This is a genomic window from Chryseobacterium daeguense DSM 19388 (genome assembly GCF_000430825.1).
Lineage (GTDB): Bacteria > Bacteroidota > Bacteroidia > Flavobacteriales > Weeksellaceae > Chryseobacterium > Chryseobacterium daeguense.
Genome location: NZ_AUMT01000021.1, coordinates 1 through 47,240 on the forward strand (window position 1 = coordinate 1; position 47,240 = coordinate 47,240).

Annotated in this window: 51 protein-coding genes; 20 read left to right on the forward strand and 31 right to left on the reverse strand. The window is 36.1% G+C overall.

Annotated elements, in window-relative coordinates; genetic code table 11:
- Positions 1–194 (reverse strand): transposase (locus H560_RS0118610; RefSeq protein WP_027381381.1); only part of this gene is annotated, 194 nt, incomplete at its 3' end.
- 475 nt (positions 195–669) lie between these two features.
- On the opposite strand from H560_RS0118610, the gene H560_RS0118615 reads away from it, so the two are divergent.
- Positions 670–1,953: an alkaline phosphatase family protein gene (locus tag H560_RS0118615; RefSeq protein WP_027381382.1), complete on the forward strand. Its 1,284-nt coding sequence runs from the start codon at positions 670–672 to the stop codon at positions 1,951–1,953.
- 72 nt (positions 1,954–2,025) lie between these two features.
- Here the strand turns inward: H560_RS0118615 and H560_RS0118620 are convergent, their stop codons facing one another.
- Positions 2,026–2,910: an SDR family oxidoreductase gene (locus H560_RS0118620; RefSeq protein ID WP_027381383.1), complete on the reverse strand. Its 885-nt coding sequence runs from the start codon at positions 2,908–2,910 to the stop codon at positions 2,026–2,028.
- A gap of 81 nt (positions 2,911–2,991) precedes the next feature.
- Between H560_RS0118620 and H560_RS0118625 the strand changes: the two genes are divergently transcribed.
- Positions 2,992–3,366, forward strand: coding sequence for a winged helix-turn-helix transcriptional regulator (locus H560_RS0118625; RefSeq protein WP_027381384.1), 375 nt, complete (start codon positions 2,992–2,994; stop codon positions 3,364–3,366).
- Positions 3,367–3,458: 92 nt separating this feature from the next.
- Here H560_RS0118625 and H560_RS0118630 read toward each other — a convergent pair whose 3' ends face one another.
- Positions 3,459–4,511 carry an NAD(P)-dependent alcohol dehydrogenase gene (locus H560_RS0118630; RefSeq protein ID WP_027381385.1) on the reverse strand — a complete coding sequence of 351 codons (1,053 nt, stop codon included), beginning with the start codon at positions 4,509–4,511 and terminating at the stop codon, positions 3,459–3,461.
- A 176-nt stretch (positions 4,512–4,687) separates the two neighbouring features.
- On the opposite strand from H560_RS0118630, the gene H560_RS0118635 reads away from it, so the two are divergent.
- On the forward strand, positions 4,688–5,590 hold the full coding sequence (locus H560_RS0118635; RefSeq protein ID WP_027381386.1) for a helix-turn-helix domain-containing protein: 903 nt from the start codon (positions 4,688–4,690) through the stop codon (positions 5,588–5,590).
- Between the two features lie 120 nt (positions 5,591–5,710).
- A complete protein-coding gene (locus H560_RS0118640; protein WP_027381387.1) occupies positions 5,711–7,036 on the forward strand; it encodes a carboxylesterase family protein in 1,326 nt (441 codons plus the stop codon).
- A gap of 89 nt (positions 7,037–7,125) precedes the next feature.
- On the opposite strand, the gene H560_RS0118645 is transcribed toward H560_RS0118640, so the two are convergent.
- Together H560_RS0118645 and H560_RS0118650 are read right to left on the reverse strand one after the other, a co-directional pair.
- The gene (locus H560_RS0118645; RefSeq protein ID WP_027381388.1) at positions 7,126–8,598 is read right to left on the reverse strand and encodes an alpha-amylase; all 1,473 of its coding nucleotides are present in this window, start codon (positions 8,596–8,598) and stop codon (positions 7,126–7,128) included.
- 102 nt (positions 8,599–8,700) lie between these two features.
- Positions 8,701–9,372 carry a hypothetical protein gene (locus H560_RS0118650; RefSeq protein ID WP_027381389.1) on the reverse strand — a complete coding sequence of 224 codons (672 nt, stop codon included), beginning with the start codon at positions 9,370–9,372 and terminating at the stop codon, positions 8,701–8,703.
- 161 nt (positions 9,373–9,533) lie between these two features.
- Here H560_RS0118650 and H560_RS0118655 point away from each other — a divergent pair, with 161 nt between their 5' ends.
- A complete protein-coding gene (locus tag H560_RS0118655) occupies positions 9,534–10,145 on the forward strand; it encodes a DUF6705 family protein (protein WP_027381390.1) in 612 nt (203 codons plus the stop codon).
- 36 nt (positions 10,146–10,181) lie between these two features.
- On the opposite strand, the gene dinB is transcribed toward H560_RS0118655, so the two are convergent.
- The 5 genes from dinB to lpxK all read right to left on the reverse strand — a co-directional run bounded on the left by dinB (position 10,182) and on the right by lpxK (position 14,304).
- Complete coding sequence (gene dinB / locus H560_RS0118660) at positions 10,182–11,279, reverse strand: DNA polymerase IV (protein WP_027381391.1); 1,098 nt, start codon at positions 11,277–11,279, stop codon at positions 10,182–10,184.
- 43 nt (positions 11,280–11,322) lie between these two features.
- The gene (locus tag H560_RS0118665; RefSeq protein ID WP_316929371.1) at positions 11,323–11,784 is read right to left on the reverse strand and encodes a GNAT family N-acetyltransferase; all 462 of its coding nucleotides are present in this window, start codon (positions 11,782–11,784) and stop codon (positions 11,323–11,325) included.
- A complete protein-coding gene (locus H560_RS0118670) occupies positions 11,784–12,299 on the reverse strand; it encodes a TlpA family protein disulfide reductase (RefSeq protein ID WP_027381393.1) in 516 nt (171 codons plus the stop codon). Before H560_RS0118670 ends, H560_RS0118665 begins: the two co-directional genes overlap by 1 nt.
- Positions 12,300–12,479: 180 nt before the next feature.
- On the reverse strand, positions 12,480–13,295 hold the full coding sequence (locus H560_RS0118675) for a purine-nucleoside phosphorylase (protein ID WP_027381394.1): 816 nt from the start codon (positions 13,293–13,295) through the stop codon (positions 12,480–12,482).
- Entirely contained in the window at positions 13,279–14,304 is a 1,026-nt protein-coding gene (lpxK, locus tag H560_RS0118680; RefSeq protein WP_027381395.1) for a tetraacyldisaccharide 4'-kinase, read from the reverse strand. The genes H560_RS0118675 and lpxK overlap by 17 nt, the downstream gene beginning before the upstream one ends.
- A gap of 358 nt (positions 14,305–14,662) precedes the next feature.
- Here lpxK and truA point away from each other — a divergent pair, with 358 nt between their 5' ends.
- The 6 genes from truA (at position 14,663) to H560_RS0118710 (ending at position 19,339) form a co-directional block, all read left to right on the forward strand.
- Complete coding sequence (truA, locus tag H560_RS0118685; RefSeq protein ID WP_027381396.1) at positions 14,663–15,397, forward strand: tRNA pseudouridine(38-40) synthase TruA; 735 nt, start codon at positions 14,663–14,665, stop codon at positions 15,395–15,397.
- A 36-nt stretch (positions 15,398–15,433) separates the two neighbouring features.
- A complete protein-coding gene (locus H560_RS0118690) occupies positions 15,434–15,775 on the forward strand; it encodes a hypothetical protein (RefSeq protein WP_027381397.1) in 342 nt (113 codons plus the stop codon).
- 62 nt (positions 15,776–15,837) lie between these two features.
- Positions 15,838–16,425 carry a Crp/Fnr family transcriptional regulator gene (locus tag H560_RS0118695; protein WP_027381398.1) on the forward strand — a complete coding sequence of 196 codons (588 nt, stop codon included), beginning with the start codon at positions 15,838–15,840 and terminating at the stop codon, positions 16,423–16,425.
- An 85-nt stretch (positions 16,426–16,510) separates the two neighbouring features.
- On the forward strand, positions 16,511–16,819 hold the full coding sequence (locus H560_RS23475; RefSeq protein ID WP_228372507.1) for an alpha/beta hydrolase: 309 nt from the start codon (positions 16,511–16,513) through the stop codon (positions 16,817–16,819).
- A gap of 29 nt (positions 16,820–16,848) precedes the next feature.
- Positions 16,849–17,277, forward strand: coding sequence for an alpha/beta hydrolase (locus H560_RS23480; protein ID WP_228372508.1), 429 nt, complete (start codon positions 16,849–16,851; stop codon positions 17,275–17,277).
- A gap of 304 nt (positions 17,278–17,581) precedes the next feature.
- The gene (locus tag H560_RS0118710) at positions 17,582–19,339 is read left to right on the forward strand and encodes an ABC transporter ATP-binding protein (protein ID WP_027381399.1); all 1,758 of its coding nucleotides are present in this window, start codon (positions 17,582–17,584) and stop codon (positions 19,337–19,339) included.
- A 48-nt stretch (positions 19,340–19,387) separates the two neighbouring features.
- On the opposite strand, the gene H560_RS0118715 is transcribed toward H560_RS0118710, so the two are convergent.
- On the reverse strand, positions 19,388–19,783 hold the full coding sequence (locus H560_RS0118715) for a hypothetical protein (RefSeq protein WP_027381400.1): 396 nt from the start codon (positions 19,781–19,783) through the stop codon (positions 19,388–19,390).
- Between the two features lie 3 nt (positions 19,784–19,786).
- Positions 19,787–20,392, reverse strand: a complete 606-nt coding sequence (locus H560_RS0118720) for a class I SAM-dependent methyltransferase (protein ID WP_027381401.1) — start codon at positions 20,390–20,392, stop codon at positions 19,787–19,789.
- A 378-nt stretch (positions 20,393–20,770) separates the two neighbouring features.
- Here H560_RS0118720 and H560_RS0118725 point away from each other — a divergent pair, with 378 nt between their 5' ends.
- Positions 20,771–20,983, forward strand: a complete 213-nt coding sequence (locus H560_RS0118725) for a hypothetical protein (protein WP_027381402.1) — start codon at positions 20,771–20,773, stop codon at positions 20,981–20,983.
- Between the two features lie 60 nt (positions 20,984–21,043).
- Here the strand turns inward: H560_RS0118725 and H560_RS0118730 are convergent, their stop codons facing one another.
- From H560_RS0118730 to H560_RS0118770, 9 genes are all read right to left on the reverse strand, one after another.
- Complete coding sequence (locus H560_RS0118730) at positions 21,044–22,339, reverse strand: MFS transporter (protein ID WP_027381403.1); 1,296 nt, start codon at positions 22,337–22,339, stop codon at positions 21,044–21,046.
- 87 nt (positions 22,340–22,426) lie between these two features.
- Positions 22,427–23,179 (reverse strand): DUF3575 domain-containing protein, encoded by a 753-nt coding sequence (locus H560_RS0118735; protein ID WP_027381404.1) that lies wholly within the window; start codon positions 23,177–23,179, stop codon positions 22,427–22,429.
- A gap of 202 nt (positions 23,180–23,381) precedes the next feature.
- Positions 23,382–24,383: a T9SS type A sorting domain-containing protein gene (locus H560_RS0118740; RefSeq protein WP_027381405.1), complete on the reverse strand. Its 1,002-nt coding sequence runs from the start codon at positions 24,381–24,383 to the stop codon at positions 23,382–23,384.
- A gap of 303 nt (positions 24,384–24,686) precedes the next feature.
- Positions 24,687–26,186 carry a DUF4403 family protein gene (locus H560_RS0118745; protein ID WP_027381406.1) on the reverse strand — a complete coding sequence of 500 codons (1,500 nt, stop codon included), beginning with the start codon at positions 26,184–26,186 and terminating at the stop codon, positions 24,687–24,689.
- 151 nt (positions 26,187–26,337) lie between these two features.
- Positions 26,338–27,594, reverse strand: coding sequence for an RNA polymerase sigma factor (locus H560_RS0118750; protein ID WP_027381407.1), 1,257 nt, complete (start codon positions 27,592–27,594; stop codon positions 26,338–26,340).
- Between the two features lie 19 nt (positions 27,595–27,613).
- Positions 27,614–27,964 (reverse strand): YciI family protein, encoded by a 351-nt coding sequence (locus H560_RS0118755; RefSeq protein ID WP_027381408.1) that lies wholly within the window; start codon positions 27,962–27,964, stop codon positions 27,614–27,616.
- A gap of 137 nt (positions 27,965–28,101) precedes the next feature.
- Positions 28,102–28,857, reverse strand: coding sequence for an SDR family oxidoreductase (locus H560_RS0118760; protein WP_027381409.1), 756 nt, complete (start codon positions 28,855–28,857; stop codon positions 28,102–28,104).
- An 81-nt stretch (positions 28,858–28,938) separates the two neighbouring features.
- Positions 28,939–29,289, reverse strand: a complete 351-nt coding sequence (locus H560_RS0118765; protein ID WP_027381410.1) for a DUF2200 domain-containing protein — start codon at positions 29,287–29,289, stop codon at positions 28,939–28,941.
- A gap of 4 nt (positions 29,290–29,293) precedes the next feature.
- The gene (locus H560_RS0118770) at positions 29,294–29,839 is read right to left on the reverse strand and encodes a dihydrofolate reductase family protein (RefSeq protein ID WP_027381411.1); all 546 of its coding nucleotides are present in this window, start codon (positions 29,837–29,839) and stop codon (positions 29,294–29,296) included.
- Positions 29,840–30,121: 282 nt separating this feature from the next.
- Between H560_RS0118770 and H560_RS0118775 the strand changes: the two genes are divergently transcribed.
- Together H560_RS0118775 and H560_RS0118780 are read left to right on the forward strand one after the other, a co-directional pair.
- Positions 30,122–30,733 (forward strand): hypothetical protein, encoded by a 612-nt coding sequence (locus H560_RS0118775; RefSeq protein WP_027381412.1) that lies wholly within the window; start codon positions 30,122–30,124, stop codon positions 30,731–30,733.
- A 14-nt stretch (positions 30,734–30,747) separates the two neighbouring features.
- The gene (locus tag H560_RS0118780; protein ID WP_027381413.1) at positions 30,748–31,383 is read left to right on the forward strand and encodes a hypothetical protein; all 636 of its coding nucleotides are present in this window, start codon (positions 30,748–30,750) and stop codon (positions 31,381–31,383) included.
- Positions 31,384–31,451: 68 nt separating this feature from the next.
- On the opposite strand, the gene arr is transcribed toward H560_RS0118780, so the two are convergent.
- The 8 genes from arr to H560_RS0118820 all read right to left on the reverse strand — a co-directional run bounded on the left by arr (position 31,452) and on the right by H560_RS0118820 (position 39,555).
- The gene (arr, locus tag H560_RS0118785) at positions 31,452–31,877 is read right to left on the reverse strand and encodes an NAD(+)--rifampin ADP-ribosyltransferase (RefSeq protein WP_027381414.1); all 426 of its coding nucleotides are present in this window, start codon (positions 31,875–31,877) and stop codon (positions 31,452–31,454) included.
- Between the two features lie 188 nt (positions 31,878–32,065).
- On the reverse strand, positions 32,066–32,581 hold the full coding sequence (locus tag H560_RS0118790) for a DinB family protein (protein ID WP_027381415.1): 516 nt from the start codon (positions 32,579–32,581) through the stop codon (positions 32,066–32,068).
- 90 nt (positions 32,582–32,671) lie between these two features.
- The gene (locus tag H560_RS22575) at positions 32,672–33,955 is read right to left on the reverse strand and encodes a DUF6602 domain-containing protein (protein WP_051289386.1); all 1,284 of its coding nucleotides are present in this window, start codon (positions 33,953–33,955) and stop codon (positions 32,672–32,674) included.
- Positions 33,956–34,099: 144 nt separating this feature from the next.
- The gene (gene groL, locus H560_RS0118800) at positions 34,100–35,725 is read right to left on the reverse strand and encodes a chaperonin GroEL (RefSeq protein ID WP_027381416.1); all 1,626 of its coding nucleotides are present in this window, start codon (positions 35,723–35,725) and stop codon (positions 34,100–34,102) included.
- Between the two features lie 108 nt (positions 35,726–35,833).
- Positions 35,834–36,112, reverse strand: coding sequence for a co-chaperone GroES (locus tag H560_RS0118805; RefSeq protein WP_027381417.1), 279 nt, complete (start codon positions 36,110–36,112; stop codon positions 35,834–35,836).
- A 137-nt stretch (positions 36,113–36,249) separates the two neighbouring features.
- Complete coding sequence (locus H560_RS0118810; protein WP_027381418.1) at positions 36,250–37,455, reverse strand: cation:dicarboxylate symporter family transporter; 1,206 nt, start codon at positions 37,453–37,455, stop codon at positions 36,250–36,252.
- 103 nt (positions 37,456–37,558) lie between these two features.
- A complete protein-coding gene (locus H560_RS0118815; protein ID WP_316929373.1) occupies positions 37,559–38,866 on the reverse strand; it encodes a CitMHS family transporter in 1,308 nt (435 codons plus the stop codon).
- Complete coding sequence (locus tag H560_RS0118820; protein ID WP_027381420.1) at positions 38,863–39,555, reverse strand: DUF2490 domain-containing protein; 693 nt, start codon at positions 39,553–39,555, stop codon at positions 38,863–38,865. The genes H560_RS0118815 and H560_RS0118820 overlap by 4 nt, the downstream gene beginning before the upstream one ends.
- 218 nt (positions 39,556–39,773) lie before the next feature.
- On the opposite strand from H560_RS0118820, the gene H560_RS0118825 reads away from it, so the two are divergent.
- The 3 genes from H560_RS0118825 (at position 39,774) to H560_RS22005 (ending at position 42,152) form a co-directional block, all read left to right on the forward strand.
- The gene (locus tag H560_RS0118825) at positions 39,774–40,820 is read left to right on the forward strand and encodes a sensor histidine kinase (protein ID WP_228372509.1); all 1,047 of its coding nucleotides are present in this window, start codon (positions 39,774–39,776) and stop codon (positions 40,818–40,820) included.
- Positions 40,813–41,511 (forward strand): LytR/AlgR family response regulator transcription factor, encoded by a 699-nt coding sequence (locus tag H560_RS0118830; protein WP_027381422.1) that lies wholly within the window; start codon positions 40,813–40,815, stop codon positions 41,509–41,511. Before H560_RS0118825 ends, H560_RS0118830 begins: the two co-directional genes overlap by 8 nt.
- A gap of 251 nt (positions 41,512–41,762) precedes the next feature.
- Positions 41,763–42,152 (forward strand): hypothetical protein, encoded by a 390-nt coding sequence (locus H560_RS22005; RefSeq protein WP_051289387.1) that lies wholly within the window; start codon positions 41,763–41,765, stop codon positions 42,150–42,152.
- Positions 42,153–42,206: 54 nt separating this feature from the next.
- On the opposite strand, the gene H560_RS0118840 is transcribed toward H560_RS22005, so the two are convergent.
- Together H560_RS0118840 and H560_RS0118845 are read right to left on the reverse strand one after the other, a co-directional pair.
- Complete coding sequence (locus H560_RS0118840) at positions 42,207–44,585, reverse strand: M1 family metallopeptidase (protein WP_027381423.1); 2,379 nt, start codon at positions 44,583–44,585, stop codon at positions 42,207–42,209.
- Positions 44,586–44,652: 67 nt separating this feature from the next.
- A complete protein-coding gene (locus H560_RS0118845; RefSeq protein ID WP_027381424.1) occupies positions 44,653–45,231 on the reverse strand; it encodes a HupE/UreJ family protein in 579 nt (192 codons plus the stop codon).
- A 126-nt stretch (positions 45,232–45,357) separates the two neighbouring features.
- On the opposite strand from H560_RS0118845, the gene H560_RS0118850 reads away from it, so the two are divergent.
- The 3 genes from H560_RS0118850 to H560_RS23815 all read left to right on the forward strand — a co-directional run bounded on the left by H560_RS0118850 (position 45,358) and on the right by H560_RS23815 (position 47,235).
- Complete coding sequence (locus tag H560_RS0118850; protein ID WP_316929372.1) at positions 45,358–45,801, forward strand: DUF6702 family protein; 444 nt, start codon at positions 45,358–45,360, stop codon at positions 45,799–45,801.
- Between the two features lie 806 nt (positions 45,802–46,607).
- Positions 46,608–46,940 carry a hypothetical protein gene (locus tag H560_RS22010; protein WP_051289388.1) on the forward strand — a complete coding sequence of 111 codons (333 nt, stop codon included), beginning with the start codon at positions 46,608–46,610 and terminating at the stop codon, positions 46,938–46,940.
- A gap of 43 nt (positions 46,941–46,983) precedes the next feature.
- The gene (locus H560_RS23815) at positions 46,984–47,235 is read left to right on the forward strand and encodes a transposase (protein WP_081413913.1); all 252 of its coding nucleotides are present in this window, start codon (positions 46,984–46,986) and stop codon (positions 47,233–47,235) included.
- Positions 47,236–47,240 lie beyond the last annotated feature (5 nt).

Sequence of the window (47,240 nt, forward strand, 5' to 3'; positions counted from 1 at the left end):
TCCCTTATTGGATCAGAGGATATTTGTTTTTCCTTGCTAAGTTTACCTTCTTTGTGAAGTTTTCGCCAATTAACGAGACTTTCTTTACAGATCCCAAATTCTTCAGCTACCGAGGATACATTGCCTCGCTGCTCACTTAAAGATACTGCTTGGATCTTAAACTCTAGACTGTAATTTTTTCTGATCTTTTTCATACTCTTAAAGATAAAGAGTATAAGAATTGTGTCCTAACAAAGTTAGCAACTCCACAAAAAAGTGCATAAGGATAATGCACACCCGTAAAGTTTTTTCATCCTTTGTTTATATTGTGTTAAAATTATTTATGGCTGATTTTGACATGCATAGGAAATGCATATATCGAGTAAAGAGTAATTTTTATTCATCATGAATTTGTGTTTAAATGATACCACAAAAATACTTTTTTTTTATCTTCTCTCCCAAGAGATTTATTATGATTTTTTTCATAAGGTGTTGACTTATAAACTTTAGGCAAAGTTAATTATACTATACGACAGAACTTGTCGTGTTATATTAAATTATTTGAAAAGAACAATAGATTTATTAATACCTGTGTTTTGAACAATTCTAAAAAAAGCATTTAATATTTTTTTTACCTGCGAAACTTTTGTTTCAAAAGTACAGGGAGTAACTTTGTTGAAAATTTTTATAATGAAGCGAGGTTTACAATTTTTAGTTTTAATTTTTTCATTAACTGTTTTTGCTCAGAAAGCTGAGGTTGATACTGCCCAGGTTATTATTCCCAATCGGTATAATAGTTCGGAAGCACAGACAAAACCTTATGTGATTATGATTTCTGCAGACGGATTCCGTTATGATTATGCTAAAAAATACAATGCTGAAAATCTTTTGAAGCTTTCCAGTCAGGGAGTTCAGTCGCAGGCGATGATTCCGGGCTATCCAAGCATTACTTTTCCGAATCATTGGACGTTGGTTACCGGATTATATCCTTCACACCATGGTCTGATAGATAATTATTTTTATGATTACAAAAGAGACGAAGCTTATGCCATGAGCAACAAAAAAAATGCGGAAGACGGAAGCTGGTACGGCGGAACTCCGCTTTGGAGTCTTGCAGAAAAGCAGGGAATAGTTTCTGCCTCTATGATGTGGGTGGGTTCTGCAAGTAACGCAGGAGGAACAAGACCCACCTATTATTATCCTTATCATGAAAAATTTTCGCCTTCGGAAAAGGTTGATAAAGTTATTAATTGGTTAAAATTACCAATGGAGAAAAGGCCGCATTTCATTTCATTATACTTTCCGGAAGTGGATGGAAGCGGGCACCATTTCGGGCCGGATACCAAAGAAACGGAAGAGGCAGTTCGCCTGGTTGACAACGCAATAGGGGAGTTGGTTCAAAAAGTAAATGGTCTGGGGCTGAAAAATGTCAATTTCATCTTTGTCTCAGACCACGGAATGATTAAGGTTGATGGCGGAAATCCATTGGAAATTCCTGCTCTTCTTTTTGATAAAAACAGGTTTGATTTTTATAACTCTCAGACATTGTTAAGGATTTACGTTAAAAATCCAAATGAGGTAAAAACTGTTTACAAGAAATTAAAAGCCAATAAAACCGATGATTATGAGGTGTATTTAGATAAAAAATTACCGAAATATCTTCATTTCGGAACAAAAGATGATCGATATAACAGGATCGGGCAAATTTTATTAATTCCAAATGCTCCCAAAATATTTCTGGAAAAAGGAAAGAAAACTGCGGTTGGAAAGCATGGTTATAACCCGAAAATTGTTCCGGAAATGAAAGCTTCATTTCTTGCGTGGGGACCGGAATTCAAGAACAACCTTGTAATTGATGAATTTGAAAATATCAATGTGTATCCTTTAGTTGCCGAAATTTTAGGATTAAAAATACCTCAGCCTATTGACGGAAAGCTGAAAGTGCTGAAAAAAGTGCTGAAAAAAAGCAAATAATTTAATTTAAAATTTTCGGCGAGCCAAAGGCTCGCCGAAAATTAAATGATAAAAACATAGAAGCGGCTAAATTCATGCATTAAATTTTCCTGCAAATTCTTCTGCAAACTCTTCCAGTTTAATCTTCCCATCAACAGGAGAACCGTGATTAATAAAATCTTTTTGTACCACTCCGGTTCGGATTCCTCTGCCCATTTCGGCGTACAGCCCTGCCATTTCCTGTGGAATCCCGGCCTGCAGCATCGCATTCAGAGAATCTTCATCTTTGAACTCCACCCACGGCAGATTTGGATTTCCAATGGCATTACCGAAAGCTTTAGCAAGATCAGACGCAGGACGAACATCGCTTACAATATAGCTTATAGTTTTTCCTGTAGAATTTTTTGTCAACTCTTTTGCTGCAGCTTTGGCGATGTCTTTGGGATGTGTGAGCGGAATTTGAGTTTGTTCAGAATAATTTGCACCTATAATTCCTGCATTTTTAATCATTGGAATATCATTGAAAAAATTAATATAAAAATATCCTGCTCTTAGGAATGTCACTGAGGTATTTTCCAGTTCGTTATAATATTTTTCAATGTGATGGATGCCTTTGATAGGGCCGTTTTCAACCGGTGATTCTGCACCGATACTGCTTAGCATGACAATTTTCTTTATTCCTGTTTTTCTGATGGCTTCAGCATAGTTTTTACCGGCATTAGCAGTGTTTTCAACGATGTCTGATCCACCCATATTGGGAGGTGTCATCAAAAATGCAGCATCTGTACCTTCAAATGTTCTGATTAAAAAATTTAAATCTGTAATAGAACCTATTGCAGCTTTTGCGCCTAAATTTTCAATTTCACTTTTTTTAGATTCGTTGCTGCTTACTACGGTGATATCGTGACCTTCGGCAATTAACTGTTGGGTAAGTGGTTTTGCTACATTCCCTAATGAGCCTGTGATTATAATTTTCATAATAAAATATTTTTTTATTTCCTGCAACAAAGTTATATTTGTACTTACTTTTATACAAGTACTTACCCTAAAGTATGTATTATGACAGCAATTAAAGAAAGCTCTACTATCCAGCAGAATAAAAAATATGCGTTGGATCTTTGTCCGGTAACCTATGTCATGGAGAGAATTGGCGGGTTTTGGAAACCTATAATTTTATACCATCTTTCAAGTGGTGATAAAAGATATAGCGAATTGAAACGCGCGATTCCTGCGGTGACAGAAAAGATGCTGATCCAGCACCTGAAGCAGCTGGAAAGTGACGGGCTTGTGATAAGAACGGCAAAACAGGTTATTCCTCCTCACGTAACTTATGAGCTTAGCCAGGCAGGAAAAGGATTAATTCCGGTTATTCATTCAATGGCGGAATGGGCTTTTGAAGATATGGCTGGCAAATATGAGAAATGTAAAGCTTAAAATACAATAACTGACAGTTAAGCTTTAAAAATTTGTTATAAAAAAAGCTCCCACAAAGGTATGTGAGAGCTTAGTTAAAAATATACGAAGAATTATAAAGACTGCATATCAATTACAAAACGATACTTTACATCGCTTTTCAGCATTCTCCCGTATGCTTCGTTGATATCCTGCATTTTGATTAGTTCAATTTCTGAAACAATATTGTGCTCACCGCAGAAATCAAGCATTTCCTGTGTTTCCGCAATTCCTCCGATTAAAGAACCTGCAACGGATTTTCTTCCCATAATCATAGGAACTGTATTAAGCATTGGTTCCAGACCTCCCAAATAACCTACAATAACCAATGTACCGTTGATATTCAATGTTGAAATATAAGGATTAACATCATGTACATAAGGAATAGTATCAATGATAACATCAAATTTTCCTTTTACGGAATCCATTTGGGTATCATCGGTGGAAATTACAACATGATCTGCTCCCAATTGCTTCGCATCTTCAGTTTTCCCGGGAGTTCTTGAAAATAAGGTCACTTCCGCGCCCAAGCCTTTAGCCAGCTTTATCGCCATGTGGCCTAATCCTCCAAGTCCTACTACGGCAACTTTAGAATTTGGTCCCACATTCCAGTGCTTTAGTGGTGACCATGTAGTAATTCCGGCACAAAGAAGTGGTGCAACAGCTGCTAAATCCAGTTTTTCCGGTACTTTCAAAACAAAATTTTCAGTGACAACAACTTTTTGAGAATAACCGCCAAATGTATGGCCTCCTAAATGCTGATCTTTTCCGTTGTAAGTTCCCGTGAAGCCATTCAGGCAATATTGTTCAAGATCCTGCTTGCAGCTTTCACAATGTCCGCATGAGTCTACAAGACATCCTACAGCAGCAAGATCGCCAACTTTAAATTTGGTTACATCACTTCCTGTTTTAGTGATTCTGCCCACGATTTCGTGTCCCGGAACTGCCGGATACATGGTTCCGCCCCAGTCATTTCGGGCGGTGTGAAGATCTGAGTGGCAAACTCCGCAATAGAGAATTTCAATTTCTACATCTGTTGCGGTTACTTCTCTTCTGGTAATCTGCAATTCTTTTAGATCAGCAGTCTTAGACTCTGCTCCGTAAGCTTTTACTGTGAATGTCTTCATATGTATCTTTAAGGTTTAGTTTAATTTTAATACGATTTAATTTTTCCTGATACAAAAATCGACAGATTAAATGTAACAATACTTATACAAATTACAGAAAGATTTACCAATTTTACAGGCATCAGGAAATGTCCGCCGGAAAGTGGTAATTTTGAATAGAAATAAAAATGTACTTCATGGAAAATCAGGTCGTTGAAATCTACAATAGTGTCTCGGAATATAATAAAATGGCAAATCATGAAACCTTGCATCCTTTGGTAAGCGTGATAGATTTTTCTAAATCCGATCCTATCTGCCAGCATCAGAGAACGTTTGGTTTCTATACCGTTTTCCTGAAAGATGTGATGTGTGGAGATATGCTGTATGGAAAGCACAGCTATGATTATCAGGAAGGGACTTTGGTTTTCATCGCTCCCGGGCAGACGTATGGAATTTACAATAAAGACAGATTCATTCAGCCGGCAGGTTTTGCCCTTATTTTTCATCCTGATTTGTTGAAGGGAACCAATCTTGGTAAAAATATAAAAGAGTACAACTTCTTTTCATACGATGTTCATGAAGCGCTGCATCTTTCAGAGAAGGAGAGGGAAATTATATTGGAATGCTTTAAAAACATTAAGCTTGAGCTTGAACAGTCCATTGATAAGCACAGCAAATCTTTAATTGTAAATAATATTGAGCTTTTTCTGAATTACTGCATGCGTTTCTACGATCGGCAGTTCATTACCAGAGATCATGTCAACCAGGGGGTTATAGGAAAGTTTGATAATTTACTGAATGATTATCTTAAATCTGATAAACCTAAAAATATAGGTTTTCCCATGGTCAATTATTTTGCGGAACAACTTAATCTTTCGGCGAATTATTTTGGGGATTTAATTAAAAAGGAATTGGGGATTTCTGCTCAGGAATTTATTCATAATAAGCTGATTGAGGTGGCAAAAGAACAGATTTTTGTACCATCAAAATCCATCAGTGAAATTTCTTACAACTTAGGATTTAAATATCCTCAGCATTTCACAAGGCTTTTTAAAAGTAAAGTTGGGGTTTCTCCCAGCGAGTTTAAAACTTTAAATTAATCTTTAACACTAAAAGATTACTGAAATTTCTGCTATTTGTGTTTAAAAAAGTAAAATTTTGTAAATTGTAATTGAAAATCTAGGCTTAAAGCCTTTAGCTTATTGCTTAAAGCAAGTAGGATGACAACACAGCAAAATAAAAGTACCCATACTTTTCAAACCTCATTTGGAAAAATTTTAGCGCTAAAAGAAAATGGTGTTATCAAAGCCAGGAGTATCCGCTATGCCCGTTCCGACAGATTTAAAATGCCCGTTCGTGTAGAGTCGGCTGTTGAGGAAATTGCAGATAAAATCCCGGTTTGCCCGCAAAACATCAGTCCGCTCCTGGAAAGATTGATTCAGAAAACGGATGTGGAAAAATTTCAGCCGGACGAGTCACCGCAATTCCTTACCATTACACGCCCGGAAAAAAATATTGAAGATGAAAAACTTCCCGTTGTAGTTTGGATTCATGGGGGTTCATACGAAATCGGCTGTGGAGATCTTCCCACTTCTGATCCTTCGGTATGGGTGAAGGAACAGAATATCATTGTTGTTTCACTTTCTTATCGGCTCGGACTTTTCGGATTTTTGGGCGGAAGCGATGAGAGGCCGGCCAATCTTGGGTTGTTTGATATCATTGAAGCTTTACGGTGGATTAAAAAAAATATTTACAGCTTTGGAGGAAATTCTGAAAATATTACACTTTTTGGACAGTCTTCCGGAGGTGATGCCATTGCGCATCTGATGATTTCAGAAGGGGTTGAAGATTTGTTTCAAAGGGTAATTATTCAAAGTGCTCCGCTTGGTTTCAGAATTAAAAGAAGCGGGATGTCTCTTGAATTTTTAAGGAAAACTGACTTTTTAAAAAATGAACCTGATCCCTTGAAAATGACTGAAAGTTATACGAAACTTTTGCCATTATTCAGAAAATATGGTTTAAAAACTTCAATGCCGTTTTGCACTCAGTACGGGTTTGCGCCTTTGTGCAGGGAGGAAGAAACCCTGAGCCAATGGAAGAAAAACGCAAAAAAGTATGATGTCTTGATAGGCTTAAACCAAGATGAAACAGCATTTTACGTAAAAACAGCTGAAACAGGGATTTATACTTACCTCAATGAAAGAATTCTGAATAAAATAGTTCGGGCTACCACCCAATTTATTTATGAAAAACCCGCCGGCATTTTTGCGAAAAATTACGCAGAAGGGGGAGGAAATGTTTACCAGTATAAAATTCATTCAACCTTAAAAAATAATTATATCGGTGCATCTCACTGTATCGATCTTCCTTTGATCTTTGCTAACGAGTCTGCATGGAAATCTTCGGCATTATTAAAAGATGTTCCGTGGGAATATATTGAGGAAAACGGAAAAAAATTGCGTTCACTCTGGGCAGAGTTTGCCAGAACGGGAAAAATATCAGACACTTCAGAAAGGCCTGAAATCCTGGAACTCCGAAAAGTTTAGTTTTATTATTAAACACAAATACCACAAATTCAAACATTAAAAATAACTAGTGTCATTTGTGAAGTATTAGTGATATTTGTGTTTAAATATTATTCAGCAACCCAAACACTCACATTTCCTGCCGGGACAGGAAAGCTTCCCCAGCCATTTTCGTCTATCGTTACCTTATCCTCAAATCTTCCCAACAGGTCATAGAATGTTTTCCCGATATATTTTTCGCCCATTTCCATAGGTTTTTCATAGGCATCCTTGTTGCTTAAAACTACAGCACATCCGGAATGCTCCTCATCTCCTTCGCGTACCCAGCCGAGACAATTGGCATCTTCAAAATAATCTCGCTGCTCACCGTAAGCATGATTTTTTCTTGCTTTCAGAAGCTCTTCAATACCGTCAACTTTATCCAGAAATATTTCCTGATCATTACCTTCACGGTCTTTATCAACATAATGAGCACCATAAAGATCCGGGTAAAAAACGCATGGATAGCCATCTTTTCTCAACAATATAAGGGCGTATGCCAGTGGCTTGAACCATCCTTCAACAGGCGCTTCCAAGTCTTGAAGAGGCTGTGTATCATGATTATCCACCAGGCTCACCGAATGCATGGGATCAGCCTGGGTAAGGCTTCCTTCAAAAATTCTTCTGAGATCATAATTGCCGCCTTCATTGGATGCATTATGGAAATTATTTTGTAATGAGCTGTCAAACAGGCTCATGCAGCCTTCCGTAACCTCTATATATTTTTGAAGCAGATTAAGATATCCGGGCGCCCAGTATTCACCGACCGCGAAGATGTTTTTCCCTGAATTGGAACGCAATAAAGTAAGCCATTCTTTGTAAAAATCAAAAGAAATATGTTTCAGGGCATCCAGTCTCACCCCATCAAAATCTGTCTGATCAAAATACCATTTTGCCCAGTTGTTAAGCTCTTCTCTTACGAAAGGATTACGATGTTCCACGTCGTTATACATGAGGTAGTCGTAGTTTCCTTTTTCATCATCGATCATCTCTTCCCAATCGGTTCCGTATTCATTTTTGATTTTAAAAATATGAGAATCCATTCCTTCAGCATAATCTACTCCGCTGAAGCAGGTGAAGTTCCATTCGAAGTCAGAATATTTTTTTCCGCGGCCCGGAAAGGTAAATTTTGTATAAGATTGAATTTCAATTTCGTCTGAAATTATTTTTTCTCTGTTTTCTTCGTCTACTTTTACGGCTTTAAAAGATTCAAGCTCATCACCGCCTCCTTTATGTCCTAGAACAATATCCACAATAACCTGTATATTCTGTTCTTTTAAGGCTTTGATAGCTTTTATATAATCTTCTTTGGTGCCGTATTTTGTGGGGATGGTGCCTTTTTGGTCGAATTCTCCGAGATCAAAAAGATCATAAGCATCATACCCGATGGAGTGTCCGCCGTTTGCACCTTTATAGGCGGGAGGAAACCACACGGATGTAATTCCCAGGTCTGCTAAGTATTTTGCATTTTTTTCTGCCTCTTTCCATAATTTTCCGTCTCCTTCTGAATACCAGTGGAAAAACTGAATCATCGTTTCATTCATAAATTGTAAAAATTTGGTTATTACAATGTAGTGAAAATTTTTCAAAGATTACTATTCGAATTCCTTAAACGGGATTTTTAGTTGAACGGAAACCTGTTTTTATCAAAACCAAACAATATCTGAATTTTCTATCATGAATGGCCGTTCCAGGTTTTTGTGAGTAGAATTGTTTTTAAGTATATAAACTTTTTTTAGCGGAATATTTTTAAATACAATTAAAGAATCTTTTCCCGAAAATGAAGATTTTATAGGTTTCCATTCTCCATTGTTATCAAGGAAATTAATTGTGTATGATGTATTTTTTTTTATCCATGCTTCACTGCCCACATTGATTTTACTTATTTTCAAATTATTAATGAGATGATTATTAGTTATAATGCTTGTGTCGTTTAGGGTTTCCAATTCTCCTGTCTTATTTAAATAGATCACATCTTTTGATAAAGATATTTTTTGATTTTCATTCATATAGGCAAATCTGTAGATTACATTTCTAGCCATTTTTTTGAACAAGTATTGTTGTGACTTTATTTTTTTTCCGTAAAAAATAGGCTTCCAAGAACCAAAACTATAAACACATATGTAGGCAATTTTCTCTTTATTTTCAGGTATAACAAATATGATATCATTTGTAGGAGAATGTTGGTCTGTAACATCTTCCCAATGATCATTTTTTATGCTCTCAATAGGAAATGTAAGTTTATTTGATAAAAGAGGGGCAATATTTTTGGACCATTCATTTTTTAATTTAAAGCTTATTCTGAAAGCTTTTGCCAAACGATTCTTTTTTTCAAAAATATCACCTTTTATTGGTGTGAATTTTTGTAAATCAGAGTCCCATGCTACGGGCAGGCTATGTCCACTGTTCGTTCCTCCCCAATAGGGAGTGAAATCAATAGTTGCAAGTTCAATCCTATAATTTTATTTAACAATCCGTAATGAAAAATTTAATAACATTTCTAGTAATTTTTCTAGTAATCTTTTGCAACGCACAAGAAAAAATTTTACCATTAAATACAACACCCTTAGATGACATAAAACCTAATGTATATTTAAAAGACCTAAATAATGATTTTAAACCGTTTATAGGAACCTGGAAAGCTGTTTTTGATAATAAAACAATATTGCTTAAAATAACTAAAGTTGACAAAAAGCTTTCGAAAACCGGTTTTAGAGAAAATGAAATAAAATATTATAAAGATGTTCTTATTGTACAACATTTTATTTTTGAAAATGATGGAAGGAAAATCATAGAGGATTATTTTTCTCCTAGTTTAAGTGTTTATAGAATAACGTCTCAAAGATATAATAAAATTAGAAAAATACTCAACCTTTATTACCAGGGTGTATTATGTGGAGTAGGCTGGGGTGGAATAGAACTCAAAATGATAGATGCTAAACATTTTTCCTGGAATTATTTTCCAGAACACTCATACACTGATAAATGTGGTAAGAATGGAGATTTTAGCGTTCATCTCCCAGAAGTGAAAGACTTAATTTTTACTAAACAATACAGCAAAAGCTCTTTTCATAATATATTCGAATTATAATAAGGTATACTAAGAAAAGATGAACTTAAGAATGTGTTAATCGCTTTCGAATTCTTTAAACGGGATTTTTAGTTGAACGGAAACCTGTTTTTTTTCTTCCGTATTAAGCTGTGAAAGGGATAGCCCCAGCAATCGTACAGCTTTGTCATAGGGGCGCAGCTCCCAGAGTTTTTTTCCGGTGCTAAAATATTGCTCGGGAGATGAAAAATATTCTTCTTTTGTGATGCTTCGGGTAAAAAGGGAGAAGTCTTTATATTTGATTTTTAAAGTTAAAGTACGCCCCATAATATTATTCTTCTGTAAACGCTGATGAAGTTCTTCGCTTAAGCTCTGCAATTTCTCATTGATCTGCTGCTCATCAAAAAGGTCTTCAAAAAATGTTCTTTCCACGGCAACGCTTTTCTGGATGCGATGAGGTTTTACCTCAGAATTGTGGATTCCGCGAACAACATTATAATAATATCCGCCGGATTTTCCGAACATTCTGGTCAGTTCTTCGTAGGTTTTCTTTTTTAAATCTTTTCCTTTATAAATACCTAAACTAAACATTTTGTTCGCTGTAACTTTTCCTACGCCGTAAAATTTTTCAACCGGCAATTCCTCCAGAAAACTTTCGATCTTGTCCGGATGAATGGTTTTCTGGCCGTTTGGCTTATTGATATCTGATGCTACTTTAGCCAGAAATTTATTAACCGAAATTCCGGCAGAAGCAGTTAAGCCGGTTTGTTCAAAGATTTTCTGGCGGATTTCTTTTGCAATCTGATTCGCAGATTCTATTCCTTTTTTGTTTTCAGTAACATCAAGATAGGCTTCATCTAAAGAAAGCGGCTCTACAAGATCGGTATATTCATGAAAAATTTCACGGATTTTCCTCGAAATCTCTTTATACCGCGGAAATCTCGGCGGAACAAAAATAAGATGCGGGCATTTTTCTTTTGCTGTTTTACTGGGCATGGCTGACCGAACCCCGAACTTTCTTGCTTCATAGCTTGCCGCCGAAACTACACCGCGATGTCCGCCTCCCACGGCAATAGCTTTTCCTCTCAATGCAGGATTATCATGCTGCTCCACGGAAGCATAAAATGCATCCATATCTACATGAATAATTTTGCGGATGGGAAAAGAAAAATCCATATTACAAAGATATGGATTCATTTATTTTTTATGGTTGAAAATGTTATACTTTCAATCTCATCGTAAGCATAAGAGGTTCAAATCCAGCTTTTTCATAAGCCTTCACGGCAGGTTCGTTTTGATCATAAACTTCCAGCCTGATCTCTGAAAGGTTTTTGGTCTTTGCCCAGCTGATCAGCTTGTCAACAATTTTCTGATTGATGCCTTTTCCCCTGTGCTCAGGCTTTACAAACATAAATCCCAGATAAGCATACTGTGTAAAATCATAAATATTTTTTGCAGGCTGCTTTATGAGAGCATATCCGGATGCAACAACTTGATTATTTTCTTCTGCAACGATTAGGCAGGCATCATCAGATGTCATGAGAAAATTGAGGTCATAATAGTGAATTTGCCTATCCGCTAAGGTTTTATCGAAAGGTCTTTCCGAATCAATTACTCCCTGCTCAAATTCTAAAAGAACAGGCAAATCCTGTGGTGTGGCTTCTCTTAAAATCATAGACATTATTTTAAAAGTTGATCTATCGTAGATTGAATTTCAGGGTCTTCAGGAGAAATAGCGTAGTATTTTGCAATGGCAGATTTTTGATCAATGACCATATATCTTGGGATCCAGTTGAGGTCGACGTAATTGTTAAAGTCATTTTTCCAGCCGGAAGCAAACCAGTAATTCTCTTTTTCCTTCATTTCAAACCTGTCCAGACTTTTATCAAAACCTTCTTTTGATCTTTCCAGTGAAAAGAATACAAAATCTACATTCTTGTTGTTTTCTTCTAATTCTTTGGCTTTTGGAAGGGCTTTCAGGCAATCTCTGCACCATCCGGCCCAGAAATCTATTACTAATACTTTTCCTTTATGCTGATCGAGAATCTGCTGTATGGTAATGGTTTTTCCCTCTTCATCTTCAAGCTTCTGATTGAGCGCTTCTTTGGAAAAACCTGTTTTAAGGACTTTGGGAGTTTGTTGTGAGCAGCCTAATCCGAAAATGCTCAATGTAAGCAGTAATAATAATTTTTTCATTTTTTCAATTTCATTTAATGCAAATCTAAACATTGAATTATAATTTGTGGCAGGTTTCTTATGATTTAGGAGAAATTTAAGAGATTGAGAATTTCAATTAACCCAAAATTCGGTAAATAAGATATTTAAAATCATAAACGTTGTGAAAATAGTTTAATGAAAGAAGTAAAAATTAAAAGTTTAGAAATAATTTTTCACCAATCCTTTTACAACGGTTATTACATTCGGCATGGCTTTATTAGCCGCATTCAAAACTTCTTCATGGGAAACGGAAAATGAAATATCCGGCCCGCCAAGATCTGTAATAATGGAAATACAGAAAACATCCATATTCATGTGTTTTGCCACGATAACTTCCGGAACGGTACTCATCCCAACCATATCTCCGCCGAAGGCTTTGATCATTCCGTATTCTGCAGGTGTTTCGAAAGTGGGGCCTTGTAAGGCAACGTAAATTCCCTGATGAATTTTAATATTATTTTCTGAGGCAGCTTTTTCCGCTGCGGCAATCATTTTTTTACTGTAAGCTTCGCTCATATCAACAAAACGCGGCCCCAATTCATCAATATTTCTTCCCCGGAGCGGATGTTCCGGCATCATATTGATGTGATCTTTTACGATTGCAATGTCTGCAACGCTGTAATTTGGATTTACACCGCCCGAAGCATTGGAAAGAATAAGATTTTTAATTCCAAGCAAATGAAAAACCCTGATCGGGAAGGTAACGGTTTCTATGGAATGTCCTTCATAATAATGAAAGCGGCCGCTCATCATCAATACTTTTTTGCCTTCCAGTAACCCGTAGATCAGCTTTCCGGTATGGCCTGCAACCGTTGTCTGTGGAAAATTGGGAATGTCTTTGTATTCCAGAACATGAATGGCTTCCACTTCATCCTGGAGCTTCCCTAATCCTGAACCTAAAACAATAGCAAAATCCGGAGTTTCCCGAATGATATTTTTAATGAAATCTGCTGTTTCCTTAATGCTTTTTAACATAATCCAAGATGATTTGATTGAATTCTTCTTTCTTATCAATAATTACATTGATAGGCCAGTAGTAAACAATATCTCTAAGATAGTCAAAAGTTTTCAGACGCACATAGTCTTTTTCTGTGGTTAAGATTAATTTATATTCACCCAGCTTTTTGTATTCTGCAATGATTTTTTTAATATCATCGTCGGTGAAATTGTGATGGTCCCTGAATTTCAAATGGGTTACTCTTTGTGAGAATTTTGCCAGATGCTCCAATAAAGGTTTTGGATTCGCAATTCCTGTAATCAGCAGGATGTCATAATAGTTCAGGTTGTTGTCGGGAAGCATTTTTTCTCTTCCATATACATTTTCGTCATATCCTATGGAAGAAAAGAATACCTTTTGCCTGTGGGAAGGCCGTATTCTGGAAATGTAGTATTGCTTTTTTTCTTCTGTAAGCTCGTCCGGGCATTTGCTTACCATGATAATATCGGCCCTTCTTGATCCTGCTCTGGATTCCCTCAAATCTCCCGCAGGAAGCAAATGGTCTTTAAAATAAGGGTCATTAAAATCCGTCATCATAATATTGAATCCGGGTTTAATAGCTCTGTGCTGCATGGCATCATCCAGTACAAGAACGTCAAGATCCATGTCCTCAATTACTTTTTTTGCGCCGGGAACTCTTTCTTCTGAAACTGCAATCACAAAACGGTTTTTGAAGCGTTCAAACAATTGCATGGCTTCATCGCCTACCATTTTATAATTACTTTCGTAGTTGGTAACAGCATAGCCTTTCGTAAGTCTGCCATAGCCTCTTGAAAGCACGCCGGTTCTGTAATGTTTGGCTAGAAACTGAGCAAGATACATTACCATAGGCGATTTTCCGCTGCCGCCTACGGAAAGGTTTCCGACACAGATTATCGGAGTCCTGAATTTTGTCGATTTTAAAATTCCCAGATCATACATTGTGTTTCGGATACCCGTTACCATGTGATAACCGAGGGAAAAAGGATAAAGGTACCATCTTTTCATACGTTTGCAAAAATAGGAAATTTCACAGGGATTTTACTTAATATGGTATCGACTTTTCCACATTTATTTTAAATAATCAATTATTGATTATCATTAAATTAGATTATTTTTGTAGAGTTATAATCCTGTGTGCATTTTAGCTTGTCTTTCTGTGATAGGTGAAACGCCTTTGTTTATCTTTAAAATATTTAGATGAATTAAATTTTGTCTGTCTTTGCGTTTAGGTTTTCTCGCAAGGTTAAACAAAGTTTTATTAAAACACATCTTTAAAGTTTAACAAAGCCACTTCGTTTATTGAAAAAATACAACCTGATACTAATCGTATCGAAATGTACAACAGATATTTATTTTAATTACATTGAGATATTTTATTGAATTTTCTTACAACGGTAAAAATTATTTCGGCTATCAGATCCAGCCGAATGCCATTTCCGTGCAGGAAGAACTGGAAAAAGCGCTTTCCACAATTTTAAGAGAAGAAATTAAAACTACAGGAGCGGGAAGAACCGATACCGGTGTTCACGCAAAGAAAATTTTTGCCCATTTTGATACGGAAAAAATGCTGGATGATGACCTTCCGCGCAGGCTGAACAGTTTCTTACCACCCGATATTTCAATTAAAAGAATTTTTAGGGTAAAAGATGATTTTCATGCCCGTTTTGATGCCACTTTCAGAACGTATGAATATTATATTTCCCTGGAAAAAAATCCCTTCACGGAAGAATCTGCATGGCAGCACTGGAGAAAACCTTTAGATATTAATAAGATGAATAAAGCCTGTAAAATTTTATTTGAATATGAAGATTTTACGAGCTTTGCAAAACTCCATACCGATAACAAGACCAATCTTTGTACAATTTACAAAGCAGAGTGGGAGCAAAACGGAAGCGAATTAAAATTTACGGTTTCAGCCAATCGTTTTTTAAGAAATATGGTAAGAGCGATTGTTGGGACAATGGTAGAAATCGGTTCCGGAAAATTAAAGCCTGAAGATTTACGAAAAGTAATTGAAGATAAGCATCGTAATTCTGCAGGAACTTCTGCACCGGCGCATGGGCTTTATCTGGTGGATGTAGGGTATGATTTTAAATAAAAGTTTAAACTTTAATTATTAAAAACACAAAACATTATGATGTCAATTTTTATTATGATCGGAGCATACAGGTATTATGCCGGATTAGCAGAGAGATTTGGAAAGACGAAGTGGCAACTGGGGCTTTTAGCCATTGCAATTTATCTCGGATTTCAATTCTTATTCCTTTTTTGTTATATAATTTATGAAAAGCTTGCAAATCCTGAGTTTGTGAATAACAATGACTTTGGAAGGTTTACATTTGTTAATTTTATAAGCTGGCTGTTTGCTATTGCTGTGGTGTACGCATTTCATACCTATCTTGAAAAGAAATTTACAAAAGAACAGACGAAAAAACCTTCTTTGGAAATTGATAAAATAGGAAGTAAAGAATTATAATAATGTGGGTGGCTTCGAGAGCCTCAGCCACCGCATTTGTGATTTAACTTAAAACTAAAACCATGGAACCAATAGAAAAACTGGCTTTTGCGCTCAATCATTTCGCAGGTCTTGCGGAAGAAGATTTTAAAATGTCTGAAAATTTTTGGCTGCCCAAAAGTTATAAAAAAGGTGATTTCTATAATCTTCGCGGTACGGTTTGCACGTATTTTGGTTTTATTGTGGACGGTGTTTTCCGTTCTTACACCATTGATGAAAAAACAGGGGAAGAGAAAAATGTTTTCCTGTATTCTGCCAACGGTTTTGTAGTCTCTTTTAAAAGTTTTATCAACCAGATTCCCTGTGATTATCATACACAGGCTCTTACGGATGCTTTTATTATTTATATTCGTTACACAGATCTTTTGGCGCTGTATCATCAGTCGCACCGCTGGGAAAAATTTGGAAGGCTTCTGGCACAGGAGGCATTTAATGTTACCATGTCCAGGATTGAAGGGTTTATTTTAAAATCCCCTGAAGAACGCTATCTGGACCTGATCAAACAGCATCCTGATATTTTTAATAATGTTCCGTTATATCATATTTCCTCTTATTTAGGCATTCAGGGGCCGTCTCTAAGCAGAATCAGAAAAAGAATTTCCGGTAAGTAATACGATTTTAACCAAGGTTAAAATTATCCTCATTTTATTCGCGGAACTTTGTCTCATAATTTAAAACCAATAAAAAATAAAAGTTATGAAAACAAAAACTATCGTATTAATTCATGGATTATTTGTGAACAATACAAGCTGGAAAGAATGGAAAACGTATTTCGAAGGTCAGGGCTATACCGTACATACACCTGCAAATCCGGGGCACGCCGGAAATCCTGTAGATTTAAAGAAAAATATTCCGGTAGATCTGAAAGATGTGGGATTTGATGATGTGGTGAATCATTTATCAGGATTTATTGATACACTTCCGGAAAAACCGATTATTGTCGGGCATTCATTCGGGGGCCTGATGGTTCAGAAACTGATTGATGTAAAGCTGTTGCCGGGGTAAGTATCGACGGCGCTCCGCCAAAAAATGTAATGGCTCCTTTTTCTACCGTGAAAATTGTTTGGCCGGTTGTGAATTTCTTCAAAGGAAACACCGTATTTATGGGTTCTAAAGAATGGTATCACAAAGCATTTTTCAATAATTATTCTAAAGAAGAAAGTGATAAGCTATATGAAACCGTTGCGGCTCCTGAAAGCAGAAAGCTGGCTAAGGATCCTTTGTTCAAATCTTCAGCAAAATTAGACTTAAAGAAACCTCATGCACCCTTATTGTTTATCGCGGGTGAAAAAGACAATATTTTCCCGGCTGCATTTTCAAGAAAAATCGCCAGTGCGTATACCGACAAAAATAGTATTGTAGATTTTAAAGAATTTCCGGGCAGAAGCCACTTTATTGCGGGTGAAAAAAATTGGGAGGAAGTTGCCGGATATATTTTGGAATGGCTTAAAAAGGTGAATTGAAAAGTGTTGATTTTATGAGCCTTGTCAAGGTTTTAAACCTTGACAAGGCTCTAATGATTTCTGCTTTCGAAATGACAGCACGGAATTCCCCTCCTCTGGAGGGGTGGCTGAAATTTCAAAGAAATTTACGACGGGGTGGTTTAGACGTAAGCAAATAATAAACCATTGATAAAAAATCACCTATATCATAAATAACGGTATCAGAAAAATTCTATTGGTATTTCATAAGGTTCTAAGCTTGTCAACTTAGAAAATCGTATTTTTGCACAGAATTTTTATTTTAATTCTTTCTTCAATTCGTACAATGAAAAAACAAGATACCTGGGGAATTATCAAGAGGCTGTTTTTTATCGGGATGAAATTCCGGTCCTGGTTTATCCTTACTCTGATTATCTCCGTTATACTGGCTGTGGTTTCTACTTACAGGCCATATCTTACCATGGAAGTGGTGGATAATGACATCACAAAGCTGCAGGATAAAGCTTTAATGATGAAGCATATCTATATTTTGGTGGGTCTGGTGTTTGCGGAGACTGTTTTAAACTTTTTCCTGGTTTATTTTTCCAATTATATTTCTCAAAATGTAATCAGGGATATTAGGGAAAGGCTTTATGATAAGCTTATTTATTTTAAAACATCATTTTTTGACAAAACACCGATCGGGCAGCTGGTAACCAGAGCTGTTGGTGATGTGGAAACCATTGCAACGGTCTATACAGATGGGTTTTTGATGGTTTTCGGAGATGTGCTGAGGATTTTATTTGTTCTAATAATGATGTTCAGTACTAATGTGCATCTGAGCTATATTACACTGGCAATTTTACCTTTGATGGTGATTATTACAAGATTTTTCCAGAAAAGACTGAAAAAAGCGTTCGGTGATGAAAGAAACTGGACTTCCAATCAAAACTCATTTGTACAGGAAAGGCTTGCCGGAATGCCGATTATTCAAGTCTTCAACAGGCAGGAATCTGAGTACAAAAAATTTGATGACATCAATATCACTCTGAAAGGAGCGCTGTTGAGAACAGTTTTCATATTCTCATTGTTTTTTCCTGTAGTGGAGCTGATCTCTTCACTTTTCATCGGGTTTATTCTTTTTTACGGAGGTTATATTACAATCAGCGCGGGAGTGGTGATTGCGTTTATTCAGTATATTTCGATGCTTATTCGTCCGCTGAGGCAGATTGCAGACCGATTTAATAATATCCAAAGAGGTATTGTAGGTGCGGAAAGGGTTTTAGGCCTTATGGATGAGGACAATTCCATGCCTAATAACGGAAAAGTACAGAAAGACCAGTTTGACGGAAAGATTGAATTCCAAAATGTACGTTTTGCGTATGATGATAAGCAGGAAGTTTTAAAAGGAATTGATTTTAAAGTGAATCCGGGAGAAACAGTGGCGATAGTAGGAGCTACCGGTGCCGGAAAATCTACTATTATCAGCTTGATTACAAGGTTGTATGATATTAATTCGGGAAATATATTAATTGATGATGTTGATCTTAAAGATTATGAATTATATAATTTAAGAAGTCACATCGGTGTTGTGCTGCAGGATGTTTTCCTGTTCCACGGAAGTATTTTCGAAAATCTTGCGTTTGGTGATGAAAGCATTACTTTAGAAAAAATAAAAGCCGGAGCAAAAGAAATTGAAGTGGATGAATTTATTGAGAGCCTTCCGGGAGGTTATGATTATGTGGTAAGTGAACGGGGTTCGTCTATTTCTTTGGGACAAAGGCAATTGCTGTCTTTCCTGAGAGCTTATTTATCTGATCCGAAAATTTTAATTTTGGATGAAGCTACATCTTCCATTGACCATGAAAGTGAAAAGCTGATCCAGAGAGCTACTGAAAAAATAACGAAAGACAGAACATCTATTATCATTGCGCACAGACTTTCCACCATTGAAAAAGCTGATAAAATCATTGTAATGGAGCACGGGAAAATTGTGGAAGAAGGTAAGCACCTTGAGCTTTTGGATAAAAATGGATATTATGCGACATTATACAAAGCTCAGCTGAGACATGAAGTAGAGCTTGAAGAAGAAAAGCAGAAATAATCTAAACCATATTAAAAGAAAAGCAGTTTGTAAAAAACTGCTTTTTTGTTATTCTAAATTCTGCCATGCAGACCTGCCGTCTTTTGTAATTTGCAGTATGGCAAATAAAATGCCCACACCCACAATGCCAATCAGTGACTGTACAATCCCAAGATTGATGTTTATATTGATTATTAAAGCGATGATGCTGGTTACTGTGAATCCCCAGAAGCCTAATTTTTTCCATTGCAGGAGCATTGCGGCAAAAAGCACATTGGCTAAAGCAACAAATCCGAGCAGATAAATCATCATAGGTGATGCGCCGGGAGCACTTTCCAAAATCCTGTTATTAGCAAGAAAATAGAGTAGCGCCGTCAGTGAATTTCCAAGGATGATAAGAACAAGCCAGGCTGTAACGCAGCCATGCCTTTCTTTGTTGTAATTGTAGTTTGAGTTTTGATTCATGGTTTAAATTTTTTCAAAACTACAAAAAATAAAATTCTGTACCGTTTCAAAAGGGGTAGTATGATCTTTTGTAAAACAATTTATTTTCCTGAAATTTTTTCCAAAAACTGCTGTTAATGAGTCCTCATCATATTGGGTGATCTCCAGGCCGCTGCATTTTTTCGGGCCTTCTTTTGAAAAAGTTCCTAAAATCATGTGTTTTGTGGCAGCTTTTTCTGCGATTTTCACATATTTTGAAATTTCTTCAGGGGTGGTAAGGAAATGGAATGCTGCTCTGTTATGCCAGATATGATAAGTTTCTGTAGGCTTGAACGTGGTAATATCCGTGACAATCCATTTTACTTTTCGTGCTTTCTCGCCTAATCTTTCCTGTGCTTTTTCCAATGATTTTGAAGAAATATCCAGAACTGTAATGTTTTCATAGCCTTCTTCCAAAAGGAAATCTACCAGATTACTGTCGCCGCCGCCAATATCTATAACCGCTGCCTCTTTTCCCAGCCCGAAAGACCGGATAAAATCCAGAGAAACCTGTGGCTTTTCCTGTGTCCAGCTTACCTGATCCGGATTTTTTGTTTCATATACTTTTTCCCAATGAAGTTTGTTGCTCATTTTTTATTGGATTAAAAAGGGCTAATTTAAAATTTTAAGCTTAAATACAAGGTTTAAGTAATACAATTATTGGAGAAAAAGAAATAACCTGTTTTTATTTTAAAATTATTAAACACAATAGGGGAAGTATCAGGAAAAGCTTTAATAATCGTAGTTATGGAGGTTTTAAATTTATTTTTATAAATACTTAAACTGCGGAATGCGTAGTGATATTTAAAATTCAGTTATTAATCCTCAAATAAATTAATTTAATCTTAAGAAAATGTTATATTATTAGTAATAAATTTATTAACTTTAATGAAAAATTAAACACTACCCTCATAATTTTGGTAGGGTGTTTGATAAATAATAGTAATTTTTAAATTAAATCCAAAATAGATGAAGAATATCCAAGATGAATTTACGGTTTTTAAAGACGAACTGAAAAAGTTGAACATCGATGTACAGAAAGTGGTAAAAGTAGGAAACGGAAGTATGGATTTCCACGAAGTTTTTTACAAATCTCCACGGTACGAGGATGTAAAGAGTGTATATGTTCAGCGACATAATCTGGACAATATTCTTGAAAAATTCAAGCAGGCTTATCATTAAAATAAAAATGCGGCTCAGATTTTCTGAGCCGCGTTTTATTTATATCAATCTTTAAATATCTTAATCCTGATCCAGTGTGGAAGTTTTTCTGGTGTCTTTCATTCTCACATATACTAAAAACGAAAAGAAGATACAGGCCGTAATATACCAGTAAAAATAATGCTCCACATTAGCCTGCTTCAGCCAGAGTGCAATATATTCTGCCGTTCCTCCAAAAATAGCGACCGTTAATGCATAAGGCAATCCCACGCCCAATGCTCTTACTTCAGACGGAAAAAGTTCCGCTTTTACAACTGCGTTGATTGAGGTATAGCCGCTTACAATAATTAATGCCGACATGATCAGAAAGAAAGCTCCCCACATAGAATGGGTAGTGCTCAAGGCATTTAGAAGGGGATAGGTGAATGCCGTACCCAGGATCCCGAAGCTCAAAAGCAAAGGCCTCCTCCCGATTTTATCAGATAAAGCCCCGAAAACAGGCTGCAGGCACGCAAAAATAAAAAGTGAAACAAATGAGATCAACGTAGATTCCTGCTTTGTAAGTCCTACGGTGTTTACCAAGAACTTCTGCATATAAGTGGTATAAGTATAAAATGCCAGGGTTCCGCCTAAAGTGAGCCCTACAACAGTGAGTAAAGCCTTCGGATGCTTTAAAAGTTCTTTAATGGTTCCTTTTTTCTTTTCGGTGACTTCTTTTTTATTTTCAAAAGCTTCAGTCTCATGGAGGTTTGCTCTTAAATATAATGCAATCACAGAAAGCATGGCCCCAATTACAAAAGGAATTCTCCATCCCCATTCCTCAAGCTGTGCTTCTGTTAATAACACCCTCTGTAAAATCAGCTGGATTCCCAAAGCAATCAACTGCCCGCCAATCAGAGTCACGTACTGGAAGCTGGAATAAAATCCTCTTCTGTTGCTGGTAGCCATTTCGCTGAGGTAGGTTGCAGAAACTCCATATTCTCCGCCTACACTTAAACCTTGTAATAATCTTGCAATTAATAACAAAATGGGAGCTAAAACACCGATGGTATCATAAGTAGGCGTTAAAGCAATTAATAAAGATCCGAAAGACATCAGCAAAACTGAGATGGTCATCGCTCTTTTTCTTCCAATTTTATCAGCAATACTTCCGAAAACCCAGCCTCCGATGGGTCTCATCAAAAATCCGACAGCAAAAATGCCTGTAGTATTTAAAAGCTGAGCCGTAGGACTGGAATTCGGGAAAAACGAATGCGAAAAATAGATGGCAAAAGCAGCATAAGCATACCAGTCGTACCATTCTACCAGGTTTCCGATAGATCCGCCAACTATAGCTTTAATTCTTTGAGCAGTGGTGATTTGTGTAGAAGAATTCATGGGAGAAAGATATTTATTTTTTTCATTATGAATCAAATAAAATTTAAAGCTTCACCATCAAACTCTCCAATCCTCAATCACTCCAACTCAAAACCTATACCCCAAAGACAGCCCGCTTCTGAAGCCGATCCAAGGCCCGTCAATCATAATTCTGGCTCCGTTGGAGTTAGTTTCTACCGTATAATTCACGAAAGGAACATCAAGATCTTCTATTTCCCGCTTCAGCTGGGCCTGCATGTCAGGGGTAAGAACTACATCGCTGGTCATGGTAAAATCACCTTTTCCAGCACCGTAATGAGCGCCGGCAATCCATAAATCCAAAACTAAATTCTGCCTGCTGGTAAGGAAAAACTGCACGCCCACCATTACACCGCCACTGTTTCCATTGGCATTTCCGAAACCTTTTAGCGGAATCTGGTAGGTTGTTCCGCTGAAAGTATAATCGTAATAAAAATCAAAAGTATTGGAAGTGATTTTCGAATAGCGATAGTAAGGTGCTACATAAAAACCTTTACCATAGCCTGCTCCGAGATAAAAACGAGGTTCAATAGTGAAGTTAAAGGATTTTACTTCAAGATTTTTAAATCTCTTTTCATCAGCATCACTTAAAAATGAGTTGATGAACGGAACTTTCCCTTCCGGCATAGCTCCAAAGCTCATATTTACTGAAAACCACTGGGTGAATGCTCTTTCGTAAGAGAGATTGATATTTCTGAAAGCGTAGGCTGTGACGTTCGTTTTTACAATATTTAATTTGTCTGGTACTACAGCCTCTGTTGTCTCCTGTGCCTGTATTCCTGAAAAAATAAAACACGGAAGAAGAATGATATATTTTTTCATGATGATAATATTTAAGATTCGGTGTTGTGATGGAGATAGCAAAAAACGGGCAAAAATTCTATTATCAGTGAATTTAATTTTAAGATATAATAAAAGTTTAAAAAATAATTAATTTTTATAAGCAAAACAATGAATTTTAGAAAATAAAAAAATCCGTCCGGAGTTCCGAACGGATGATGTATTAATTATTAAATATAAAATTTTATTTCTTGATAAATTTTGCAGCCTCAGCTTTGCTGTTCTTTCCTGAAACTTCAATGAAATAAGCTGCTGAAGGTAAATCGGAAACCTGTACTTTACCGGATTTCATATCTGCGGTTTTTACTAATTTTCCGTCCAGGCTGTAGATTTTTGCTGTTGAATAATTTTCGGTTTCGCCTTTAAATTCTATAAAATCCTGTGCCGGATTAGGATATATTGCAAACCTGTCTTTTTTTACTGTAAGATCTCCAGTGGATAAAGTGGTAAGGTTTAAAGCCTGGGCCTCGTTGGTTGTCTGATTGTTGATTCCTGCCAGAGGAACATTGATCACAACCTGCGTAGTACTTAATAAAGGGAATTTATGGGTGCTGTCGTAATAAGAATATGCTGTATTTACAATGGTTCCGATCGGGAACATAAAAGTGGTATCATTAGGCAGGTAAAGACTGAAATTCTGAGTTGATTTTATCCTCAAAACATTGTTATAGGTGTTGGCTCCCAGAATCAAAGTTCCTGAAGCGTCTGCTGAAATATTAATTGTTCCTTTACACAATCCATTTGCCGTAGAAGAAGTAAATGTTCCCTGCGCCTGATCTGTCTCTGTATATCCGAATGCTGCGGGATATGAGATGAATGTTCCGTTGTTTGAAGAAAGATTTAATGTAGCATCTGGAGTTACAAGTCCTGTGATTTCCAGTTTTGAAGCAGATTGTTTGTAATAGACGGTGTTTCCGCTTCCTGCCATTTTCAGGGTAGATCCCGGGAAAGTTGTGATTTCGCCGGCTGCAGGTGCAGCATAAGTTGTCGTTGCTGCTGCTCCCAATGTTAAAGAAGCATTATTAAATGTTGTATTGGCTCCGGTTGCAGAATTATCTACGGTACCCGTTACGCTTAAATTACTTACCGTTTCGCCGGCAGAAGGATCATTAAACGCTTTAGTAATGGTAGTTTGTGCTGTGCATAGCCCATAAGCAGACAGCAGAAAAAATAGAGTTCGTTTCATTGTTAAAAAATTTCTCTAAAGATAATTAAAAGAATGATAATCAGTTGAATATTTTATTTGATACCACATTTATAACAATAAATAAACCGCCCAAAACTGAGCGGTTGCCTGTATGTTAAATTTTTTTTTGATAGGAAATCTGGAAGCGATAAAGGATGTTTTTAAAGTATAAAACAAAGACTTCTAAAAGTAACTTCCAACACGTCTTCCGGCTTTTGCCTAAAGATTTTTTAAGTAAAGATTACAAATTTCGGGAAGTTTTTTTAGGATGAGGTATTTGTGGGTGCAATTTTAAGATCAGTATTATTGTTCCAGTTTCACAGTTGTATTCAGCTTACCATTGGCTACCAATAACAGGTCTAAGCTTTCTTTATCAATATAAAATCCGGGAATTTTTATCTGCTCAAGATTGCCATTGATAATGAGGTTGCTCAATTGAATATTCTTCAATTTCTCATTAATCAGATCATAATATTTAGAGTAGTCTTTTTGATAAGAATATCTTAGTTTTTGCTTCAGATCAGTATAATAAAAGTTGTCTATAAGAAAAGGAAGTCCTTTGTTGATGAGGTAACTGCTGGTATTGGGCTCCAGCTTAAAATCTTCAATATAAACCACTTTATTGGTGTCATCAATAGCAGGCAGCGCGGTGAAATAGACATCCCCTTTGAAACGTTTGGATTTTGCTTTGCCTTTTACATTAGCTTTGATCAGTAAAACGCTGGATTCAGATAGCTTTACACCTTGCAGACTAATCGAGTTTAGCTTGATTTTAACTCCGTCCTTATCATATTGTTTTCCTACTATTTCTTTTTTTAATATTCCCTCAAGCGAGCTGAAAGTAGCATTTGCAGGTAAATGAATATTAAATAATCCTTCCATATTGTTCTGTAATGAAAGATTAGGCAAAGGAGTGCTGGAATCCTGTGGTTTCAAGGATGTGATTTCAAGAATTGATGCAATGCCTAATCCTACCCGAAGCTTGTTGTTTTGAGCATTGAGGTTTTCAAAAATTACTTTTTGAGGTTCAGACTTGAGCCAGAAATCTCCCAGCTGGACAGGCTGTCCGGCATAAACCCAATATTTATTGACCTCATTTTTAATATTATACTGCTGAACCAAATCTGCTACTTTTTTGTCAATTTCTTTTTGATAATCAGCTACAAATTTTTGTAATGGACCTTCTAACTTATCCTTGATGTTGATATTTATTCTAATTAAGTTTCCAATTAAATCGATGTGCAAATGTGGATCCCCGCTCAAGTACCCTTTAAGGTATGTTTCTGCTTTCACGGTATAATCTTCCTGTATCGCAAGTTTTACTCTCAGTTCAACATCTACAGTAGGAGAGGCATTTCCATTTTCTGTTTGTCTGATTCCGGATGTAGCACAACCGCTTCCAAAGGGATTAGGGGTGGAGCAGCATCTTCCATTTCTCCAAAAGCCGATACAGGTAGTGTAGCTTCCTTTAGCTTTTATATCAATCGGAACTTTGAAGATTAATTCATTCCCGACTGCATTAAAAACAACGGGTTTATTTCTGTATACTTCGTATGAATATTTCGTTGTATTTCCAGATTCTCCTTTTCCATTGGCAATCATTCCGCTGGGCAGCTTTTGATTCATATATTCATTAATAGCCTGAATATCCATTTCAAAGGGAATTGTGATTTCAGAATTTAATCTTTCGGGTCTTTCAGGTAAATTTCCGGTGATTGGTTCTGGCTTGATTTCTACGGTTTTGCAGCTAATTAGTGTAACAATAACAAAAAATAGAGCGATTAATTTGTTTAATGGTATCATGATTTCTGAATTAATGGTTAATAATTTTTTATTAATACGTTTTTGTCCGTTTTAATTTGATCAAAATTATTTCATCTTTTCAGATACATCAATTACCTTTTTGTGTGATTTTATAAATGGTTTTTTGGAATAAGAATCCGGAAATATTCAATTAAGTTCTATTAATTTTACCTAGCTTCTCTGCCAGCCCGTCAATATACCTCCTCAATGTATCAGAAACCGAGCTTGAATTCGAAAGGTCCAGTGCTTTTTCAAAATTTTCTTTGGCTTTCAGGTCATCAATGTCTCGATATAAATGCCCCAGTAGGGAAAAGTAGAAAGGATTGCCGGTAAGCTGAAGTTTTTCTGCTTCTATGATTGCAGCAGAATTTCCTCTAACTTTTGAAAAGGCAAAAGTACGGTTGAGTGCGGCAATAGGAGAGTATTCGATTTGTAAAAGCTGGTTGTATAGTTGCAGGATATTTTCCCACTTTTCGTCGGAATCCTGTTTCTTAGTATGCCAGAACGCGATGGCTGCTTCCAGATGGAATTTGGTTAAAAAATTTCCGGATGCGCTCTGATTTAAATACTCAATTCCTTTTGTAATTAAATCATAATCCCAAAGCTGATCGTCCTGCTCTTCATACAGAATGCTTTCTCCTTTTTCATTGAATCTGGCGTTAAACCTTGAAGAATGAAAATACATTAGCGATAGCAAGGCATTTGCAGACGGAGTATTGGTCATTTTATTTTCTACAAGAATGGAAGTGAGGCGGATGGCTTCAAAGCAAAAATCCTTTCGGAGAATGGTATTTTGTGATGTAGAGTAATAACCTTCGGAAAATAATAAATATAAAGTCGTAAGAACAGTTTCTAAATTACTGTTGATCTGGGAAACTGAAGGCTGTTCTATTTTTATACCTTCGGTTTTTAATTTTTCTTTGGCGCGCTGCAATCTTTTGTAAACAACTTCTTTATTGATTAAAAAAGCATCCGCAATTTCCTGTGTTCCGAATCCGCAGAGTAAATTTAAAGCTAAGGAAATTTGAGACTCTTTAGAAATAGAAGGATTACAAACAGTGAACATCATCGCCAGCTGGCTGTCTGTAATATTTTTCTGAGAAAGGTCAATTTCAAATTCTTCCCTGTCGCTGGATGAATATTTTATTTCTGTTGAAATTTTTTGCTGGAAAAGAGAATCCCGCTTAAAATAATTTTTAGACTTATTTTTTGCCACGGTATAAAGCCAGGCCGTTGGGTTTTCCGGAATTCCGTTGATGCTCCAGGTTTCTGTTGCGGTAAGAAATGTGTCGCTCACGATGTCTTCGGCGATTTCTATGTGATTAATTCCAAAGGTAGAACAGAGCACGGAAACAATTTTCCTGTACTCTGTTCTGAATAAATTTGGTATTAATGCTTTTTCGTGCATTTAATTTAAATATAGAAAATTATTCAGTAATTGGTGGAATGGCCATTCTTACTTCTACACTTGCTCCCCACTGAAGAATAGGACATCCTTTTGCGATTTCAACGGCTTCATCATAATCATTGGCTCTTATAATAAACATTCCGCCGATGGATTCTTTTATTTCTGCATATGGACCGTTGGTTACGGTGTCATTTTTCACCACTCTTCCGCCAAGATCCCATCTTTTCGGAGGAGCGACCAGCTTATTCTGGGCTGCAATTCCGCCAAGCCAGTCCTGGAAAGGCTTAATGGCAGCCTGCATTTGTTCCGGTGAGGGCGATGCGTCTTTATTGATAATATCTCTGTGTATTGCGATTAAAAATTCGTTCATGATATTGGGTTTAAAATTTTAATGATTATTTTGAATTGTATAAATTTAATAAACTTGATTAATTTTTTTAACATAGAGGATTGAGATTCCTAAAGAATGACAAACTGCGTGTATGAATCTCTATACGTTTTTAAAAATTATCTTTGATTATCAGGGTTTGAAATCCACTCGTCATAGCGGATCGTTCCCAGTTTTGCGTCATCACCCGGAATCAGAGTAGAATCATTCAAAGGAGCTCCGAAATAGGTTGCTTCAGGATCGGAAACTACTTCATCTGTATTTTTCATGATGGCCGTGTACTTTTTCACAAGATCAGAAAGCTTAATTTTTTCCGGGCCTCCTATTTCTACGGTTGTATTTTTAGGTTCACCGATGGTGGCTGCTGTCATTGCTTTTACGACATCATCTGATGCGATAGGCTGGATCAGGGCAGGCGAAACCATAATTTTGTTGTCAACTGTGCTTGATTTTACAATTCCGCCAACAAATTCAAAAAACTGGGTAGAGTGAACAATTGTATAAGGAATTCCTGAAGCTTTGATAATGTCTTCCTGAACCTTTTTTGCCCTGAAATAACCACTTTCCTGCAGACGCTCTGTTCCAACAACAGATAGGGCGATGTGATGGTTGATACCGGCTTTTTTTTCTGCAGCCATTAGGTTTTCTCCGGATGTTTTGAAAAAATTCATCACATCATCATCTGCAAAAGAAGGCGAATTTGCTACATCCACTAGTACATCTACATTTTCCAATGCCTGATCCAGACCTTCACCTGTAAGGGTGTTGACGCCGGAATTCGGAGATGCGGCCAGAACATCGTGGCCGAGACTTTTAAGGCTGTTCACAAGCTTGCTCCCGATAAGACCTGTACCGCCAATTACTGTGATTTTCATTATGTATAATTTTATGAGTTATACTTTAATGACAATCGGTTTTTTTTAATTGGACAGATTATTTAAAAAATATTATACTTTTTACTTTCGTAAAATTTTATCCATTGCTTTTCCTTTGGCCAGCTCATCGATCAGCTTATCCAGATAACGGATGTTTTTCATTGTTTCATCTTCAATATCTTCCACTCTGTAACCGCAGATCATTCCTTTTATTAATGAAGCATTGGGGTGGATCCGGGCCTGCGCAAAAAAGGTTTGAAAATCTGTTTTGTTTTCTAAGATTTCCTGTAACTTTTTTTCGTCGTATCCTGTAAGCCAGAAGATGATTTCATGGACTTCTTCCTTTGTGCGTCCTTTTCTTTCAGCCTTATTGATGTAATGAGGATATACTCCGGCAAAAGACATTTTATAGACTTTCTCTTTATTTTGCATAGGATTATTTTACAGGTTCATAAATAAGCTGTACTACTCCGGATCTGAAAGTATTTGTTTTGATTAATTTTAAATTTAATCTGTCCTTCATATCTTCAAATAAAGGTTTTCCTTTTCCTAAGGCGACGGGATGAACGGAAATTCTGTACACATCTATCAGATTGAGGCGGATAAACGTTTTGATGAGTCCTGCTCCGCCATAAAGCCAGATATTTTTTCCGCCCTGCAGCCGGATTTCGCTTACTTTTTCTTCAATATTTTCCCTGATAAAAGTGGCATTTTCATCTTCATGATTCTGGCTGGAGAAAACATATTTATTTTTTGAATGAACAGCTTCCCAAAGTTTGAGCTCTTCCGGACCAGCATTTTGGTCAGGCTGATATTTTCCCCAGGAATCGTAGCTTACCCTTCCGTAGAAAATAGTGTCGATGCTTGCAAGAAAGCCGTCAAAATCCATATCATCATCCATGATGCACCAATCGATTTCACCGTTGGGTCCTTCAATAAATCCGTCTAAAGTAGTGGCAAGGTCTAAAATTATTTTCTTCATTAAAATATTAGTTAAGTATTTGATTGAGATAATTATTTTTTAATTAAATCAGTATTCATAGGTTTTTTTATGCTTTAGATTTAAAATTAATAAAAAACTCGGAAAGGTTAGAAATTCGCAATCAAGAATATTTGTTAATTTATTTCTCTAGTTTTTATGTTTTTATGAAAATTATAAATAATTATTTATTTTGTTGTTTATTATTTCCAATTAAAGAGTTTTTATTGAATTAATTCTAAATTTAAGGCATGGAAATTGAATAATTTCGCACAAAATTTATTTATGTATATTATTATAGTATGCCTATTAGTAGTACTCAGCTTATTTCTGATCAATACTCCTAAGCTGAGAAGCTTCAGGAACAGGCATAAAAGGACTTTTGAGTTTTTTATATCTCTGATCTCTACTTTTACGGGTTTCTTTGTGGCATTGAGTTTAAGCTCGATTTTATCAGATGTCAATCAGAAAAAAAATCTTGTGAAATTACTTACGGCAACCAATTTATCAATAGAAAGCAGCGAGATGAGAACGAAAGGGATGTATCTTAATCCTGCGTCAAAAGGTGCAGATATAAACGCTCTGATACAACAGGCACCGGTAGAAATGCCCAAATTATACGGAGAACTGGAAAGCAATTCATTGGTTTCCGAATATTTTTCTTCCAATGGATTTCAGGCTTATATTTTGTGCAGCGACAATATGGAAACATTCGTGATGAACGCTAATATAGCTAACGTCCCTGCGGAAAGGAAAACCGAAATCCTGAACGAATATTTAACTTATCTTAATTTAGCAAAACAAATTAATTTGTTGGAAATAAATAAGTTAAAAGGTGATCTTTCACAGTCCAAGGAAGATGAAGAAATAAAAAAATTAACACAACAATTGAAATAATAAAAAAACCACAAATGAAAAAGAGAATAGTAATCGCTGCGATGGCAGTTTGTATTTTATCATTACAGAGCTGTAAGAAGAATGAAACAATGGCAGAGGCCAAAATAGATTTTACACAATCTTATGAAGATGCTGCGCTGGCGCTGGCAACGGCTCAGAAAAATTATGATGCAGCAGTAGCCTCCAATGTTCCTGAGAAAATAGAGGCGGCAAAGCTTGAACTAAAATCTGCCCAGGACAAATATGTAGAATCTAAAAATGTTTACATTGCTAAAGGCGGAACAATAAAGCCTGAATACGAAAATTATCTGAATACTTCTACACAAACCCTTAAAAATGCAGTTGCTGTTACAGGTGCTACAGCGGGTAGAGTGGTAAACGGAGCTATTAACACGACAGAAAAACTGGCAAAAGGTACAGTAAACACAGCAGTTCAAACCACAGAAAAAGTAGCCGGCGGAGCCATAAATACTGCAGAGACAGTGGTACAAAAGACAGGCCTGGATGACGCCGCAAGAAAGGCGGAATCTGGGGTAAAATCTACCGTGAAAACAACTTCCACTGAAATCAAAAAAACAAGTACTGAAGTAAAGAAAAAAGCTGATCAGGGAATAAGCAAAGTGAAGGAGGGAATCAACAGTATTTTTTAATGCAAAATTTTATAATGAGAAACCGTTCTGAAGAAGAACGGTTTTTTATTTGCCAGTTTTTTCTTGATCTAATTAATGATTTCAGCATCCTGATTTTCCCGCAGCTTTGCTATTCTTTCTTTCCAGTTTTGCAGTTCATCGTCTGTCAGCCGGATCCAGTCTGTTACTTCACCTACAATTTTTAAAGGTTCTGTGCTGCGGTAAGATCGGGTGGGGTTTCCAGGGAATTTTTTATCGGTTACATTAGGATCATTTTCAAATTTTCCTGTGGGTTCCACTATATAAATACGTTCCTGTCCGTCACCTTTTGCCAATGCAGCGGCCAATCCGGCACCATTTTGCAGCGCTGTAAAATAGATGTGATTCATGATGATTCCGGGATAGTAATTGGATTCTAATCCGGCCGTCAGCAGATCCCCGATTTGGAGGTCGGCTTTTGTTCCGTGGTAGAATGGGCCGCTGTCCAGAATATGCCCGTCTTTTTTGTTTTCCATTGTAATAAGTGTTTATTTGGATTTTTCCGAACCTGTAAACTTAAGAATTTGTTTTGGAATAACCTGAGTTCCGGTTAAGACATTTAGGTTTTAGTAAGTAGTAAGGAAGCTGGAAGATGGGAGAGGGAAGTTGGTTAAAATAAAAAACCGCTCTGGAAAAGAACGGTTGATATATTGCTTGTGGCTGATTAGTTAGCAATCATATCTACATCCTTATAGATATTCCAGAAATTATAATCTGTCATTGGTGCATCTGTGATGCCTACATTTCGTCCCATGGTGACGATCTGTCCCCTGTGATAGGTTCCGTGCAAGATGATATGCTGGATGTATTCATACTTGGAAAAATCACACTGAAACCATTGGGATTCTATCTTTACATTTTTTGTAAGATCTTCTTCAGATAAAGAGTCAACATATCTCATAAGCTTTTCTGAATTGTTTTTTATCCCGGCAAAAATTTCTTCTTTCGTTGTTTTCGCTGAGGTTTCTTCAAAATTAAACTCATTGTTTTCTGCAATATAGCTCCACCAGTATTCCTGAGTCTGCCAGATGTGATGCAGGGTTTTTAAAATTGTCGGAAAGCTTGAAATAACTTCCTGATTAAGCTGTTCATCGGACTTTGTGGAAAGCCAGTCGATGTACTTGTTGACTACCCAGTTGTTGTATTGGGCGGTGTGGGTGATTAGGGTTTTTAGGTTCATGATATTAATATTTTATAATTTGGTTTTAAATTATAAGTATACTTTAATTAATAGTTGCAAACATACACCTGCATTTATGTAAGGATATAACTAAAAATTCTCAATTGCAAATTTTGACATCATTCCATTTATATCATCCCCTGCATACATTTTATCTCCCTTTATAATTGTCATACATTTTTTAGTGGATAATTTTAACAATTTGTCATTGTAAAATATTAATCTCTTTGCAGATAAATTTCTTAATAAATCTTCTAGTGATGCATCATGTTTTCTTAAACATTCGATTAGGTCAGGATCGTTAAATTTCAATTCTTCCATATAGCAAAGTAAATTAACAATTATAAATTCTAATTGATTAATTTCAACTGGTTCCCATTTCTCTTTTGGCTCATCCAACTCTAATTCTTGTTGTGTTAACTTAGAATAAGAATATGCCCACCCTTTGTTGTCAAATTCATCTTTAGCAAATTTACAGCTAAGGAAAGTATGATCAAAATTTTTATATAAATCGTCTTCAAATATATCTGAAGTTATTTTAAATTTAAATGATAATCTTGTCCATAATAATTCTAGGAGATGTAAAATAGGATTTTTATTAGATGACAAGTAAAAAGGCCAATAAAATTCTTCTTCATCTTGAAAAGGAACAGTATATGGCATACCATTAGATTTTATTAATGAATATTTTTCAGAAATGATCAAATTTGGAAAACTACCAACACCAAAGCCTTTGTTTTCTTTATTTTCCATTTTTTCATTTAAGATATTTACGAAACTTTCCCTTAAACTATATTCGCTTTTAAATCCAAAATAGCCAAAAACAATTCTTAAAGGAAAGTATGCTCCCATGAATAGAGTATGATATATTAATTGTAAGTCTTCAGAGTAATTCGAAATCTCCTCGCGTAGTGGATACTCAGTATTAGTTAAACTCTCCCAAGCTGCTTTATGTAAATCCATCATAAAAGATTCGCCATCCTTATCTGGAAATCGACTTACCTCCATTACACTTTTAAGATTACTATATGAGCCAAGAATTTCCTTTTTTGTTAAATTTTTTTTTACCTCTATAACTGCAATAACTTGACTATAATGATAAACATAATTATTTGTATAGGGAACATTTTCTCCTTCGCCAGTAACGATCATGCAATCGATTTGAGAACTTATTCCTCCACTATTATTAATAATTTTACCAGAAACAACTTTTAAATTTAATTCTTCAAAAATAGATTTATTTAAGAGTTCAGTAGTAAGTCCCTCATACATATCACCTATCATTCCGGGATGTTTTATATATTCTGCTTGAGAAATTAAATCAATACCCTTGCTTTTTAAATCAGTTAATAAATTTGTAATTGTGTTTATCATAAAATTAATTCAATTGGATTTAACATTATTTAAATGTAACAATATTTTTATATAGTCAGAATTTGTACATACATAATGTTTAATATCAAAAAAACCGCCCCACAAGAGTAGAACGGTTTATATATTTGCCTCGGTCGCTGACCGTTACATCATTCCTGGCATTCCACCACCCATTGGCATAGCTGGTTCTGCGCTTTTCACTTCAGTGATTACACATTCAGTTGTTAACAACATTCCGGAAACAGAAGCTGCATTTTCAAGGGCAACTCTTGTTACTTTTGTAGGGTCGATGATACCTGCTTCAAGCATGTTTACATACTCATCGGTTTTTGCATTGTATCCGAAGTCTCCGCTTCCTTCCGCTACTTTAGCAACGATTACGGAACCTTCACCGCCTGCATTGGCAACGATTTGTCTTAATGGCTCCTCGATTGCTCTTTTCACGATTTTGATACCTGTAGTTTCGTCAGAATTGATACCTGTAAGGTTCTCCAATGCTTTGATTGCTCTTACTAAAGCAACACCACCACCTGCAACGATACCTTCTTCTACAGCTGCTCTTGTAGCGTGAAGTGCATCATCCACTCTGTCTTTTTTCTCCTTCATTTCCACTTCAGAAGCGGCACCTACATACAATACGGCAACACCTCCGGCTAATTTAGCCAGTCTTTCCTGAAGTTTTTCTTTATCGTAGTCTGAAGTAGAGGTTTCCATCTGAGCTTTGATCTGGGAAACTCTTCCTTTGATTTTACTTTCTTCACCACCACCGTTTACGATAGTTGTATTGTCTTTGTCGATCTGAACTTTTTCAGCAGTTCCCAACATATCAATAGAGATATTCTCCATTGTGAAGCCCTGCTCTTCAGAGATCACCTGACCACCAGTTAAGATTGCGATATCTTCCAACATTGCTTTTCTTCTGTCTCCGAATCCAGGAGCTTTTACAGCAGCAATTTTAAGGGAACCTCTTAATTTGTTTACCACTAAAGTAGCCAATGCTTCGCCTTCCACTTCTTCAGAGATGATTAATAATGACTTACCTCCTTGTGCAATTGGTTCAAGAACAGGAAGCAATTCTTTCATGGAAGAGATTTTTTTCTCTACTAAAAGGATATATGGATTTTCAAGCTCAGCCAACATTTTTTCAGGGTTTGTCACGAAATAAGGCGACTGGTACCCTCTGTCGAACTGCATACCTTCTACCACGTCTACCGTAGTATCAGTTCCTTTTGCTTCTTCTACTGTAATTACCCCTTCTTTACCTACTTTCCCGAACGCTTCAGCGATCAAAGAACCGATAGTATCATCATTATTTGCAGAAATAGAAGCTACCTGCTTGATTTTTTCTGAAGAATCACCCACTTCCTGAGATTGAGCTTTAAGGTTTTCTACAACAGCAGTTACCGCTTTGTCGATTCCTCTTTTCAGATCCATTGGGTTTGCTCCTGCAGCTACGTTTTTAAGACCTTCTCTTACAATAGCCTGAGCCAGTACAGTAGCAGTAGTAGTACCGTCTCCTGCGATATCATTGGTTTTGGAAGCTACTTCTTTTACCATCTGAGCTCCCATATTTTCTACCTTGTCTTCAAGCTCGATTTCTTTAGCAACAGAAACCCCGTCTTTTGTAACGTGAGGTGCACCGAAAGATTTTTCAATTACCACGTTTCTACCTTTTGGACCTAAAGTTACTTTTACTGCATTAGCCAATGCATCAACACCTCTTTTTAAAGCGTCTCTTGATTCAATATCGAATTTTATTTCTTTTGCCATTTTGATTTAGATATTAGATGTTAGATGTCAGAAGTTAGACATTTAACTTATGTTTAATTTGATTTTTAATTTGAATAGTCTGAAATCTGATGTCTTGAGTCTGGAGTCTTATCCAATTACACCAAGTAAATCCCCCTCTTTTACAATTAAATAATCCTTTCCTTCCAATTTCAATTCAGAACCTGAATATTTCCCGTAAAGAACTTTGTCACCTACTTTCACAGTTGTTGGCTCATCTTTTTTACCAGGTCCTACTGCCACCACGGTACCTTCCTGTGGTTTTTCTTTTGCGGTGTCCGGAATAATAATACCTGAAGCTGTCTTAGTCTCTGCAGCGATCGGCTCGATCAAAACTCTGTCTGCTAATGGTTTAAAGTTTACTGACATAATATATTTAATTTTTTAATTATTTCTGTGTTGTAATTCTCTAAATGTATGCCATCTGCCGGCTGTGGATGAAATGGCAGATTTTTTATTTTACGGAGCGGAAATTTTGGCAGAAAAATGCAGATTATTGTTTTAATTTAATCATCCTGAACCGGATGAAGCTTTGAAATAATAGCAGCGGAAACGGCAATTCCTATAAAGTTGGTTACTGATCTTGCTTCATTCATAAAACGGTCTACACTGTATAGAAGCGCGATATCCGTTAATGGGATTTTACCAAATTTATCAAGGGTGAAAATTAAAGCTAAAAATCCTGAGCCCGGAACCCCGGAAGCTGTTTTTGAAGTTATGGAAATGATTAGGAATAATATTGCATAATCTTTTACATCCATAGGAATATTATAAAACTGTACGAGAAACATACAGCAAGCCGAAATATAAATACACGCCCCGGCAAGATTGAAATTATACCCCAGCGGAATGAGGAGTCGGATTACTTTTTTGTCGTAGCCCTGGCTTTCCAGCTTTTCAAAAATCATGGGAAATGCTGTCTTGGAGGATGAGGTGGTCATTACCAGGATGATTTCATCTTTTATACTGATTAAAAATTCCCTGAAATTCAGCTGATAAAAATGGCAGATGGAACCCAAAATTCCAAATATAAAAATAAGGCTTCCCAAATAGACCGTAGCAACTATTTTACTTAACGGAAGAAGGGTATTGATACCATAAATAGAGATGCCGTAAGCAATATTGCAGAAAATAATGACAGGGAGAATGATATACAGATACTTTATAACCACATAAAACAATCCCATCCCGGAGTTTAAAATGTTGGTAAGCTTTGGGCTTTTCATTTTCCCGGCAATAATCCCGATGATGATTGAAAGCAAAAGAAAAATAGTGTACCTGCTGTTATAAAGCGTAAAAAAATCAGAATGCTTTGAAGCAAATTCAAAACGTTTCGGAATGGCAGAATGGATTTTGGAAAGGTCAATTCCTGTATCCGCTCCCGGCTTTATCAAAAAACCTAAAAAAAGCCCTAAAAGGATACTTAATGAAGTGATCGCCAGAAAATAAATGGCGGTATGCAAAATAATTTTGCTGGAATTTTTTGTTTCAAACAAATTTAAAATCCCGTAAATGATCGCAATAAATATCACAGGAAGAATCAATGCTTCCAGAACGGAGAAGAAATAATAATTGATGAGCTCAAGCTTTTTGCTGAATTCCGGTAAGTAATATCCGCAAATCACCCCGCCCATTATGGCGATAAATACATATAAGGTAAGATTCCTTAAGTATTTACTGGTAAACGTTTTTTCTGTTTGGAACGGTGACATCAATATGCGCTTCTATTGATACAAAAATAAAATTTATATTGAGATATAAAATAATATTAACAATTACTGCATAATAAGCCGGCTGCAGCTTCCCGGAATGATATTAAATCACTCCAAGAATCAAAGCACTCACCAGCATTACAATTGATGATCCGATGGCCCATTTAAGGGTGTATTTCAGATGGTCTGAAAATTCTACACCCGCCAGAGAAACCAGTAAATAGGTAGATGGTACAAGTGGGCTTAATAAATGAGATGCCTGTCCTACAAGGCTGGCTCTTCCCAGTACATCAGGGGGAATCCCCAACTGAGCTCCGGTAGAAGTGATGATCGGCAGGATCCCGAAATAATAAGCATCGTTGGTAAGGAAAAACGTAAGAGGAACACTGAATACGGCTGTAATGATGTTTAAAAATCCACCCCAGCTTTCAGGAACAATTCCTATAATGCTGTTTCCCATGGCCTGCATGATTCCGGTTCCGTTAAGAATCCCGGTGAAAATTCCCGCCGCGAAGATCATTCCTGCTACAGAAAGTGCATTCCCGGCATGTTTTGTCACGATTTTCTGCTGGTCTTTAAGCTTTGGATAATTGATCACTGCGGCTAAACAAAAGGCGAGCATAAAGGCAATCGCCAAAGGAATCAGGTCCAGGATCATTACCACAAGTAAGGTTACGGTAAGGGCAAAGTTTATCCAGAGAAGTTTTGGTCTTAAAAGTTTAGGATTATTGTCACCAATAATATCATTGCTGCTGTACTGTGTATATTTTCCATACCTGGCAATTTTCTTTTTTTCTTGTACCCCAAGAATATAAGCAACCAGGATCACCCATAAAATACCGATGAACATAATAGGAATCATAGGAACAAATATTTCTGTATGGCTCAGCTTAAGAGAGCTCATTACCCTTGCTGTAGGGCCGCCCCAAGGCAAAATATTCATAATTCCTCCTGCAAGCATCACAATACAGGTAAGGATCAGGGGATTCATTCCTTGTTTTTTATATAAAGGAAGCATGGCAGCTACTACAATAATATAAGTGGAAGAGCCGTCACCGTCAAGAGATACCAAAGTTGTGAGAATGGCTGTTCCGACGGTTGTTTTAACAGGATTATCACCCACAGCTTTCAGAATTACATTGACCAAAGGCTCAAAAAGCCAGGTATCTATCATTAAGCTGAAAAACAGGATCGCGAATATCAGCATCACGCCGGTCATGGCGATTTCTTTAATTCCTGTTTTTGTCATTTCTCCCAGTTCAGAGCTGTAACCTGCTGCCACAGCAATGATTACCGGAACTAAAACCAGTGCAGTAAGCGGAGTCATTTTTTTGTACATAATCAGAACCATAAAAATGACGATCATCGAAAATCCCAGAATTGTAAGCATAGTATTATGATTTAAGATTATTTATTTTTTTTTCTCCAGTCGAAGCTGTTTCTAAAGCCTATGTAAGCGTAATTGCTGGTTTTTCCGGTCTCCAGCTGGTTGATGAACGCAAGCTCAAGGGCAGAGTTTTTACCCGTTTTGATACCAATTCCTGCAGTGAGGCGGTTACTATCAAATGGTTCATCTTTTACCACATTCATCCTGATTTCATTTTTCAGGATTCCATAGATTTTTTCCTTTTCTCCTTTTTTGTTAAAAGGTATTTTCACCGAAATAAGGTATCGCAGCCTTACTACAAATTCATCAGGATTATTGATGAACCGTTCTTCTACACGCAGGCGGTTGGAAATGGAGGTTCTGCCGATATTGTTTTCCATTGTTACCTGCTGGAAAGGTCTTTTCTCATAGCGGATCTTCTTGGAATCATCAGAATTGTAAGATTCCAGCACAAGGAACATTGCGCCGACTGCCGGCTTTATTCCGTTCGCCACTTCATGATCTACATAGGCATTTACCAGGAAGAGTCTTGTGTCATAGGCCAGATCAAAGGATCGGTATTGCGCAAGTGCCGTGAGTGTATTTTTATCTGTAAGCTTAGCAGACATCAGATACTGAAACCACATATTATAATTATCCCTGCTTTGAGCCTGAAAAAGAGGCGCAAGAAATAATAAGAGCAGAAGTGATAGAGTAGATATAATTCGTCTCATGTAACATTTGATTAATATTGTAATTTCTCAAATATATCCAATACTCGTATCGGCCTGCGAAATTTTCAATCAATGGCATTTTTTATCAGTGAACTGCATTTTCCCGTTAAAAAGATGGTATATTTGAAATCTTTGAAACCAGCATTGTAAGGATGTTTTTACTTGTAAATATTGTAGTTATATTGTTGATATTCAGGATTTTATTTAGTTCTAAAATTTTGAGTAAACTCATGTCTTACAGATGGAAGTTTCTGCTGGGATTTCAGCATGTATTTTTCTTTTTAGTGTTTGTTTTGATCATTTATTTTACGGAAAACACCTTCCTGAATCCCCCGGATCTTATCTGGAGCATTATTTTTAATATTATTTACAGCTTAGGAATTTATTATTGGGTGTACCAGTTTCTTGTTCCTAAATTTTATTTATCGAATAAATACCCGGAGTTTATTTTATATGCGCTCATCTGCTTTTTGATTTCAAGCCTTTTCAGGATTTTGTATGAGCCTGCCATCTTTACCATGCAGTTTTCTGAGGAATTGGGCTACACTACTTTTTTATATAATGTGTATATCACCCAGGCTATCGTGATTCTTGTAGCCTCGTTTTTGGGAATTACGAAAGACAAATTTATTATAGAGCAGGATGTGGCAGATCTTGGCGAGCAGAAGGAACAGCTGTATATTGATTTGCTTAAATCTAAATTAAGCCCTCATTTTCTGCTCAACACACTGAATAATATTTATGTAAACAGCTTTGTTCCCACAGAAAAAACCTCCAATTCTATTTTACAGCTCAGCAAACTGCTGCAGTATATTATCTATGACAGCGGCAAAGAAAAAATAAGTGTCGCGCAGGAGTTTTCTTCCCTTAAGTCTCTTACAGAACTGTATCAGCTTAAATATAATAACCAGCTTGATATTGTTTTTACTATTCAGAATGAGGAAGCGTGTGAGGTGATAGAAATTCCGACTTCGGTTTTTCTTACTTTGTTTGAAAATTCGCTGAAGCATTCTGCCATCGGAATGGAACCTTCTGCCTTTGTAAGGGTTTTATTTACGATTGAGAACCAGGAAATTATTCTTACCATTGAAAATTCCATATCCGAAAACAAAAATCTATCTTTAGATATTGGATATCAGGGACTGGGAAATAAAGCAATTACCGGCATCCTTGAAAAATATTATACAGGAAAATACAGCTTTTCTTCCGAAGTTTTAGACAATAAAAATTACCAGACTATTTTAAAAATTAATTACAATGGCTGATTTGAAAATAGTAAGCGTTGATGATGAATATCCGGCATTACAGCTGGTAAAGCAGTATTGCGGAAATATTGATGAGGTTGAAATTTTGAACTCTTTCCAAAATCCGGTAGAGGCTTTGGAATATTTAAAGGAAAACAGGCCGGACCTTGTAATTTTAGATATTAATATGCCTTTGATGAATGGTATTGAGCTTCTGGAAAGCCTTCCTTATAAGCCATTGTGCATATTTATGACTCTGGAAACACAGCATGCGGTAAAAGCCTTTGAGCTGGATGTGGTACATTATCTTGTAAAGCCGGTGGATTTTGATACATTTAAAAAAGCAATTAATAAAGCAAAAGATTTTCTCCGGTTTAAAAAATCAACGGAAAATAAAACTCAGGAGGATTTTATTATGTTTAAATCCAATTATGTCATCAATAAAGTATTTCTGAAAGATATTCTATGGGTGGAAGGATTTGGTGAATATATTATTCTGGTAACAGCTTTCAAAAAGTATATGATTTTGGACAGGATGTCAAATTTTGAAGAAAAATTTCAGGATTTTGGCTTTATAAGAATTCACAAATCTTATATTGTGCTTTCATCCCATATCAATTCCTATGACGCCAGTTCCGTATATCTGGAAGGAGGAGGTAAGCTGCCACTCGGGAGAACTTATAAAAGTTTTTTGAAAATTTTTATGAATTAAATTAACATAAAAAATATTTTTTATTTGGTTTTGAAAATTTTTATATATTTGTAGCGTAAAAACATAGAAATATAAATTGATGAAAAAATTATTAAATGTTGCATTTACTGCAATAACACTACTTTGGTGTGCAAGCTCTTTTGCACAGAATATTCAGGAACCGGAATTCGTAGGTGAATGTATGGTTTTAAAATCAGATAATACAACCCAGTTACTTCAGAAACACACAACACAAATGCGTTCTGCTATGAATGCAGGGATTCATTGTGGGAATAGGAAGTGTAAAATCCAAGCTGCAGATCGACGGTTGCTGCTCAGATACAAAGCTTAAAGCTTCGGATAATCTTCAGTTTATCGTTCGTTCGGTAGATAATAATACAGATCCTATGGCGATTGTAAAGATTTTCCGTTTTGATTCGAGTAAGAAATACAGAAGAGCAGAAGTTTCTTCACAAAACAATTGGGGAACTGTAAAAACCAATAAGCTTCAATATCTTAATTTTACAGCAAAAAAATATGGTAACAGCTCTTATTTGATTACCCTGAAAGATAAACCTGCCGGTGAATACGGGATCACAATTACCAATCCGAATGCTCTTGACGAAAAGAGTACAATTGTATCCACTTTTTCAATTCAATAAATACAATGAAAAAGCCGTTAACGGTTTCTGTTAACGGCTTATTTATATTCTTTATTATTTCTTTCCGGCTGCCTGCATCGGATTTACCCTTCCATTGGAAGCTCCTCTGGTGTTACCACTTTCTTTTTGCTTAAATAACTGGAATTTTGAAATCTCTGATGTTCCACCATTATTACTCCAGAAATTATTGGAAGTATCAATGTCTGCTGTTTCTCTCATCGGGTCCAGCTGTATTGATTTTAATTTTTTATCAAAATAATACGTTTTGGAAACTCTTTGCTCATTCATTCTCCAGATTTGTGCTGAAGATTTGTCTGTCATTTTTGATCCGTCTTCGAAAGTGAATTCAAGGATAATTGGCATTACCAATCCGCCTTTATTGCTGAAATCGATCTGGTAAGCTGTGATATTTTTAAATTTATCTTTATCCTTCTGAGTCAAAGCATCCGTTCCATCTATTTTGAATGAATATTCTTTGTCGTTATCTACTTTTTCCTGGCCTCTGTCATACCTGTAATAGAAATCTTGGGCATCTTTATCTTTGTCTACATAAAAAGTAATATTCTTATCTTCTCTGTTCCTGATTTTTGAAATATCTTCAAAATCATTCAATAAAGGTTTTTCCACTTTATATTTTATTTCGCTTCCTCCTTTTGGAGCAGTTTCAAGGTCAGCAGCAGCCACAGTTACCTTATCGATGGCAATATCTACCGGATCTGTTCCGTAGAACCAGCCTCTCCAGAACCAATCCAGGTCTTCACCGCTTGCATCTTCCATTGTTCTGAAAAAATCCGCAGGTTCAGGATGTTTAAATGCCCATCTTTTAGAATATGTTTTAAAAGCTTTGTCGAAAAGTTCTCTTCCCATAATGGTTTCACGAAGAATATTTAATCCGGTGGCCGGTTTTGCATAGGCATTCGGACCAAACTGAACAATATTTTCAGAATTGGTCATGATGGGTTCCAGCTGATCTTTCGGAAGCTTCATGTAATCTACGATTGTCCATGCCGGACCTCTTTTTGAAGGAAATTTATTGTCCCATTTTTCTTCTGTAAGATATTCTACAAAAGTATTGAGGCCTTCATCCATCCATGTCCACTGTCTTTCGTCAGAATTAATGATCATCGGGAAGAAGTTGTGACCCACTTCGTGGATAATTACGCCCAGCATTCCGTTTTTAATACCTTCAGAATATGTTCCGTCTTTTTCGGTTCTTCCGTAGTTAAAGCAAATCATAGGATATTCCATGCCATTAGACGCCTCCACTGACTGAGCTACCGGATATGGATAAGGAATGGTGAATTCCGAATAGGTTTTAATGGTGTGTGCAACAGCTTTCGTAGAATATTTTCTGTATAATCCGTAAGCTTCTTTTGGATAAAAGCTCATAGCCATTACTTTATTGTTGTTTTCAGGAATAGTTACGCCCATCCCGTCCCAAATGAATTTTCTTGAAGATGTCCATGCAAAATCTCTTACATTATTTGCCTCAAAAACCCACGTTTTTCTTTGTTTTGAATGATTTTTTTCTGCTTTTTTTGCTTCATCCAGAGTTACAATTTCTACCGGTTCTGCAGAAGTTTTAGACTTATTATATCTTGCCAGCTGATCTGATGTTAAAACCTGATCATAGTTTTTGCATTCTCCGGTTCCGCCCACAACATGATCTGCAGGTACATTCATGGAAACTTTAAAATCCCCGAAAACAAGAGCGAATTCTCCTCTTCCGGTAAACTGATGATTCTGCCACCCGTGAAAATCGCTGTATACACACATTCTAGGGTACCATTGTGCCATCGTGTAAAGATCGTTTCCGTCTTCAGCAAAGTTTTCATAGCCGCCACGGCCGCCCATTTTTATCCTGTTTGGGATATTGTAGTTCCAGTCTATTTTGAATACAAGTTTTTCACCTTTTTTCAATGGCTTCGGCAGGTCAATACGCATCATGGTTTTGTTTACCGTATAAGGCAGCGGAGATCCTGATGCATCGGTTACCTTTTCCAGGTTAACACCATAACCATTATCTTTTACGGGTATATCCGTTGTTCTTAGCTGCTGGTCGTTGGACGCCTTGGGAAGCGAAGAAGAAAATGGAAAATCTGCTTTTTTTACGCTTGACTGCTGATTTTCATCCAGTTGGAGCCAGATATAATCCAGCTCATCGGGAGAATTATTGTAATATGTTACCGTTTCAGAACCTTTCAGATTTCTTTTATCTTCATCCAGGTAAGCTTTGATATCATAATCTGCCCTGTTTTGCCAATAGCCGTGTCCCGGGGCTCCTGAAGCTGTTCTGTAGATATTTGGGGTAGGAAGAATAGTTCCTAATTGCTCGAATTTATTCCCATGGTTGCTTCCAGGATTGTTCTGAATATTTTGAGCGGTTAACCCAATATAAGCAAATACTGAAAGTGCGGCAACTTTTAGTTTCATAACCGAAATTGTTTAAGAATTAACAAATATAATAATAAGTAGTTGAAAATATAAAAATGTTTCAGCCTCAGAAAGGAATTCTTTCTAAAGTCATTTTTAATGATAATGCAAAGACTCCTGATGAAACAAAGAGCACCCAGTCTTTCTTGTTTACCTTAAACAGATTAAGCAAAATAAAAAGAACAATCAAGATTCCAAAGACAATCACAATCTGCCCCAGTTCTAATCCGATATTGAAGCCAAGTAGCGGAACTGCAATGCTTTGGCTTTTTGCAATCATGACTCTTGCCGTATTAGCAAAGCCCATTCCATGAATAAGCCCGAAAATCAATGTCAGGTAATAGTTCGCTTTCATGAGCGTCTGTTTTTTGTTGTTCATCAGAATATTATCCAGGGAGGTTAAAACAATGGTTAAAGGAATTAAAAATTCCACCCAATCAGAATTGATTCTTACAATATCCATAATGCTTAACGCCAAAGTTATTGAATGTCCGATGGTAAAAGCTGTAACCAGAATTAAAATTTTTTTCCAGTCATTATAAGAATACACCGCGATTAATGCCAGTACAAAAAGCTGATGATCCAGCGCGTCCAACGAAATAATATGTTCCCAGCCAAGGTTTAGATAAAATAAAAAATCCTGCATCATAAAGTAAAATATAAAAGCTTACGAAAATAATGATTAATTTCGGAACAAATTTATTGGTCTTGATTTATGAAGAGTTTTTGTCTTTTTTTGCTTCCTGTTTTCTTGTTTTTGTCTTTTACAAAGGTGAAGCACCCTTATCATGTGGGGTCTGTGGAGATTAATTATAATTCGAAATCAAAAACTTTTGAAGTAACCGGGCGTTTTTTTCTTGATGATCTGGAAAATGGATTAAGCAAAAAATATAACCAGTCATATCATTTTAATGATCCTAAATACAAACCAATGCTTAACGAAGCGCTTAAAAACTACAGTTCAGAATACTTTAAGCTTAAAAGTAACGGTAAGTTCATGAAGGTTAACTTCATTGGATATGAAGAAGACCATGAATCTGTAAATGTTTACCTGGAATCTGAACCTGTTGAAAATCCAAAAAAAGTAGAAGCGGCGGTTAGTTTTCTTTACAACCTTTTTGATGATCAGATGAATATTGTCCATATAATTAATGGCAATACAAGAAAAAGTGAAAAGCTAACCTTTCCCAACCGTTATCTTTATCATCAGCTTTAAATTTCTATTAACTGTAAAGGATTGTAAAATAAATAATTGTTAATAAAGTTATTTATTTTACACAAAATGACTATATTTGTTTTGAACTGTAATAGTTAATTTTATATAAAATATTGCTGTTTCGATATTAAAAGTCAATAGAGCTAAAAAATAATGTAAACGAAATGTTTTAGTTTTGGCTAATTAATAAATTAAATGTTAATCAGACGTCATTAGTTGCATTTTATTTTCTCATTAATGGGATAGTTAGGGATAGAAACATACTTATTTTTAATAATTTGAACAAATTCACATTATAATACAGGCTACAAATTCTATTAACACAAAAGATCTTTAGAAAGAGTACTTTAAGAAGTGCTCTTTTTTTTATTAGAATAATCGAACCAAGTAAATAAAGTGTGAAGTCAAGATTATAACTGAGCATAATAAATCAAAACATTGAAGGTCTATAATGGGCCTTTTTTTTTATCTCATCACGTTGTTCTGTTTAATTTTATAAAATATAGAGATGAAGTTATTCTGAGATTGTAGCATTTATTTATTATTCAGAACGAATTTATTTTTATAAAATAAATTGTTATTACAATTGATAGTGAGTTAATGTGATTGATTTTGCTATATATATAATTGATAAATAATCACTTGTGCGAAAGTAGTATATAGATGGTATATCTGTTTTTCTCCGAAATAATATAAAATTCCTAGCTTCGCACATATTTTTTGAAATGTAATTGCATTTACGTAATGGAGAAAAATTAATTCTTTAAATAAAAAAAAACAACATTTATGAAAAAAGTAAAAGATTATTGGTATTACTTCTGGTAATGCTCAGTTCCGCATCTTTGTCCGCCCAGGTGGGGATAAAAACATCAAATCCTTTGGCCACTTTACACGTAGACGGCGCCAGCGATAATTCTGCAACAGGAAAGCCTAACGCTTCCCAGGAAAGTAACGATGTAGTAGTAACACCTACAGGGCAGTTAGGTGTGGGAATCATTTCACCAACTGTGAAACTTCATGTAGTGGGAACAACGGCTAATTCTAACAGATTCAGTTTGATAGATGCTCCGGCAGGTACTAACCAGCATGTGGAGTTGCTAACTTTGTTAGGACACAATTCTTATACTCTTTATCTTTAAGAGTATGAAAAAGATCAGAAAAAATTACAGTCTATAGTTTAAGATCCAAGCAGTATCTTTAAGTGAGCAGCGAGGCAATGTATCCTCGGTAGCTGAAGAATTTGGGATCTGTAAAGAAAGTCTCGTTAATTGGCGAAAACTTCACAAAGAAGGTAAACTTAGCAAGGAAAAACAAATATCCTCTGATCCAATAAGGGAAGAGTTATTGAGACTTCGCAAAGAACTGGAAGAAACAAAGCTTGAACGTGATATCTTAAAAAAGGCGGTAGGCATCTTCTCCAAGAGAGAGGGGTAAGATAT

Coding starts and splice junctions, on each gene's coding strand:
- H560_RS0118615 (WP_027381382.1), top strand. CDS start 670: ATGAAGCGAGGTTTACAATTTTTAGTTTTAATTTTTTCATTAACTGTT.
- H560_RS0118620 (WP_027381383.1), bottom strand. CDS start 2,910: ATGAAAATTATAATCACAGGCTCATTAGGGAATGTAGCAAAACCACTT.
- H560_RS0118625 (WP_027381384.1), top strand. CDS start 2,992: ATGACAGCAATTAAAGAAAGCTCTACTATCCAGCAGAATAAAAAATAT.
- H560_RS0118630 (WP_027381385.1), bottom strand. CDS start 4,511: ATGAAGACATTCACAGTAAAAGCTTACGGAGCAGAGTCTAAGACTGCT.
- H560_RS0118635 (WP_027381386.1), top strand. CDS start 4,688: ATGGAAAATCAGGTCGTTGAAATCTACAATAGTGTCTCGGAATATAAT.
- H560_RS0118640 (WP_027381387.1), top strand. CDS start 5,711: ATGACAACACAGCAAAATAAAAGTACCCATACTTTTCAAACCTCATTT.
- H560_RS0118645 (WP_027381388.1), bottom strand. CDS start 8,598: ATGAATGAAACGATGATTCAGTTTTTCCACTGGTATTCAGAAGGAGAC.
- H560_RS0118655 (WP_027381390.1), top strand. CDS start 9,534: ATGAAAAATTTAATAACATTTCTAGTAATTTTTCTAGTAATCTTTTGC.
- dinB (WP_027381391.1), bottom strand. CDS start 11,279: ATGGATTTTTCTTTTCCCATCCGCAAAATTATTCATGTAGATATGGAT.
- H560_RS0118665 (WP_316929371.1), bottom strand. CDS start 11,784: ATGTCTATGATTTTAAGAGAAGCCACACCACAGGATTTGCCTGTTCTT.
- H560_RS0118670 (WP_027381393.1), bottom strand. CDS start 12,299: ATGAAAAAATTATTATTACTGCTTACATTGAGCATTTTCGGATTAGGC.
- H560_RS0118675 (WP_027381394.1), bottom strand. CDS start 13,295: ATGTTAAAAAGCATTAAGGAAACAGCAGATTTCATTAAAAATATCATT.
- lpxK (WP_027381395.1), bottom strand. CDS start 14,304: ATGAAAAGATGGTACCTTTATCCTTTTTCCCTCGGTTATCACATGGTA.
- H560_RS0118690 (WP_027381397.1), top strand. CDS start 15,434: ATGATGTCAATTTTTATTATGATCGGAGCATACAGGTATTATGCCGGA.
- H560_RS0118695 (WP_027381398.1), top strand. CDS start 15,838: ATGGAACCAATAGAAAAACTGGCTTTTGCGCTCAATCATTTCGCAGGT.
- H560_RS23475 (WP_228372507.1), top strand. CDS start 16,511: ATGAAAACAAAAACTATCGTATTAATTCATGGATTATTTGTGAACAAT.
- H560_RS23480 (WP_228372508.1), top strand. CDS start 16,849: ATGGCTCCTTTTTCTACCGTGAAAATTGTTTGGCCGGTTGTGAATTTC.
- H560_RS0118710 (WP_027381399.1), top strand. CDS start 17,582: ATGAAAAAACAAGATACCTGGGGAATTATCAAGAGGCTGTTTTTTATC.
- H560_RS0118715 (WP_027381400.1), bottom strand. CDS start 19,783: ATGAATCAAAACTCAAACTACAATTACAACAAAGAAAGGCATGGCTGC.
- H560_RS0118720 (WP_027381401.1), bottom strand. CDS start 20,392: ATGAGCAACAAACTTCATTGGGAAAAAGTATATGAAACAAAAAATCCG.
- H560_RS0118725 (WP_027381402.1), top strand. CDS start 20,771: ATGAAGAATATCCAAGATGAATTTACGGTTTTTAAAGACGAACTGAAA.
- H560_RS0118730 (WP_027381403.1), bottom strand. CDS start 22,339: ATGAATTCTTCTACACAAATCACCACTGCTCAAAGAATTAAAGCTATA.
- H560_RS0118735 (WP_027381404.1), bottom strand. CDS start 23,179: ATGAAAAAATATATCATTCTTCTTCCGTGTTTTATTTTTTCAGGAATA.
- H560_RS0118740 (WP_027381405.1), bottom strand. CDS start 24,383: ATGAAACGAACTCTATTTTTTCTGCTGTCTGCTTATGGGCTATGCACA.
- H560_RS0118745 (WP_027381406.1), bottom strand. CDS start 26,186: ATGATACCATTAAACAAATTAATCGCTCTATTTTTTGTTATTGTTACA.
- H560_RS0118750 (WP_027381407.1), bottom strand. CDS start 27,594: ATGCACGAAAAAGCATTAATACCAAATTTATTCAGAACAGAGTACAGG.
- H560_RS0118755 (WP_027381408.1), bottom strand. CDS start 27,964: ATGAACGAATTTTTAATCGCAATACACAGAGATATTATCAATAAAGAC.
- H560_RS0118760 (WP_027381409.1), bottom strand. CDS start 28,857: ATGAAAATCACAGTAATTGGCGGTACAGGTCTTATCGGGAGCAAGCTT.
- H560_RS0118765 (WP_027381410.1), bottom strand. CDS start 29,289: ATGCAAAATAAAGAGAAAGTCTATAAAATGTCTTTTGCCGGAGTATAT.
- H560_RS0118770 (WP_027381411.1), bottom strand. CDS start 29,839: ATGAAGAAAATAATTTTAGACCTTGCCACTACTTTAGACGGATTTATT.
- H560_RS0118775 (WP_027381412.1), top strand. CDS start 30,122: ATGTATATTATTATAGTATGCCTATTAGTAGTACTCAGCTTATTTCTG.
- H560_RS0118780 (WP_027381413.1), top strand. CDS start 30,748: ATGAAAAAGAGAATAGTAATCGCTGCGATGGCAGTTTGTATTTTATCA.
- arr (WP_027381414.1), bottom strand. CDS start 31,877: ATGGAAAACAAAAAAGACGGGCATATTCTGGACAGCGGCCCATTCTAC.
- H560_RS0118790 (WP_027381415.1), bottom strand. CDS start 32,581: ATGAACCTAAAAACCCTAATCACCCACACCGCCCAATACAACAACTGG.
- H560_RS22575 (WP_051289386.1), bottom strand. CDS start 33,955: ATGATAAACACAATTACAAATTTATTAACTGATTTAAAAAGCAAGGGT.
- groL (WP_027381416.1), bottom strand. CDS start 35,725: ATGGCAAAAGAAATAAAATTCGATATTGAATCAAGAGACGCTTTAAAA.
- H560_RS0118805 (WP_027381417.1), bottom strand. CDS start 36,112: ATGTCAGTAAACTTTAAACCATTAGCAGACAGAGTTTTGATCGAGCCG.
- H560_RS0118810 (WP_027381418.1), bottom strand. CDS start 37,455: ATGTCACCGTTCCAAACAGAAAAAACGTTTACCAGTAAATACTTAAGG.
- H560_RS0118820 (WP_027381420.1), bottom strand. CDS start 39,555: ATGAGACGAATTATATCTACTCTATCACTTCTGCTCTTATTATTTCTT.
- H560_RS0118830 (WP_027381422.1), top strand. CDS start 40,813: ATGGCTGATTTGAAAATAGTAAGCGTTGATGATGAATATCCGGCATTA.
- H560_RS22005 (WP_051289387.1), top strand. CDS start 41,763: ATGCAGGGATTCATTGTGGGAATAGGAAGTGTAAAATCCAAGCTGCAG.
- H560_RS0118840 (WP_027381423.1), bottom strand. CDS start 44,585: ATGAAACTAAAAGTTGCCGCACTTTCAGTATTTGCTTATATTGGGTTA.
- H560_RS0118845 (WP_027381424.1), bottom strand. CDS start 45,231: ATGCAGGATTTTTTATTTTATCTAAACCTTGGCTGGGAACATATTATT.